The organism is Caenimonas aquaedulcis, from assembly GCF_015831345.1.
In the GTDB taxonomy this organism is placed as follows: domain Bacteria; phylum Pseudomonadota; class Gammaproteobacteria; order Burkholderiales; family Burkholderiaceae_C; genus Ramlibacter; species Ramlibacter aquaedulcis.
In genome coordinates this window covers 3,711,572-3,767,650 of record NZ_JADWYS010000001.1, presented here as the reverse complement: position 1 = coordinate 3,767,650, position 56,079 = coordinate 3,711,572, and the positions used below count along the sequence as shown (strand labels likewise).

At 67.5% G+C, this 56,079-nt stretch carries 54 protein-coding genes and 1 other RNA gene (2 of these 55 only partly in view); 18 read left to right on the top strand and 37 right to left on the bottom strand.

Annotated elements, in window-relative coordinates:
• From I5803_RS18110 to rodA, 3 genes are all read right to left on the bottom strand, one after another.
• Positions 1-20 carry the 5' portion of a protein kinase domain-containing protein gene (locus tag I5803_RS18110; RefSeq protein WP_196987717.1) on the bottom strand. 2,071 nt of this gene lie to the left of the window's left edge, so 20 of the gene's 2,091 nt are visible here — the first part of the coding sequence; the start codon lies at positions 18-20; its stop codon lies off the left edge, out of view.
• A gap of 171 nt (positions 21-191) precedes the next feature.
• Positions 192-1,061, bottom strand: coding sequence for an NAD(P)-dependent oxidoreductase (locus I5803_RS18105; RefSeq protein WP_196987716.1), 870 nt, complete (start codon positions 1,059-1,061; stop codon positions 192-194).
• Positions 1,062-1,097: 36 nt separating this feature from the next.
• Positions 1,098-2,252 carry a rod shape-determining protein RodA gene (rodA, locus tag I5803_RS18100; protein ID WP_196987715.1) on the bottom strand — a complete coding sequence of 385 codons (1,155 nt, stop codon included), beginning with the start codon at positions 2,250-2,252 and terminating at the stop codon, positions 1,098-1,100.
• 24 nt (positions 2,253-2,276) lie between these two features.
• Here rodA and I5803_RS18095 point away from each other — a divergent pair, with 24 nt between their 5' ends.
• From I5803_RS18095 to ruvC, 8 genes are read left to right on the top strand one after another with little or no spacing between them, the layout of a single operon-like run.
• Positions 2,277-2,864, top strand: coding sequence for a YqiA/YcfP family alpha/beta fold hydrolase (locus I5803_RS18095; protein WP_196987714.1), 588 nt, complete (start codon positions 2,277-2,279; stop codon positions 2,862-2,864).
• A gap of 41 nt (positions 2,865-2,905) precedes the next feature.
• Positions 2,906-4,963 (top strand): ribonuclease catalytic domain-containing protein, encoded by a 2,058-nt coding sequence (locus tag I5803_RS18090; protein WP_196987713.1) that lies wholly within the window; start codon positions 2,906-2,908, stop codon positions 4,961-4,963.
• Positions 4,964-4,965: 2 nt separating this feature from the next.
• Positions 4,966-5,814, top strand: a complete 849-nt coding sequence (locus I5803_RS18085; RefSeq protein ID WP_196988610.1) for an energy transducer TonB — start codon at positions 4,966-4,968, stop codon at positions 5,812-5,814.
• Positions 5,815-6,648, top strand: coding sequence for a shikimate dehydrogenase (gene aroE, locus I5803_RS18080; protein ID WP_196987712.1), 834 nt, complete (start codon positions 5,815-5,817; stop codon positions 6,646-6,648).
• Positions 6,645-7,400, top strand: a complete 756-nt coding sequence (locus I5803_RS18075) for a transglycosylase domain-containing protein (RefSeq protein ID WP_196987711.1) — start codon at positions 6,645-6,647, stop codon at positions 7,398-7,400. Before aroE ends, I5803_RS18075 begins: the two co-directional genes overlap by 4 nt.
• Before the next feature lie 43 nt (positions 7,401-7,443).
• On the top strand, positions 7,444-8,055 hold the full coding sequence (locus I5803_RS18070; protein WP_196987710.1) for a lysophospholipid acyltransferase family protein: 612 nt from the start codon (positions 7,444-7,446) through the stop codon (positions 8,053-8,055).
• Between the two features lie 3 nt (positions 8,056-8,058).
• Positions 8,059-9,045 (top strand): phosphatidate cytidylyltransferase, encoded by a 987-nt coding sequence (locus I5803_RS18065; protein ID WP_196987709.1) that lies wholly within the window; start codon positions 8,059-8,061, stop codon positions 9,043-9,045.
• Positions 9,046-9,055: 10 nt separating this feature from the next.
• Positions 9,056-9,604, top strand: coding sequence for a crossover junction endodeoxyribonuclease RuvC (gene ruvC, locus I5803_RS18060; protein WP_196987708.1), 549 nt, complete (start codon positions 9,056-9,058; stop codon positions 9,602-9,604).
• On the opposite strand, the gene I5803_RS18055 is transcribed toward ruvC, so the two are convergent.
• From I5803_RS18055 to I5803_RS17950, 22 genes are all read right to left on the bottom strand, one after another.
• On the bottom strand, positions 9,601-9,984 hold the full coding sequence (locus I5803_RS18055) for a VOC family protein (protein WP_196987707.1): 384 nt from the start codon (positions 9,982-9,984) through the stop codon (positions 9,601-9,603). The genes ruvC and I5803_RS18055 overlap by 4 nt on opposite strands.
• Before the next feature lies 1 nt (position 9,985).
• Positions 9,986-10,162 carry a hypothetical protein gene (locus tag I5803_RS18050; RefSeq protein WP_196987706.1) on the bottom strand — a complete coding sequence of 59 codons (177 nt, stop codon included), beginning with the start codon at positions 10,160-10,162 and terminating at the stop codon, positions 9,986-9,988.
• Between the two features lie 12 nt (positions 10,163-10,174).
• A complete protein-coding gene (lpxC, locus tag I5803_RS18045) occupies positions 10,175-11,098 on the bottom strand; it encodes a UDP-3-O-acyl-N-acetylglucosamine deacetylase (protein WP_196987705.1) in 924 nt (307 codons plus the stop codon).
• A 141-nt stretch (positions 11,099-11,239) separates the two neighbouring features.
• Complete coding sequence (gene ftsZ, locus I5803_RS18040; RefSeq protein ID WP_196987704.1) at positions 11,240-12,481, bottom strand: cell division protein FtsZ; 1,242 nt, start codon at positions 12,479-12,481, stop codon at positions 11,240-11,242.
• A gap of 150 nt (positions 12,482-12,631) precedes the next feature.
• The gene (gene ftsA / locus I5803_RS18035; RefSeq protein ID WP_196987703.1) at positions 12,632-13,861 is read right to left on the bottom strand and encodes a cell division protein FtsA; all 1,230 of its coding nucleotides are present in this window, start codon (positions 13,859-13,861) and stop codon (positions 12,632-12,634) included.
• A 17-nt stretch (positions 13,862-13,878) separates the two neighbouring features.
• Positions 13,879-14,667 (bottom strand): cell division protein FtsQ/DivIB, encoded by a 789-nt coding sequence (locus I5803_RS18030; protein WP_196987702.1) that lies wholly within the window; start codon positions 14,665-14,667, stop codon positions 13,879-13,881.
• Entirely contained in the window at positions 14,664-15,698 is a 1,035-nt protein-coding gene (locus I5803_RS18025; protein ID WP_196987701.1) for a D-alanine--D-alanine ligase, read from the bottom strand. Before I5803_RS18025 ends, I5803_RS18030 begins: the two co-directional genes overlap by 4 nt.
• Positions 15,695-17,107, bottom strand: a complete 1,413-nt coding sequence (gene murC / locus I5803_RS18020; protein WP_196987700.1) for a UDP-N-acetylmuramate--L-alanine ligase — start codon at positions 17,105-17,107, stop codon at positions 15,695-15,697. The genes I5803_RS18025 and murC overlap by 4 nt, the downstream gene beginning before the upstream one ends.
• Positions 17,104-18,168 carry an undecaprenyldiphospho-muramoylpentapeptide beta-N-acetylglucosaminyltransferase gene (gene murG / locus I5803_RS18015; protein ID WP_196987699.1) on the bottom strand — a complete coding sequence of 355 codons (1,065 nt, stop codon included), beginning with the start codon at positions 18,166-18,168 and terminating at the stop codon, positions 17,104-17,106. The genes murC and murG overlap by 4 nt, the downstream gene beginning before the upstream one ends.
• Positions 18,165-19,343 (bottom strand): putative lipid II flippase FtsW, encoded by a 1,179-nt coding sequence (gene ftsW, locus I5803_RS18010; protein WP_231402893.1) that lies wholly within the window; start codon positions 19,341-19,343, stop codon positions 18,165-18,167. The genes murG and ftsW overlap by 4 nt, the downstream gene beginning before the upstream one ends.
• A gap of 44 nt (positions 19,344-19,387) precedes the next feature.
• Positions 19,388-20,932, bottom strand: coding sequence for a UDP-N-acetylmuramoyl-L-alanine--D-glutamate ligase (gene murD, locus I5803_RS18005; protein ID WP_354001686.1), 1,545 nt, complete (start codon positions 20,930-20,932; stop codon positions 19,388-19,390).
• A gap of 2 nt (positions 20,933-20,934) precedes the next feature.
• Positions 20,935-22,113, bottom strand: a complete 1,179-nt coding sequence (mraY, locus tag I5803_RS18000) for a phospho-N-acetylmuramoyl-pentapeptide-transferase (protein ID WP_196987697.1) — start codon at positions 22,111-22,113, stop codon at positions 20,935-20,937.
• Positions 22,103-23,488, bottom strand: a complete 1,386-nt coding sequence (locus tag I5803_RS17995; protein WP_196988608.1) for a UDP-N-acetylmuramoyl-tripeptide--D-alanyl-D-alanine ligase — start codon at positions 23,486-23,488, stop codon at positions 22,103-22,105. Before I5803_RS17995 ends, mraY begins: the two co-directional genes overlap by 11 nt.
• A gap of 5 nt (positions 23,489-23,493) precedes the next feature.
• The gene (locus I5803_RS17990; RefSeq protein WP_196987696.1) at positions 23,494-24,978 is read right to left on the bottom strand and encodes a UDP-N-acetylmuramoyl-L-alanyl-D-glutamate--2,6-diaminopimelate ligase; all 1,485 of its coding nucleotides are present in this window, start codon (positions 24,976-24,978) and stop codon (positions 23,494-23,496) included.
• Positions 24,978-26,711 carry a peptidoglycan D,D-transpeptidase FtsI family protein gene (locus I5803_RS17985; RefSeq protein WP_196987695.1) on the bottom strand — a complete coding sequence of 578 codons (1,734 nt, stop codon included), beginning with the start codon at positions 26,709-26,711 and terminating at the stop codon, positions 24,978-24,980. The genes I5803_RS17990 and I5803_RS17985 overlap by 1 nt, the downstream gene beginning before the upstream one ends.
• Positions 26,708-26,992, bottom strand: a complete 285-nt coding sequence (gene ftsL / locus I5803_RS17980; RefSeq protein WP_196987694.1) for a cell division protein FtsL — start codon at positions 26,990-26,992, stop codon at positions 26,708-26,710. The genes I5803_RS17985 and ftsL overlap by 4 nt, the downstream gene beginning before the upstream one ends.
• Entirely contained in the window at positions 26,989-27,912 is a 924-nt protein-coding gene (rsmH, locus tag I5803_RS17975; protein ID WP_196987693.1) for a 16S rRNA (cytosine(1402)-N(4))-methyltransferase RsmH, read from the bottom strand. Before rsmH ends, ftsL begins: the two co-directional genes overlap by 4 nt.
• 9 nt (positions 27,913-27,921) lie before the next feature.
• Positions 27,922-28,350 carry a division/cell wall cluster transcriptional repressor MraZ gene (mraZ, locus tag I5803_RS17970; protein WP_196987692.1) on the bottom strand — a complete coding sequence of 143 codons (429 nt, stop codon included), beginning with the start codon at positions 28,348-28,350 and terminating at the stop codon, positions 27,922-27,924.
• Between the two features lie 348 nt (positions 28,351-28,698).
• Positions 28,699-30,582, bottom strand: a complete 1,884-nt coding sequence (locus tag I5803_RS17965) for an STAS domain-containing protein (protein ID WP_196987691.1) — start codon at positions 30,580-30,582, stop codon at positions 28,699-28,701.
• Between the two features lie 48 nt (positions 30,583-30,630).
• Positions 30,631-31,674 (bottom strand): RNA polymerase-binding protein DksA, encoded by a 1,044-nt coding sequence (gene dksA / locus I5803_RS22135; RefSeq protein ID WP_354001685.1) that lies wholly within the window; start codon positions 31,672-31,674, stop codon positions 30,631-30,633.
• A 298-nt stretch (positions 31,675-31,972) separates the two neighbouring features.
• Positions 31,973-33,028 (bottom strand): CobW family GTP-binding protein, encoded by a 1,056-nt coding sequence (locus I5803_RS17955; protein WP_196987689.1) that lies wholly within the window; start codon positions 33,026-33,028, stop codon positions 31,973-31,975.
• A 65-nt stretch (positions 33,029-33,093) separates the two neighbouring features.
• On the bottom strand, positions 33,094-34,275 hold the full coding sequence (locus tag I5803_RS17950; RefSeq protein ID WP_196987688.1) for a class I SAM-dependent rRNA methyltransferase: 1,182 nt from the start codon (positions 34,273-34,275) through the stop codon (positions 33,094-33,096).
• Positions 34,276-34,321: 46 nt separating this feature from the next.
• On the opposite strand from I5803_RS17950, the gene I5803_RS17945 reads away from it, so the two are divergent.
• Positions 34,322-36,046: a sensor domain-containing diguanylate cyclase gene (locus I5803_RS17945; RefSeq protein ID WP_196987687.1), complete on the top strand. Its 1,725-nt coding sequence runs from the start codon at positions 34,322-34,324 to the stop codon at positions 36,044-36,046.
• Positions 36,047-36,184: 138 nt separating this feature from the next.
• On the opposite strand, the gene I5803_RS17940 is transcribed toward I5803_RS17945, so the two are convergent.
• Positions 36,185-36,724: a carboxymuconolactone decarboxylase family protein gene (locus tag I5803_RS17940; protein WP_196987686.1), complete on the bottom strand. Its 540-nt coding sequence runs from the start codon at positions 36,722-36,724 to the stop codon at positions 36,185-36,187.
• Between the two features lie 80 nt (positions 36,725-36,804).
• On the opposite strand from I5803_RS17940, the gene dapF reads away from it, so the two are divergent.
• The 7 genes from dapF to I5803_RS17905 are packed head-to-tail and all read left to right on the top strand — an operon-like array spanning position 36,805 to position 44,069.
• Positions 36,805-37,677, top strand: coding sequence for a diaminopimelate epimerase (dapF, locus tag I5803_RS17935; protein WP_196987685.1), 873 nt, complete (start codon positions 36,805-36,807; stop codon positions 37,675-37,677).
• A 14-nt stretch (positions 37,678-37,691) separates the two neighbouring features.
• Positions 37,692-38,369, top strand: a complete 678-nt coding sequence (locus I5803_RS17930) for a DUF484 family protein (protein WP_231402450.1) — start codon at positions 37,692-37,694, stop codon at positions 38,367-38,369.
• Between the two features lie 7 nt (positions 38,370-38,376).
• Positions 38,377-39,294, top strand: a complete 918-nt coding sequence (locus tag I5803_RS17925) for a tyrosine recombinase XerC (RefSeq protein WP_196987683.1) — start codon at positions 38,377-38,379, stop codon at positions 39,292-39,294.
• A gap of 35 nt (positions 39,295-39,329) precedes the next feature.
• Positions 39,330-40,973, top strand: coding sequence for an MBL fold metallo-hydrolase (locus I5803_RS17920; protein WP_196987682.1), 1,644 nt, complete (start codon positions 39,330-39,332; stop codon positions 40,971-40,973).
• A complete protein-coding gene (locus tag I5803_RS17915) occupies positions 40,966-41,682 on the top strand; it encodes a S4 domain-containing protein (protein ID WP_196987681.1) in 717 nt (238 codons plus the stop codon). Before I5803_RS17920 ends, I5803_RS17915 begins: the two co-directional genes overlap by 8 nt.
• A gap of 49 nt (positions 41,683-41,731) precedes the next feature.
• A complete protein-coding gene (locus tag I5803_RS17910; RefSeq protein WP_196987680.1) occupies positions 41,732-42,961 on the top strand; it encodes a YjgN family protein in 1,230 nt (409 codons plus the stop codon).
• A 7-nt stretch (positions 42,962-42,968) separates the two neighbouring features.
• Positions 42,969-44,069, top strand: a complete 1,101-nt coding sequence (locus I5803_RS17905) for a M48 family metallopeptidase (RefSeq protein WP_354001684.1) — start codon at positions 42,969-42,971, stop codon at positions 44,067-44,069.
• 1 nt (position 44,070) lies between these two features.
• Here I5803_RS17905 and rnpB read toward each other — a convergent pair.
• An RNA gene (gene rnpB, locus I5803_RS17900) (RNase P RNA component class A) lies at positions 44,071-44,397 on the bottom strand.
• 55 nt (positions 44,398-44,452) lie between these two features.
• On the opposite strand from rnpB, the gene I5803_RS17895 reads away from it, so the two are divergent.
• Together I5803_RS17895 and I5803_RS17890 are read left to right on the top strand one after the other, a co-directional pair.
• A complete protein-coding gene (locus I5803_RS17895) occupies positions 44,453-46,096 on the top strand; it encodes an NAD(P)/FAD-dependent oxidoreductase (RefSeq protein ID WP_196987678.1) in 1,644 nt (547 codons plus the stop codon).
• 37 nt (positions 46,097-46,133) lie between these two features.
• Entirely contained in the window at positions 46,134-47,054 is a 921-nt protein-coding gene (locus tag I5803_RS17890) for a hypothetical protein (RefSeq protein ID WP_196987677.1), read from the top strand.
• Positions 47,055-47,110: 56 nt separating this feature from the next.
• Here the strand turns inward: I5803_RS17890 and htpX are convergent, their stop codons facing one another.
• From htpX to I5803_RS17840, 10 genes are all read right to left on the bottom strand, one after another.
• Entirely contained in the window at positions 47,111-47,986 is an 876-nt protein-coding gene (gene htpX / locus I5803_RS17885) for a protease HtpX (protein WP_196987676.1), read from the bottom strand.
• A 68-nt stretch (positions 47,987-48,054) separates the two neighbouring features.
• Positions 48,055-48,867: a DUF3025 domain-containing protein gene (locus tag I5803_RS17880; protein ID WP_196987675.1), complete on the bottom strand. Its 813-nt coding sequence runs from the start codon at positions 48,865-48,867 to the stop codon at positions 48,055-48,057.
• Positions 48,868-48,871: 4 nt separating this feature from the next.
• A complete protein-coding gene (locus I5803_RS17875) occupies positions 48,872-49,615 on the bottom strand; it encodes an NYN domain-containing protein (RefSeq protein ID WP_196987674.1) in 744 nt (247 codons plus the stop codon).
• Positions 49,612-50,643, bottom strand: a complete 1,032-nt coding sequence (gene pyrC, locus I5803_RS17870; RefSeq protein WP_196987673.1) for a dihydroorotase — start codon at positions 50,641-50,643, stop codon at positions 49,612-49,614. Before pyrC ends, I5803_RS17875 begins: the two co-directional genes overlap by 4 nt.
• A gap of 30 nt (positions 50,644-50,673) precedes the next feature.
• Positions 50,674-51,411 carry an amino acid ABC transporter ATP-binding protein gene (locus I5803_RS17865; protein WP_196987672.1) on the bottom strand — a complete coding sequence of 246 codons (738 nt, stop codon included), beginning with the start codon at positions 51,409-51,411 and terminating at the stop codon, positions 50,674-50,676.
• 12 nt (positions 51,412-51,423) lie between these two features.
• The gene (locus tag I5803_RS17860) at positions 51,424-52,086 is read right to left on the bottom strand and encodes an amino acid ABC transporter permease (protein ID WP_196987671.1); all 663 of its coding nucleotides are present in this window, start codon (positions 52,084-52,086) and stop codon (positions 51,424-51,426) included.
• A gap of 1 nt (position 52,087) precedes the next feature.
• The gene (locus I5803_RS17855) at positions 52,088-52,843 is read right to left on the bottom strand and encodes an amino acid ABC transporter permease (protein ID WP_196987670.1); all 756 of its coding nucleotides are present in this window, start codon (positions 52,841-52,843) and stop codon (positions 52,088-52,090) included.
• Between the two features lie 70 nt (positions 52,844-52,913).
• Positions 52,914-53,798 (bottom strand): amino acid ABC transporter substrate-binding protein, encoded by an 885-nt coding sequence (locus I5803_RS17850; protein ID WP_196987669.1) that lies wholly within the window; start codon positions 53,796-53,798, stop codon positions 52,914-52,916.
• Between the two features lie 126 nt (positions 53,799-53,924).
• Positions 53,925-55,331 (bottom strand): aspartate ammonia-lyase, encoded by a 1,407-nt coding sequence (locus I5803_RS17845; protein ID WP_196987668.1) that lies wholly within the window; start codon positions 55,329-55,331, stop codon positions 53,925-53,927.
• A 113-nt stretch (positions 55,332-55,444) separates the two neighbouring features.
• Positions 55,445-56,079: the 3' portion of a LysR family transcriptional regulator gene (locus I5803_RS17840; protein ID WP_196987667.1), read on the bottom strand. The gene runs 298 nt beyond the window's last position; 635 of the gene's 933 nt are visible here — the last part of the coding sequence; the start codon falls outside the window, past its right edge; its stop codon occupies positions 55,445-55,447.

The window sequence follows — 56,079 nt, the reverse complement described above, 5'->3', positions numbered from 1 at the left end:
ACGACCAGGATCTGGGTCATGGTTGATGCCAGTGTACTTAGCCGTTGCCGAGGCGGCGACCTCTTGGGAACCGGACGCAGAATCCGCAGAAGTTACGCAGAAAGAAGACAAGAACAATGCAAACGCATTTTGGTTCTTTCTGGGCTTCTTCTGCGTAACCTCTGCGAATTCTGCGTCCGGCCAAGTTCGGATCAACTGCCGGCCAGCAACCTGAACAGCACCGCGTCGTCCAGGTCGCCCAGCCCCGCTTCCACCGCCCGCGCGAAGACCGCTTGCGTCGCCGCGCCCAGCGGCCCGGTGAACCCGGCGATCGCAGCGGCCTGGACCGCCAGCCGCGTGTCCTTCTGCAGCAGCGTCACATGCGCGCGCGGCGCGTAGTCGCCCGCGATCGCGCGGCGCATGCGGTCGGTGCCGATCCAGCTCTGGCCGCTCGACTGCTCGATCACGTCCATCGTGCGGGAGAGGTCCAGGCCCATGCTCTTGCCCATCGCCAGCGCCTCCGCCGCGCCCGCGAGGTTGATGCCCGCGAGCAGGTTGTTCACCAGCTTGGTCCGCGCGCCGTCGCCCGGCTTCTGGCTCACGCGGAACACCTTGCTGCTCAGGATGTCGATCACCATCTTCTGGCGCTCGTAGACCGCGTCCTCGCAGGCGACCATCAGGCTCATGGTGCCGTCGCGCGCTCGCGCCGGGCCGCCGGACATCGGCGCATCGATCGTCGCGATGCCCTGCTCGGCCAGCCGCTTCGCGACATCCTCGACGTCGCGCGGCGAGATCGTCGGGCACAGCAGCACCGCCTGGCCGGCGCGCATCACCTGCGCGGCGCCCCTGGGGCCGAAGAGCACCTCCTCCACCTGCGCCGCGTCCACCACGCAGACGATCAGCACGCCGCAGCCAATGGCCGCCGCGGCCGGGTCGGGGCGCGCCACCGCGCCCAGCGCCGCGAGCGCGGCCATGCGGCCCTCGTCGATGTCGTGGACCTGCACCGGCCAGCGCTGGTCCAGGATGCGCTGCGCCATCGCGCCGCCCATGTTGCCCACGCCGACGATCGCGACTCTTCTCATGTCTTGCCTTCCTCTACTTCGACTGCAAAAACGGCTTCAGGACTGCACCAGCCGCCTCGACTTGGCGATGGACATCAGGATGCCCAGCCCCATCCCCAGCGTCGCCATGGCGGTGCCGCCATAGCTGATGAACGGCAGCGGCACGCCCACCACCGGGAGGATGCCGCTCACCATGCCCATGTTCACGAAGGCATAGGTGAAAAAGATCATCGTGATCGACCCGGCCAGCAGGCGCGAGAACACGGTGGAGGCCTCCAGCGCGATCGCGAGGCCGCGCAGCACGAGGAAGATGAAGCCCGCGATCAGGCAGAGGTTGCCGATCAGCCCGAACTCCTCGGAGAAGGCCGCGAAGATGAAGTCGGTGGTGCGCTCGGGGATGAATTCCAGGTGGGTCTGCGTGCCCTGCATGAAGCCCTTGCCGGTGAATCCTCCCGAGCCGATCGCGATCATTCCCTGGATGATGTGGAAACCCTTGCCCAGGGGGTCCTTGCTCGGGTCCAGCAAGGTGCAGATGCGCTGCTGCTGGTAGTCGTGCAGCACCGGCCAGCGCACGCCCTCGGCGCACAGGCGCGGCTCGAAGAAGATGATCAGCGCGATGGCGACGATGCCCAGCGCCGCGGGCGGCAGGATCAGCTTCCATGACAGGCCTGCGAAGAAGATCACCGCGAAGCCCGCGACCATCACCAGGATCGCGGTGCCCAGGTCCGGCTGCTTCACGATCAGCCCGACGGGGATCACGAGCAGCACGGCCGCCACCAGGAAGTCCAGCGGGCGCAGCTGGCCCTCCCGCTTCTGGAACCACCAGGAAAGCATGAGCGGCATCGCGATCTTGAGGATCTCGCTCGGCTGGATGACGACGCCCACGTTGATCCAGCGGCGCGCGCCCTTCTTGGTGACACCGAACACCGCCACCGCGATCAGCAGCCCGACCCCGATCGTGTACAGCGGCACCGCGAAGGTCATCAGCCGCTGCGGCGGGACCTGTGCGACGACAAAGAGCAGGACGCCCGCGATCAGCATGTTGCGGCCGTGATCGACGAAGCGCGTGCCGTGGTCGTAACCGGAGGAGTACATCGTCAGCAGGCCGGCGCAGGCCAGCAGGAAGACGGCAAAGGCCAGCGGCCCGTCGAAGCCCTGCAGCATGGGCGCGAGGCGCTGCATCACAGGGGGTTTTTCGAATACTGCAGCCATGGCGGGATTATCCTTCGCGGCACGATGCCTTCCACGACCCACCTGCTCTATCTCCACGGCTTCCGCTCGTCGCCGCAGTCGACCAAGGCGCGGCAGGTCGGCGCGCGCGTGCGCGAACAGCACCCGCATGTCCAGTGGTGGTGCCCGCAGCTGCCGCCCTCGCCCAAATTGGCGATGGAGATGCTGGAGGCCGCCATCGCCGCCTGGCCGCGCGAGCGCATGGCGGTGGTGGGATCGTCGCTGGGGGGCTTCTACACGACCTGCGTCGCGCAGGAAGCGGGCTGCAGGGCCGTCGTGCTCAACCCCGCCGTCGACCCCGCCCGCGACCTCGCCCGGCACATCGGCGAGCACGCCTCCTGGCACGACCCGAAGGAGCGGTTTTTCTTCGAGCCGCGCTTCGTGGACCAGCTGCGCGAGCTCGATCCGGGCCCGCTGCGGCATCCGGACCGGTTCTTCGCCGTGATCGCCAAGGGCGATGAGGTACTGGACTGGCGCGAGATGGCACAGCGGTACGCCGGCGCGCGGGTGAAGCTGCTGGAAGGCAGCGACCATGCGCTCAGCGATTTCCCGGCCCACATGGATGAGGTGTTCGACTTCCTGGACCTCGCCTGAGCCCGCGGGGCGGGCCGGGGCCGCATGGGACAATCCCGTGCATGTTCGTATTGTTTGAAGAAGCCGGCAAATTCCAGGCCGGCCGTGTGCTGAGCGAGGCCGAGTCGTCCGCCCAGGTGGAGCTGGAGTCCGGCAAGCGTGTCAAGGTCAAGGCGGCCAACATCCTGCTGAAGTTCGACAAGCCCTCGCCGGCTGAACTCCTGCGCGAGGCGCAGGCGCTCGCCTCCACCATCGAGCTCGAGCTCGCGTGGGAGTTCGCGCCCGAGGAGGAATTCGGCTTCGCCGACCTCGCCCGCGACTATTTCAGCGAAAAAGCCGGCCAGGCCCAGCAGGTCGCCGCGCTGCTGCGCCTGTTCGAGGCGCCGCACTACTTCCGCCGCGCGGGCAAGGGGCGCTTTCGCAAGGCGCCGGCGGAGATCGTGCAGCAGGCGCTCGCCGCGATCGAAAAGAAAAAGCAGGTGCAGGCGCAGATCGAGGCGTGGGCCGCGGAGCTGGCCTCGGGCTCCTGCCCGGCGCCGATCCGCGAGCAGCTGTTCAAGATCCTCTTCAAGCCGGACAAGAACGCGCCCGAATACAAGGCCGTCGTGGAGGCCTCGCGCAACACGCACACCGCGCCGCTGGACCTGCTGGAGAAGTCGGGCGCCATCGCCTCGCCCTACCAGTTCCACTGGAAGCGCTTCCTCTTCGACAACTTCCCCAAGGGCACGGGCTTTCCGCCCCTGCAGGCGCCGGCGATCCCGGACGAATTGCCGCTCACCACGGTGCGGGCGTTCTCCATCGACGACTCGCAGACCACCGAGATCGACGACGCCCTGTCCGTCCAGGGGCTGGGCACCGGCACCGTCACGGTCGGCATCCACATCGCCGCGCCGGGGCTCGCGCTGCAGCCCGCCACGCCCGTCGACAACGTCGCCCGGCACCGACTGTCCACGGTGTACATGCCGGGCTACAAGATCACCATGCTGCCCGACGACGTGGTGCAGGCGTACACGCTGATGGAAGGGCGCGACTGCCCCGCCGTCTCGCTTTACGCGACCTTCGACGAGGAGACGCTGTTCCTGAAGGGCACGGAAACGAAGCTCGAACGCGTGCCGATCGCGCACAACCTGCGCCACGACCAGCTCGATGCCGTCGTCACCGAGCCCTGGCTGCAGGACGCGCAGTCGCCCTCCGCCGGCGCCCCGGCGGAAGTCGAGGCCCTGCGGCCGCAGCTGTCCTTCCTGCACCGCCTCGCGCTGCAGCTCAAATCGCTGCGCGAGATCGTGCGCGGCAAGCCGGAGAACTTCAACCGGCCCGACTACAACTTCCGCCTGGAAGGCAACGACGGCGCGGAGCCGCAGGGCGACGAAGCGGTGCGCATTTCGGTGCGCCGCCGCGGTGCGCCGCTGGACCTGATCGTCGCCGAGGCGATGATCCTCGCCAACAGCACCTGGGGCAGCTGGCTGGGCGAGCTGGGCGTGCCCGCGATCTACCGCAGCCAGGCGAGCCTCGCGCCGGGCGTGAAGGTGCGCATGGGCACCAAGGCCTTGCCGCACGCCGGCATCGGCGTGAAAAGTTACGCATGGAGCACTTCGCCCCTGCGCCGCTACACCGACCTCGTGAACCAGTGGCAGATCATCGCCGCCGCGAAGCACGGGCGCACCGCCGCGCTGGCCGCGCCGTTCAAGCCCAAGGACGCGGAGCTGTTCTCCATCATCTCCGGCTTCGACGCCGCCTACTCCGCCTACAACGGCCACCAGGCCGGAATGGAGCGCTTCTGGACGCTGAAGTACCTGCAGCAGCAGGGCATCACCGAGCTCGTGGGCGCGATGTTCCGCGAGGGACTGGTGCGCGCGGACGACCTGCCGCTGGTGCTGCCCGTGATGGGCGGCAACGAGCTGCCGCGCGGCGCCAAGGTGCGCGTGAAGCTGGGCGAGATCGACCTGATCACGCTGGACGTGAAGGGCACGGTGGTCGAACACCTCGATGCGCCGCCGGCGGCCGAGGAAGGCGAGGAAGACGGCGAGGACGAACCGCAGGCCGGCCCGATCGCCATCGCGGTGGACGTGGAAGAAACCGAAGCCACGGCTGCCGCATCCGGCGATAATTCCGCTTCGTGAACCTGCGTTCGTTCAGCACCTTGCAGATTGCGCTCGGCGTCTCGATCGCCGTGCACGCCGTCCTCCTGACGGTGCGCTTCGTCAACCCCGAAGGCTTCAACCGCGTGTTCCAGGACACGCCGCTCGAAGTGATCCTGGTCAACACCCGCACCAACGAGAAGGTGGACAAGGCCCACGCGATCGCGCAGACCTCGCTCGCCGGCGGCGGCGATGCGGCCAAGGGGCGCGCGACGTCGCCCCTGCCCCCTTCGGCGCTCACCGAGCTCGGCGACGCCGCCGAGGACGCCCAGCGCAAGATCGACGCGATGCAGGAGCAGCAGGCGCTGCTGCTCGGCCAGATCAAGAAGATGCTCGCGGCCCTGCCGCCGCCCGACCCGAAGCAGCCGACCAGCAACCCCGAAGCCGCCGCGAGCGAGGACAAGCGCCGCCAGCTGATGAAGCTGCTGGCGGAGATCGAGCGGCGCATCAACGACGAGAACGCGCGGCCCAAGAAACGCTACATCAGCCCGTCCACGCGCGAAGAGGTCTATGCGATCTACTACGACGCGCTGCGCCGCAAGATCGAGGACAAGGGCACGCACAACTTCCCGGAGGCCGGGGGCCGAAAGCTCTATGGCGAGCTGACGATGACGGTGACGGTGAACTACGACGGGCGCGTGATGGATGCGGACGTGGTGGAAACCTCCGGCAACTCGCTCCTCGACCGGCGCGCCCTCAGCATCGCGCGCAACGCCGGCCCCTTCGGGCGCTTCAGCGATGCGATGCGCAAGCGCGCGGACCAGATCGTGGTCGTCTCCCGCTTCAAGTTCACCCGCGACGAAACACTCGAAACCAACCTCACCAGCCGATAGATGACAGGCGACCTGTATTGCGTGATGGGCAACCCCGTGGAACACAGCAAGTCGCCGTGGATCCATGCGCGCTTTGCCGAACTGACCGGCGAACGCGTGCGCTACGTCAAGCGGCTGATCGCACTCGATGCCTTCGCCGAATCCGTGCGGCAGTTTCGCGCCGAGGGTGGCAGGGGCTGCAACGTGACGGTGCCTTTCAAGTTCGAGGCGCCCGCCCTCGCGACGCGCCTCACGCCGCGCGCGCAGCTTGCGCAGGCGAGCAACATCCTGAGCTTCGAAGGCGATGCGATCGTCGGCGACAACACCGACGGCGTGGGCCTGGTCGACGACATCCGGCAGAACGCGGGCATCGACATCGCCGGGCGCGACCTGCTGCTGGTCGGTGCGGGCGGTGCATCGGCCGGCGTGCTGGGGCCCCTGCTCGAGGCGGCACCCCGGCGCATCGTAGTGGCCAACCGCACGCGCGCGAGGGCCGATGAACTCGTGGGCCGCCACGCGGCGCTGGCCGCCCAGCGTGGCGTGGAGCTCGGCGCCAGCGCGCTCGACACCATTTCCGGCAGCTTCCACATCGTCGTGAACGCCACGGCCAGCAGCCTCACCGGTGCAAGCGTTCCCGTGGCCGCGTCGGTCCTGAGGCCGGGCGCACTCGCCTGCGACATGATGTACGGGCCTGCCGCGCAAGGTTTCATGGCCTGGGCGCAGGAGCACGGCGCGGTGCCGCGTGACGGCCTGGGCATGCTGGTGGAACAGGCGGCCGAGGCCTTCCTCGTCTGGCGCGGCGTGCGTCCGCCATCCGCCCGGGTGCTCGCGGAACTGCGTGCTTCGCTGAAATGAAAGGCGTCCTGCGCTGGATCCTGCTCGCGCTCATCGCGGGCCTGGCGCTGGAATTCTTCTTCCTCACGCGCATCGCGCTCATGGCGACGGTGGATCCGCAGTCCACGACCTTCCAGCGGTCCGAAGCGTTTCGCATCGCCCGCGACAAGGGCCAGCTGCGCTGGAGCGAGCAGTGGGTTCCCTACGAGCGGATCTCCGACAACCTCAAGCGCGCGGTGATCGCGTCGGAGGACGGCAGCTTCACCAACCACGACGGCGTCGACTGGGAAGCACTCGAGAAAGCCTGGCAGAAGAACGCGAAGGCCGAGGAGCAGGCGGCGCAGCGCGCAGCACGCGCCGGGGCACGGCCGCAAGCCGCTGCGCGGGCGCCCGCGCGCGCACCCAGGATCGTCGGCGGCTCGACGATCACGCAACAGCTCGCGAAGAACGTGCTGCTGTCGGGCGAGCGCACGCTGCTGCGCAAGGGCCAGGAGATCGTGCTGACCTTCGAGCTGGAGCAGATGCTCTCCAAGCAGCGCATCCTGGAGATCTACCTCAATAGCGTGGAATGGGGCGAAGGCGTATTCGGCGCCGAGGCGGCTGCGCGCCACTACTTTCGCAAGAGCGCATCGCAGCTCACCGCGTACGAGGCCGCCCGCCTGGCGGTGATGCTGCCGCGCCCGAAGTACTTCGAGAAGCTGCCCAACTCCGGCTACCTCGCGAGCCGCGCATCGACGATCGCCGCGCGCATGCGCGACGCCGAATTGCCCTGAGCACGAAGGCGACGGCGCCGTTTGCGCGCTTATGATCCGCCCCATGCTAGCCAAGCTGATGAGCTTCTTCCTCCTGGGCCTCGTGCGCGTGCTGACGGGCGCGCAGGCTCGCTGGTATGGCTGCCCGCCCAAGGCCGAACAACGCATTTATTTCGCGAACCACCAGAGCCACGCCGACCTCGTGATGATCTGGGCCGCGCTGCCGCTGGAATTGCGCAGCATCACGCGGCCCATCGCGGCGAAGGATTACTGGACGAAGACGCCGTTCAAGCAGTGGATCACCACGGCGGTCTTCAACGCGATCTACGTGGACCGCGCGCGCACGAGCGACCAGGACCCGCTGGAGCCACTCATCGAGGCGCTGGAACACGGCGACTCGATCATCATCTTCCCCGAGGGTACGCGCGGCGCCGCGGAAGAACCGCAGCCCTTCAAGTCGGGCCTGTACAGCCTCGCCGAGAAATTCCCCAACGTCGTGCTCGTGCCCGCCTGGATCGACAACATCCAGCGCGTGATGCCCAAGGGCGAAGTGGTGCCCGTGCCCATCCTGTGCTCCGTCACCTTCGGCGCGCCGATCCAGCTGCAGCCGGGCGAAGAGCGCCGCGCCTTCCTCGACCGCGCGCGGCAGGCGGTCGTCGCCCTGCGGGATGTCTGAACCATGACCGAATCCCTGCGCAACCTCACCGCCTCGCAGCAAGTCGCCGCGCTGTTCGTCATCGTCTTCGGCATCCTGGTCGTCGTGAGCGTGACGGCTTTCCTCCTCACCTTCCGCAAGAACGCGGATTCGCACGACGAAGCGTGGCATGAGGAGCTCAAGCACTTCCGCCAGATGCTGGGCATCTCCTGGTTCATGGTCGTGGTGTTCTGGATCGCGTGGGCGGTGGGCGACACCGCGGCCACCGTCCTCTTCGCGCTGATCGCCTTCTTCGCGCTGCGCGAGTTCATCACGCTCTCGCCCACGCGGCGCGGCGATCACCGCAGCCTGGTGCTCGCGTTCTTCGTCGTGCTGCCGGTGCAGTTCTGGCTGGTGGGCACGGAGCATTTCGACCTGTTCACCGTGTTCATCCCGGTGTACGTCTTCCTCGCGGTGCCGGTCGTGAGCGCGCTCGCGGGCGACACGCAGCGCTTCCTGGAGCGCAACGCGAAGCTGCAGTGGGGCATCATGGTCTGCATCTACGGCATGAGCCACGTGCCGGCGCTGCTGCTGCTCGACTTCAAGAATTACCAGGGCAAGGGCGCCTTCATGGTGTTCTTCCTCGTGTTCGTGGTGCAGACCTGCATGCTGGTGCAGCACATCGTCACCCGCAAGTTGAAGCGTCCGCCGAGCGCACCGGAGGTCAGCCGCAGCTTCAACTGGTACAGCTGGGCGCTGGGCATGCTGGGCGGCAGCTTCGTCGGCGCGGTGCTGTCCTTCATCACGCCCTTCCGGCCGGAGCAGGCGCTGGTCATGGCCTTCATCGCCTGCGTCGCAGGGTCGATGGGGCACCTCGTGATGAAGGCGCTCAAGCGCGACCGCGGCGTGACGCGCTGGGGCAAGCGCGACATGTCCGTGACGGGCGCCAACGGCCTGCTGGACCGGGTCGACGCGCTGTGTTTTGCGGCGCCGATCTTCTTCCATTCGGCACGCTGGTACTTCGGGGCTTAAGCTTCCACCTATGCGCATCCTCGGCATCGACCCCGGCTTGCAGACCACCGGCTTCGGCGTGATCGACGTGGCCGGTCACGCCCTCACCTACGTGGCCAGCGGCACGATCACCACGACCCACCTGGCGCGGGGCGACTTGCCCGCGCGATTGAAGGCCCTCTTCGACGGCATCGCCGAAGTACAGGAACGCTACAAGCCCGACTGCTCGGCGGTGGAAATCGTGTTCGTCAACGTGAACCCGCAGGCGACGCTGCTGCTCGGACAAGCGCGCGGCGCGTGCGTGACGGCGCTGGTTTCATGCAACCTCGCTGTGGCGGAATACACGGCGCTGCAGATGAAGAAGGCGATCGCCGGGCACGGCAAGGCCGGCAAACCGCAAGTGCAGGAAATGGTCAAGCGCCTGCTGAACTTGCCTGGGTTGCCGGGCAAGGATGCGGCGGATGCATTGGGCCTCGCGATCACGCATGCGCATGCCGGGGCGGCGATGGCTCGCATCGCGGAAGCGACGGGGACGGCGAGGAAGACGAGCGGGATGTACCGGCAGGGGCGGACGTATTAGGAAGGATCGGGCGAGTTGATGACCGCTTCGACATGATGCCCATCCGGGTCCACGACGAACGCGGCATAGTAATTCGCCCCGTATCCGGGCCGCAACCCCGCCGGGCCATTGTCCTTGCCACCCGCCGCGAGCGCGGCTACGTGAAACCGGTCGACTGCCTCCCGGGTCGGTGCAGCCAGTGCGAGATGGAAGCCCGGACCCGGCGCTTGCGCCCCGGCGCGCTGCTTCAGGCACAGCTTGTCCTTCCCCTCGTGGACCCCATAGCCGATGGCCGTCGCGTCCTCGAACACGCGACGATAGCCTAGCGCGCCCAGCACCGCGTCGTAGAACGCGCCCGCCACCTCCAGATCCGCGACACCCAATGAGATGTGGTGAAGCATGTCAGGCGATCCGCTCGAGGATCAACACCCCGAAGAAGCAGAACGCCGCGATGATCGTCCACTTCAGCGTGATCAATCCGTAGCGCTTGAACCGCTGCTGCCCCGTACCGGCGTAAAACGCAAAGAACACCCCCGCTGCGATCAGGCACAGCAGCATCGCCCAGCGGAAGATCAACATGGGAGGACGCCGCTACCAGGCGCGCGCGGGCTGCGCGAAGCCCGCGGGTGCGAGCTTTTCGTCGTCGAAGGTGACGACTTCGTAGGCGTCGGGCTGCGCCAGCAGCTCGCGCAGCAAGCGGTTGTTGAGGGCGTGGCCGGAACGGAACGCGCTGTACGCGGCCAGCAAGGGCTTGCCGATCAGGTACAGGTCGCCCATGGCGTCGAGCATCTTGTGCTTCACGAACTCGTCGTCGTAGCGCAGGCCGTCGGAATTCAGCACGCGGTAGTCGTCCATCACGATCGCGTTGTCCAGCCCGCCGCCCATGCTGAGGCCGTTGGCGCGCATCATCTCCACGTCCTTCGTGAAGCCGAAGGTGCGGGCGCGCGCGATGTCGCGGGCATAGGAGCCGCTGCTCAGGTCGAATTCCACGCGCTGGCCCGTGGAGCTCACGACGCGATGGTCGAAGTCGATCTCGAAGCTCAGCTTGTAGCCGTGGTAGGGGTCCAGGCGCACCCACTTCAGGTTGTCGCCCTCGCCTTCGCGCACTTCCACCGCCTTGAGCACGCGGATGAAGCGGCGCGGCGCGTTCTGCAACGCGATGCCCGCGCTTTGCAGCAGGAACACGAAGGATGCGGACGATCCGTCGAGGATCGGCACTTCCTCGGCGGTGATGTCGATGTACAGGTTGTCGATGCCCAGGCCCGCGCAGGCGGACATCAGGTGCTCCACCGTGTGGACCTTGGCGCCGCCGTTGGAAATCGTCGACGCGAGGCGCGTGTCCGTCACGGCCTGCGCCGAGACGGGAATATCGACCGGCGACGGCAGGTCCACGCGACGAAAGACGATGCCGGTGTCGGGCTGCGCGGGGCGCAGCGTCAACTCCACCCGCTGCCCGCGGTGCAGGCCCACCCCGACCGCCTTGGTCAATGTCTTGAGGGTGCGTTGCTGGAGCATCGGTGGATTTTAGATGGATGGGCCGGCCCAGCCGTTTGGATTTCCCGATGGGCCCGATAGTTCGCGGGGCAAAGAAAAAGGGGTGGGCCCTTGCATCAGCCCACCCCGAACACTCCCTACCTGGAGAACACTCTTCGAATTTCAGTCCGCCTGCTTGCGCAGGAAGGCCGGGATCTCGAAATCGTCCATGCCGCCGTTGGACAGCGCATCGACCTTGGCCGCCGCCTGGGTGCGGTTGGTGCGCCACACGCTCGGCACGGCCATGCCGTGGTAGTCCGGCTGGTGCGTCGCCTGCTGCGCGGACTCGCGCGTGACGATCGCGCCCGGGCCGCCCACGGCGTTGTTCACGGTGGGGATGTGCAGCGGGACGTTGTCCGTGCCGGTGCGCAGCACCTGCAGCGGGGGCGCCGTGCGGCGCTGGCCCTGGCGCGACAGGCCCGTGGCGACCACGGTCACGCGGACTTCGTCGCCGAGGTTGTCGTCGTACGCGGTGCCGTAGATCACGTGCGCGTCCTGCGAGGCGTAGGCGCGGATAGTGTTCATCGCGAGCTTGGACTCCGACAGCTTCAGGCTGCCCTTGGCCGCGGTGATCAGCACCAGCACGCCCTTGGCGCCCGACAGGTCGATGCCTTCGAGCAGCGGGCAGGCCACCGCCTGTTCGGCGGCGATGCGCGCGCGGTCCGGGCCCGAAGCCACCGCCGTGCCCATCATCGCCTTGCCCGGCTCGCCCATCACGGTCCGCACGTCCTCGAAGTCCACGTTGACGTGGCCGGGGACGTTGATGATCTCCGCGATGCCGCCGACGGCGTTCTTCAGCACGTCGTTGGCATGCGCGAAGGCTTCGTCCTGCGTGATGTCGTCGCCCAGCACTTCGAGCAGCTTCTCGTTGAGCACCACGATCAGCGAATCGACGTTGGCTTCGAGTTCCATGAGGCCGTTGTCCGCGTTGGTCATGCGGCGGCCGCCTTCCCAGTCGAAGGGCTTGGTCACCACGCCCACCGTGAGGATGCCCATCTCCTTGGCGATGCGCGCGATCACCGGCGCGGCGCCGGTTCCCGTGCCGCCGCCCATGCCGGCCGTGATGAACAGCATGTGCGCGCCGTTGATGGCGGAGCGGATGTCGTCCACGGCGGCTTCCGCAGCCTCGCGGCCCTTCTCCGGCTTGCTGCCGGCCCCGAGGCCGCTGCCGCCCAGCTGGATGGTCTTGTGCGCCGCGGTACGCGCGAGCGCCTGGGCGTCGGTGTTCGCGCAGATGAACTCCACGCCCTGCACCGAGCGGCCGATCATGTGGTCGACCGCGTTGCCGCCGCCGCCGCCGACACCGATCACCTTGATTTGCGTTCCGAGGTGGAACTCTTCGACTTCGATCATTTCGATGCTCATATGTTTCTCCTGATTCCGTTTGCAGTTGCCGTGTGCGAATTTGTTGGGTGGTGAGTCATGAAGGTCGTGCAGGCGGATCGGTGCACCGCCATCGCTCCTTTCTCTTCCGGTGGGGGCTCCCCCGTGCGAGCCAGATCCTGTTTCGCATGGTCAGAAATTCCCCACGATGAAATCCTTGAAGCGCCCGAACGCGGTCTTCATGGACCCGTTCTTCTGCGCCACCTTGAAGCCGCGGATGCGCGCGAGGCGCGCTTCCTCGAGCAGGCCCATCACCGTCGCCGCGCGCGGCTGCGTGACCATGTCGGCCAGCGCGCCGGAGTAGCGCGGCAGCCCGCGGCGCACCTGCTTGAGGAACACGTCCTCGCCGAGCTCCACCATGCCCGGCATCAGCGCGCTGCCGCCCGTGATGACGATGCCCGAGGAGAGGACCTCCTCGTAGCCGGTGTCGCGGATCACGTTGCGCACGCACAGGTAGATTTCCTCGACGCGCTTCTCGATCACGTACGACAGCGCCTGGCGCGCCATCTGCCGCGGCTCGCGGTCGCCCAGGCCCGGCACCTCGACCTGTTCGTCCGGATTGACGAGCAGCTCCTTGGCGTAGCCGTTCTCGACCTTGATGTTCTCCGCGTCCTTGGTCGGCGTGCGCAGCGCCATCGCGATGTCGCTGGTGATGAGGTCGCCGGCGATCGGGATCACCTCGGTGTGGCGGATCGCGCCGTTGGTGAAGATCGCGACGTCGGTCGTGCCGGCGCCGATGTCCACCAGGGCCACCCCCAGTTCCTTCTCGTCGTCGGTCAGCACGGCCTGGCTGGACGCGAGCGCGTTCAGCAGCAGGTGCTCGACTTCCAGACCGCAGCGGCGCACGCACTTGATGATGTTCTCGGCCGCGCTCTGCGCGCCGGTGACGATGTGCACCTTGGCCTCCAGCCGCATGCCGCTCATGCCGATCGGCTCCTTCACGTCCTGGCCGTCGATGACGAATTCCTGCGGCTCGACCAGCAGCAGGCGCTGGTCGGTGGAGATATTGATCGCGCGCGCGGTCTCGATCACGCGGCCGACGTCGGCCTGCGTCACTTCCTTGTCCTTCACCGCCACCATGCCGCTGGAGTTGATGCCGCGGATGTGGTTGCCGGTGATGCCGGTGTACACGCGCGTGATCTTGCAGTCGGCCATCAGCTCGGCCTCCTTGAGCGCCTGCTGGATGCTCGCCACCGTCGCGTCGATGTTCACGACCACGCCGCGCTTGAGCCCGTTGGACGCGGACACGCCGAGGCCGGCGAGCTTGAGCTCGCCGCCGGGCATGACCTCGGCGACGACCACCATCACCTTGGCGGTCCCGATGTCCAGCCCCACGACCAGGTCCTTGTACTCTTTTGCCATTGCGTTCCCTCTTGCCTTTACTTCTTCGGGGCCGTATCCGCACTCGTGGTGCCGACGCCTCGCAACCTCACCGCATACCCGTCGCCATGCCGCAGGTCCGCCGACACCAGCGCGTCGGGCCGGCGGCCGTAGCGCGAGGTCACCTGCGTGAGCGTCTGCACGAAACGCTGCGTCCGCGCCAGCACTTCCTGCTGCGTCCCGCGACCCAGCTCCACCACCGCGCCGTTGTCCACCTGCAGCTCCCAGCTGCCGCGCGCCGTCAGCGTCACGTTCTCCACGCCGAGGTCGAGCGTCTCGACGACCGGCTTGAGCGCCCGGTACATCGCCAGCACCTCGGCCGCCTGCTCGACCGGGCCGGCCAGGCGCGGCAGGTCGTCCGCCTCGACGTCGCCCGCATTCGCCTCGAACACCTCGCCGAACTCGTTGACGAGGCGGCTCTCGCCCTCGGGGCCCCACAGCGCGACGGCCTTGTGCTCCTGCAACTGCACGCGCAGCCGGTTGGGGAACTCCCGGCGCACGATCGCGTGGCGCACCCACGGAACCGATTCGAAGGCTTCGCGCGCGGCCGCGAGGTTCACGGTGAAGAAGTTCCCGGCGAGCCGCGGCGCCACGTTCGCGCGCAGCGTCAGGGCGCTGTTGTGCGCGACGTCGCCCTGCACCGTGATGCCGGCGATGGAGAACACCGGATGGCGCACCGCCCACCAGAGGCCCGCCGCGAGCAGCGTGACGGCGAACGCCGAGAACAGCACCGACGCGGTGAGGTTCATCAGCTTGACGTCGAAGGGCGTGGGCATGGCGGCGTTCATGTGCGTGCCGGTCCTTTCAGCTGGTCCAGCGAGGCGGACGCCAGCAGGTGCAGGCACAGGTCTTCGTAGCTCACGCCCGCGGCGCGCGCCGACATCGGCACGAGCGAATGGCCCGTCATGCCCGGGGAGGTGTTGATCTCCAGCAGGTAGGGCTTGCGCGACTTGCCGTCGATCATCACGTCCAGCCTGCCCCAGCCGCGGCAGCCGAGCACGCGGTACGCCTTCAGCACGATTTCCTGGATCGCTTCCTCCTCGCCCTTGGGCAGGCCGCAGGGCACCAGGTACTTGGTGTCGTCGGTGAAGTACTTGTTCTGGTAGTCGTAGTTGCCCTCGGGCGCGACGATGCGGATCACCGGCAGCGCGCGGGCGTCATCGCCCGTGCCGATCACCGGGCACGTCACCTCGTCGCCGCTGATGAACTGCTCGCACAGCACGTCCGCGTCGAGCGCGGCGGCCTGCTCCACCGCGGCGGCCATCTCCGAATAGCCGTGCACCTTGGCCACGCCGATGGACGAGCCCTCGCGCGCGGGCTTCACGATGAGTGGCAGGGACAGGTCGTCCGGCACCGCGCGCACCTGCTCGCGCGTGTAGGCGCCGCGGCGCAGCAGCGTGTACTTCGGCGTCGGCAGGCCCTCGGCCAGCCAGACGCGCTTGGTCATCACCTTGTCGATGGAGATGCTGGAGGCCATCACGCCCGAGCCGGTGTAGGGGATGCCGAGCAGCTCGAGCGCGCCCTGCACCGTGCCGTCCTCGCCGAAGCGGCCGTGCAGTGCGATGAAGCAGCGCTGGAAGCCCTTGCGCTTGAGCTCCACGAGATCGCGTTCGGCCGGGTCGAACGCGTGGGCATCCACGCCCTTGGATTGCAGCGCCTTCAGCACGCCGCTGCCGGACATGAGCGACACCTCGCGCTCGGCGGATTGCCCGCCCATCAGCACGGCGACCTTGCCGAAATCGGCGCCCGAAGGAGCCGCGCTTGCCGGCCGCGCGGCGACGCGCTTCACAGGCGCGGGCTTCTTCTTTGCGGTGCTCATGCGCCGCCTCCCATCTCGACCAGCTTGGCGGGCACGGCGCCGATGGAGCCGGCGCCCATGCACATCACCACGTCCCCGTCGCGCGCCATCTCCCGGATCGCGGCCGGAAGCGCGGCGATGTCATCAACGAAGATCGGTTCGACCTTGCCCGCGACACGAATCGCGCGGGCCAGGGAACGGCCGTCCGCCGCCACGATGGGCGATTCGCCGGCCGCATACACCTCGGTCAGGAGCACGGCGTCGGCCTGGCCCAGGACCTTCACGAAATCCTCGAAGCAATCCCGCGTGCGCGTGTAGCGGTGCGGCTGGAACGCGAGCACGAGCCGGCGCCCGGGGTACGCGCCGCGCGCGGCCGCGAGCGTCGCGGCGAGTTCGACGGGGTGATGGCCGTAGTCCTCGATCACCGTGTAGGTGCCGCCGCCGTGCGCCGCGTCGACCGGCAGTTCGCCGTAGCTCTGGAAGCGCCTGCCGACACCGCGGAACTCCGCCAGCGCCTTGACGACGGCCGCATCGGGGATGTTCAGCTCCACGGCGATCGCGATCGCCGACAGCGCGTTCAGCACGTTATGCATGCCGGCGAGGTTGAGAACGACCTTCAAATCGGGCAGCGTGACGCCGTTGCGGCGCTGCGCCGTGAAGTGCATCTGCGGGCCGACGGCCTTCACATCCACCGCGCGGACCTGCGCTTCCTCGCTGAGGCCGTAACTCGTGATCGGGCACTGCACGTCGGGCATGATCTCGCGCACGGCGGGGTCGTCCACGCACAGGATCGCGGTCCCGTAGAACGGCATGCGGTGCAGGAATTCGACGAACGCGCCCTTCAGGCGGTTGAAGTCGTGCCCATAGGTTTCCATGTGGTCGGCGTCGATGTTCGTCACCACCGCCATCACCGGCATGAGGTTCAGGAACGAGGCATCGGACTCGTCGGCCTCCACCACGATGTAGTCGCCGCCGCCCAGCTTGGCATTCGCGCCCGCGCTGTTCAGGCGGCCGCCGATCACGAAGGTCGGGTCCAGCCCGCCTTCGGCCAGCACGCTCGCGACAAGGCTCGTGGTCGTCGTCTTGCCGTGCGTGCCCGCGATCGCGATGCCCTGCTTCAGGCGCATCAGTTCGGCAAGCATCATGGCCCGCGGCACGATCGGGATCTTCAATTCGCGCGCGGCGATGACTTCCGGGTTTTCCGATTGCACGGCGGTGGACGTGACGACCGCGTCGGCGCCCTTCACCTGGCTCGCCGCGTGGCCGACATAGGTCGTGATGCCGAGCGCCTGCAGGCGGCGCAGCGTCGCGCTGTCCGACAGGTCCGAGCCGGAGATCGTGTAGCCGAGGTTGCGGAGCACTTCCGCGATGCCGGACATGCCTGCGCCGCCGATGCCCACGAAGTGGATGTGTTTGATGGCGTGCTTCATGACGCGAGTTCCTCGCAGGCCTTCACGACGTCGTCGGTGGCGGTTGTCTTCTTCATCTGCTGGGCGGCGGTCGCGCGGCGGATCAATTCCGCGCGATCGACCGTGCGCAGCAGGTCCGCGAGCCATTCCGGCGTGAGTTCGCGCTGCTGCTTCAGCCAGCCGCCGCCGGCATCGACCAGGAATTTGGCGTTCGTGGTCTGGTGGTCGTCCACCGCCGCGGGGAACGGCACGAACACCGCCGCGGCGCCGACGGCCGCGATCTCCGTCACCGTGCTCGCGCCGGCGCGGCAAACGATCACGTCGGCATCGGCATACGCACGCGCGGTGTCGTCGATGAAGGGTGTGAGCTCGGCCTGCACGCCCGCGGCGGCGTAGTTGGCGCGCAGCTCGTCGATCTGTTTAGCGCCGCTCTGGTGCAGCGTCACGGGGCGGATTCCTTCCGGGATCATCGCGAGCGCCTTCGGCACGATCTCGTTGAGCGCCTTCGCGCCCAGGCTGCCGCCGACCACGAGCAGGCGCAGCGGGCCGGTGCGCGCGCCCATGCGCTCCTGCGGACCGGGCTGCTGCAGGAAGCCCGCGCGCAGCGGATTGCCGACCCACGCGCCCTTCTTCAGCACGTTCGGAAAGGCAGTGAAGACCCGTGCCGCCATGCCCGCCAGCACTTTGTTGGCCATGCCGGCGATGGAGTTCTGCTCGTGCAGCACGAGCGGCTTGCGCATCAGGACGCTCGCCATCCCGGCCGGGAAGGTGATGTAGCCGCCCAGGCCGATGACTACGTCCGGCTTCACGCGGCGAACCACGACGATGCTTTGCCAAAGCGCCTTCGCGAGGCGCAGCGGCAACAGCGCGAGTGTCTTGATGCCCTTGCCGCGCACGCCGGAAAAATCGATGGTCTCGAACGTGAAGCCGCGCGGCGGAACGAGCTGGCTCTCCATGCTGCCGGGGCCGCCCAGCCAGTGCACGCGCCAGGCGCGATCGCGCAGCGCCTCCGCGACGGCGAGGCCCGGGAAGATGTGGCCGCCGGTGCCGCCGGCCATCACGAGCGCGCAGCGTGCGGTCATGCCCGGCCTCCGCGCATCAGCGACTTGTTTTCCTGGTCGACCCGCATCACCACCGCGAGAGCGACGAGGTTCATCAGGATCGCCGAACCGCCATAGCTCATGAGCGGCAGCGTCAGGCCCTTGGTGGGCAGCGCGCCGAGGTTCACGCCCATGTTGATGAAGGCCTGGAAGCCGATCCAGATGCCGACACCTTGCGCGACGAGCCCGGCGAACACGCGATCCAGCGCGATGGCCTGACGGCCGATGTGCATGATGCGCCGGGTCATCCACAGGAACAGGCCGATCACGATGACGACGCCGATGAGCCCGAACTCCTCGCCGATCACCGCGAGCAGGAAGTCGGTGTGCGCCTCCGGCAGCCAGTGGAGCTTCTCGACACTGCCGCCGAGGCCGACGCCGAATATCTCGCCCCGACCGATGGCGATGAGCGAGTGCGACAGCTGGTAGCCCTTGCCGAGCGTGTACTTCTCGTTCCACGGGTCGAGGTAGGCGAAGATCCGCTCGCGGCGCCAGTCCGACAGCGCGATCATCAGCATGAAGGCGACCGTCATGACGGCGGCGATCAGGAAGAACATGCGCGCGTTGACGCCGCCTAGAAAGAGGATGCCCATCGCGATCACGGCGATCACCATGAAGGCGCCCATGTCCGGCTCGGCGAGCAGGAGCAGCCCGACAATCGCGACGGCGGCGGCCATCGGCAGCACGGCGCGGAAGAAGCGCTCCTTCACATCCATCTTGCGCACCATGTAGTTGGCCGCATAAAGCAGAACCGCGAACTTCGCGAGCTCCGACGGCTGGAAGCCCATGAAACCCAGCGAGATCCAGCGGCGCGCGCCGTTGACCACCGAGCCGACCTTGGGCACCAGCACCGCCATCAGCAGCAGCAGCGATGCGATGAAGAGCCACGGCGCGACCTTCTCCCAGGTCGCCATGGGCACCTGGTAGGCGAGCAGCGCCGCGACGAAGGCGATCGCCAGGAAGATGACGTGGCGCACCAGGAAATAGGTGTGCGTGTAGCGCGCGAACTTCGGGTTGTCCGGCATCGCGACGGAGGCGGAATACACCATCACCAGGCCGAAGGCGACCAGCGCGACGGTGACCCACAGCAGCGCCGTGTCGAAGTGCAGCGGGCCGACCGGCGCGCGCAGCGTCTTGTCGGACTGGACGTGGCCCATCGTCCAGGAGGGCCTGCCGAGATGGCCGAGCACAGCTTGGAGCTTCATGCGCTGCCCTCCATCTGCACGCCGGCTTCGTCGGCGATGGCGCGCACGGCCGCGCGGAACACCTCGGCGCGGTGCGGATAGTTGCGGAACATGTCGAAGCTCGCGCAGGCCGGCGACATCAGCACGGCGTCGCCGGGCTTCGCTTGCGCCGTGGCGACGGCGACGGCCTCTTCCATCGTTGCGGCGTCCAGCAGCACGACGCCCTGGGGCTCCAGCACTGCGCGGATCTGCGGCGCGTCGCGGCCGATCAACACCGCGGCGCGCGCATAGCGCGCGACCGGCGCGGCGAGCGGCGAGAAATCCTGGCCCTTGCCGTCGCCACCGAGGATGACGACGACCTTGCGCTCGGCGCCCAGCCCCTGCAGGGCCGCCACGGTGGCGCCCACGTTCGTGCCCTTGCTGTCGTCGAAGTATTCGATGTCGTGCACGATGCCGACCGGCTCGACGCGATGCGGCTCGCCGCGGTATTCGCGCAGGCCGTAGAGCATCGGGCCGAGCGCGCAACCCGCGGCGCTCGCGAGTGCCAGTGCCGACAGCGCATTGACCGCGTTGTGGCGCCCGCGGATGCGCAGCGCGTCGGCGGGCATCAGGCGCTGGAAGTGGAGTTCCTCCTCCGCGTCCTTCCTGCGTTTTTGCGTTTCGTCGGCTTCCAGCGCGCGCACCAGCCAGGCCATGCCGTTCACGACTTCGATGCCGAAATCGCCGGGGCGCTGCGGCATGTCGCCGCCGAAGGTCATGAATGCACGCTGCTCCATCTTGCCGCCCTTCAGGCGCACGGGCTCGGGCAGCATCTTCATGACCAGCGGGTCCTCGCGGTTGAGCACCATGAACGCGCCCTTGCCGAAGATGCGCGACTTGGCCTGCGCATACGCGTCCATCGTGCCGTGCCAGTCGAGGTGGTCCTGCGTCACGTTCAGGACGGTGGCGGCGGTGGGCTCGAAGTCGCCGGCCGCATCGAGCTGGAAGCTGGAGAGCTCGACGACCCAGACTTCGGGCAAGGTCCCCGCATCGAGCTGCTGCGCGAGCGTGTCGAGCAGCGAGGGGCCGATGTTGCCCGCGACGGCGACGCGTTTGCCCGCGCGCTCGACCAGCTGGCCTGTGAGCGCGGTGACCGTCGTCTTGCCATTGGTGCCGGTGACGGCCAGCACCGCCGGCGCATAGCCTTGCGAGGCCTTGAGTTGCGCGAGCGCGGAAGCGAAAAGGCTCAGTTCCCCGCCGACTTCGATGCCGCGCTCCGCCGCCGGTGCGGTGACCGCCGCGACCTGCTGTGGGGAAAGTCCCGGGCTGCGGTACACGGCCTGCACCCCTTCCAGCAGCCCCGCATCGAACGCGCCGCCGACGAATGTCGCATCGGGCAGCTCCGCGCGCAGCGCATCCAGCTGCGGCGGTGCGTCGCGTGTGTCCGCCACCGTCACGCGGTCGCCCTGGCGCGCGCACCAGCGCGCGATCGCGAGCCCGGACAGGCCGAGCCCGAGCACGAGCACGTCGCGCGGCGCGGGCGGCGCCACGGGTTCCGGGGTGGGAGTGAGGATCTCGTCCACGCTCACCTCAGCTTCAGGGTGGACAGGCCCACCAGGCACAGCAGCATCGTGATGATCCAGAAACGCACGACCACTTGCGTTTCCTTCCAGCCGCTCTTTTCGAAGTGGTGGTGCAGCGGCGCCATCTTGAGGATGCGCCGGCCTTCGCCGTACTTCTTCTTCGTGTACTTGAAGTACATCACCTGCGCCATCACCGACAGCGCCTCGACGACGAAGATGCCGCCCATGATCGCAAGCACGATCTCCTGGCGCACGATGACCGCGATGGTGCCCAGCGCGCCGCCGAGCGCGAGCGCGCCGACGTCACCCATGAACACCTGCGCCGGGTAGGCGTTGAACCAGAGGAAGGCCAGGCCCGCGCCCGCCATCGCGGAGCAGAAAATCAGCAGCTCGCCCGAGCCGGGGATGTGCGGGAAGAACAGGTACTTCGAATACACCGCGCTGCCCGTCACGTACGCGAACACGCCGAGCGCCGAGCCGACCATCACCACCGGCATGATCGCCAGGCCGTCCAGCCCGTCGGTGAGGTTCACCGCATTGCTGGCGCCCACGATGACGAGGTAGGTCATGATCACGAAGCCGAACACGCCCAGCGGGTAGCTGATCTCCTTGAAGAAGGGCACGAGCAGGCCGGCCTTGGGCGGCAGGTTCACGTCGAAACCGGACCATACCCACTGGTAGAAGAGTTGCAGCACGCGCCAGTTGGAGCTCTCGGAGATGCTGAACACGAGGTAGAACGCGGCCAGCAAGCCGATCAGCGACTGCCAGAAGTACTTCTCGCGCGACCGCATGCCTTCCGGGTCCTTGTGCACGACCTTGCGCCAGTCGTCCACCCAGCCGATGGCGCCGAAGCCGAGCGTCACCGCCAGCACGATCCACACGAAGCGGTTGGTGATGTCGAACCACAGCAGCGTGGAGATGGCAATCGAAATCAGGATCAGCACGCCGCCCATCGTCGGCGTTCCGCTCTTGGTGAGGTGCGTCTCCATGCCGTAGCCGCGCACGGGCTGGCCGATCTTCAGGTGCGTGAGGCGGTTGATCACCCACGGGCCCGCGCCCAGGCCGATCAGCAGCGCGGTCATGGCGGCCATCACCGCGCGGAACGTGAGGTACTGGAACACTCGCAGGAATCCGAATTCCGGCGAGAGCGTCTGGAGCCACTGCGAGAGGCTAAGCAGCATGTCGCGGCTCCCCTGTTTGTTGTTGTTCTGGCGATGCGGATGCGCTGATCGCCTCGACCACGCGTTCCATCTTCATGAAGCGCGAGCCCTTCACCAGCACGCTGCCGGCGCGGGGCAATTCCGCGAGGACGGCGGCGTTGAGCGATTCCACGTCCGCGAAATGCCGCCCGCCCATCGCGGTGGACTGCTCGCCCAGGGTGAAGAGCAGCTCGATCCCCCGGTGGCGCGCATGCTCGCCGACTTCGGTGTGGAACATCGGCCCCTGGTCGCCGACCTCGCCCATGTCGCCGAGCACGAGCAGGCGCGGCGCGGGCAGCTCGGCCAGCACGTCGATCGCGGCGCGCACCGAATCCGGGTTGGCGTTGTAGGTGTCGTCCACGAGGGTGATCGCGCGGCCCGCGACCTGAACCGATGCGGCGCGCGAGCGGCCCTTGACCGGCTCGAACGCTTCGAGCCCGCGCGCGATCGCGTCAAGCGGCGCGCCCGCCGCGAGTGCGCACGCCGTGGCGGCCAGCGAATTGCGCACGTTATGGCGGCCGGCGATATGGAGTCGGTACGCCACCGGGCCGACGGGCGTTCGCACGCTCACGGCCCAGTGTCCCTGTTGCCATTCAGTCCCGGCCAAAACGATATCGGCGCCCGTGTCGCCGAATGTCATGCAGGGCCGCCCATCGGCGAGGCCCTTCCAGAGTTCCGTGAATTCCTCGTCCGCGGGGAAGACGGCCACGCCGTTCGCTGCCAGCGACTCGATGACGCTGCCGTTTTCCCGTGCGACTGCCTCGACGGTCGCCATGAATTCCTGGTGTTCGCGCTGCGCGTTGTTCACCATCGCCACCGTCGGCCTCGCGAGGCCGGCGAGGTAGGCGATCTCGCCCGGGTGGTTCATGCCGAGCTCCAGCACGGCCACGCGGTGGCCGGCCCGCAGCCGCAGCAGCTGCAGCGGCAAGCCGATGTCGTTGTTGAAGTTGCCCTGCGTCGCGAGCATATGCTCGGGTTGCCAGGCGCGCAGGATGGACGCGATCATCTGCGTCACGGTGGTCTTGCCGTTGCTGCCGGTGACGGCGATGAGCGGCAGCGCGAACTGTTCGCGCCATCCGGCGGCCAGCGCACCGAGCGCCTGCGTCGTGTCTTCCACTTCGATGCCGGACATGGCCGTGGGCAGCTTGCCGCGGTTCGCGATTGCCGCCACCGCGCCCTTCGCCTTCGCATCGGCAAGGAAGTCGTTCGCGTCGAAGCGCTCGCCCCGGATCGCGACGAACAGGTCGCCGGCTTGCAGGGTCCGCGTGTCCGTGTGCACCCGCTGCACTTCCACGGCGCCGTCGCCCACGAGGCGCGCGCCGGGAATCCACGGCAGGGCTTCCGCGAGGGTGAACATGCCGTTCATGCCGCCCCCCTCGCGTCGAGCGCGGCCTGCGCGTGCACCTTGTCGGAGAAGGGCAGCTTCTCGCCCGCGATCTCCTGGTAGTCCTCGTGCCCCTTGCCGGCCAGCAGCACGACGTCCTGCGCGGCCGCGGCGGCGATGGTTTCGCTGATGGCCAGCGCGCGGTCGGCCTGCACCTGCACGCATTGGTGGTGCGACAGGCCCAGCAGGATCTGGCTGATGATGTTCTCGGGCTTCTCGCTGCGCGGGTTGTCGCTGGTGACGACCACGCGGTCGGCATTCTTCTCGACCACCGCGGCCATCAGGGGCCGCTTGGTGGGATCCCGGTCCCCGCCGCAGCCGAACACGCACCAGAGCTTGCCGTCGCGCTGCGCCGCCAGCGGGCGCAGGGCCTGCAGCGCCTTGTCCAGCGCGTCGGGCGTGTGCGCGTAGTCGACCGCGATGACGGGCTTGCCCGCCTCCTGCAGGCGTTCCATGCGCCCGGGCACGGGCAGCAGGCCTTCACAGGCCCGCACCGCCTGCGCCAGTGGCACGGCGAGGGCGCGCATCGCGCCGATCACGCCGAGCAGGTTGGAGACGTTGTACTGGCCGATCAGCCGCGTCCTGACGCGGTGCGATTCGCCACCTTCGATCACATCGAAGTACAGGCCTTCGTCGCCGTAGCCGATGCCGCGTGCCATGAGCCGCGCATCTTCGACGCAGGACACGGTCCACACGTCCAGCGCGCCGCCCGCGAGCGAAGCGGCCAGCGCTCGGCCTTTCTCGTCGTCGATGTTGACCACGGCGGACCGCAGGCCGGGCCAGCGGAAGAGCTCCGCCTTGGCCTCCCAGTAGGACGCCATGTCGCCGTGGTAGTCCAGGTGGTCCTGCGTGAAGTTGGTGAACATGGCCACGCGGATGCGCGTGCCGTCCAGGCGCCGCTCCACGATGCCGACCGACGATGCCTCGATGGCGCAAGCCTTGACGCCCTCGTCGACGAAACGGCGCAGCTGCCGCTGCAGCAGCACCGGGTCCGGCGTCGTGAGGCCGGTGAATTCCACTTTCGGCGGACGGCCCGTGCCCAGCGTGCCGATGACGCCGCAAGGCATCGCATGCGGGCCTTCGAGGTTCGACAGGGCCTGCGCGAGCCACCAGGCCGTGGACGTCTTGCCGTTCGTCCCCGTCACCGCGAGCACCGCGAGCGCATCGCTGGGCTGCCCGAAAAAGGCGTCGGCCACGGGGCCCGTCGCCGCCTTCAGGCGTTCGAACGACGCGATCTCGCCGCGCTCGAAGCCGAAAGACTCCACGCCGCTGCGCTCGACCAGGCACGCGGCGGCGCCCTGCGCGAGCGCGGCATGCACGTGCATGCGCCCGTCGGTCGCGGCGCCCGGCCAGGCGATGAACCCGTCGCCCGCGGCGATCTTGCGGCTGTCGCAGTGCAGCGTGCCGGTCACGCGTTCGCGCAGCCAGCCGGCGGCTTCCTGCGGCGTGTGGAGTTCGTGCATCAGAACGACTCCTCCACGGCGTTCACCACCACCTGCGGCTTGACGGTCATGTCGGGCTGCACGCCCATCAGCCGCAGCGTCTGCTGCACGGTGGTGCTGAAGATCGGCGCGGCGACGTCGCCGCCGAAGTACTTGCCCGCGGACGGCTCGTCCACCATCACCGCGACGATGATGCGCGGCTTGTCGATGGGTGCGATGCCGACGAACCAGGAGCGGTACTTGTTGGTGACATAGCCCTTGCCCACCTGCTTGTACGCGGTGCCGGACTTGCCCCCGACCGAGTAGCCGAGGGTCTGCGCCTTGGGACCCGTCCCGCCCGGGCCCGCGGCCATCTGCAGCATGGTGCGCACTTCGGCCGCCGTCTTCGGCGAGAACACCTGCACGCCCGTCACCGGCTCGTCCGTCTTGATGAGCGTGGCGGGGATGATCTGCCCGTCGTGCGCCCACACGGTGTACGAGCGCGCCATCTGGAAGAGGGATGCGGAAAGGCCGTAGCCGTACGACATCGTCGCCTGCTCCACCGGCTTCCAGGTTTTGTAGGGCCGCACACGGCCGCTCACGGCGCCGGGGAAGGTGATCTGCGGCTTCTGGCCGAAGCCGGCCTGCGTGAAGAGCTCCCACATCTGCCGGGGCTGCATCTGCAACGCGATCTTGAGCGTCCCCACGTTGCTCGATTTCTGGATCACTTCCTGCACGGTCAGCATGCCGTGCGCATGCGAATCCGAAATCTTCATCCCGCTCATCATCACGTAGCCCGGCGCGGTCTGGATGGGGGTCTGCGGCGTCACGAGACCCGTCTCCAGCGCAAGGCCGATGGTGAAGGGCTTCATCGTCGAGCCGGGCTCGAAGGTGTCGGTGAGCGCGCGGTTGCGCAGCTGCTCGCCCGACAGGTTCTGCCGCTTGTTGGGCGAGTAGCTCGGGTAGTTGGCGAGCGCGAGCACCTCGCCCGTCGCCGCATCCATCACGACGACACTGCCGGCCTTCGCGCGGTTTTCGATCACGGCGTCGCGCAGCTTCTGGTAGGCGAAGAACTGCACCTTGCTGTCGATCGACAGCTGCATGTCCTTGCCCGGCACGGGCAGCACCTGCTCGCCCACGTCCTCGACCACGCGGCCCAGGCGGTCCTTGATCACGTGGCGCATGCCGGCGCGGCCCGCGAGCTGCTTCTGGAACGCGAGCTCCATGCCTTCCTGGCCGATGTCTTCCACGTTGGTGAAGCCGACCACGTGCGCGGCCGCTTCGCCCTCCGGGTACTGGCGCTTGTATTCCTTGCGCTGGTAGATGCCCTTGATGTCCAGCGCCGCGACCTGTTTCGCGACGTCCTCGTCGACCTGGCGCTTGAGCCACACGAAGGTCTTGTCTTCGTTCTCCAGCTTCTTGTCGAGGTCCGCTACCGGCATCTCGAGGAGCTTCGCGAGCTGCACCAGCTTCGCGCGGTCGCGGTCCACGTCTTCAGGGATCGCCCAGATGCTCGGCGCGGGAACGCTCGAGGCGAGCAGCAAGCCGTTGCGGTCCAGGATGCGGCCGCGCGTGGCGGGCAGCTCGAGCGTGCGCGCGAAGCGCACCTCGCCCTGCTTCTGGAAGAAGTCGTTGGCGAACACCTGCACCCACGCGGCGCGCCCCGCCAGCGCCAGGAAGCCGACGGCGATCGCGGCCACGATGAACTTGCTGCGCCACACGGGCGTCTTGCTCGCGAGCAACGGACTGGAGGTGTAGGCGACGCTGCGGCTCACTGCTGCGCCCCCTGCTTGACGTACTGCGTGATCGCGGGCGAGGCGCTGCGCATCTGCAGCTGTTCCTTCGCGAGCTTTTCCACGCGCAGCGGCGTGGCCTGCGCGCGCTTTTCGACTTGCAGGCGGCCGTTCTCGACCTCGATGCGCCTGGCTTCCCCGTTGGCCTTGTCCAGCTCCGCGAAGAGGTGGCGCGACTCGTATTGCGTCTTCACGAGGAAGAGCGCGCTCGCGATCACCGCGAGCAGCAGCACCATGTTCAGGCGCGTGGAGTTCGCGCTCATGCCGCCGTCCTTTGCGCGACGCGCATGATCGCGCTGCGCGAACGCGGGTTCGCCGCGATCTCGTCCGATGTCGGCTTGATGCGCTCCAGGGCCTGCAGCTTCATCGCCTTGGGCTGCGCGAAAGGCGCGCGGCGGTCGAACACCTCGCGCGAATGCTTCGCGATGAATTGCTTGACGATGCGGTCTTCCAGCGAATGGAAGGCGATCACCACCAGGCGTCCGGAGGGCTGCAGGATGTCCAAGCTCGCCTCTAGCGCCTGTTGCAGCTCTTCAAGCTCGGCGTTGATGAAAATCCGAAGAGCCTGAAATGTGCGCGTTGCAGGGTCCTGGCCCGGCTCGCGGGTTTTGACCGTGCCAGCCACGAGCTGGGCCAGTTCGGCGGTGGTTGAAAGAGGCCCCCGTTCCTGTCGGCGAGCAACAACCGCCTTTGCAATCTGAACAGCAAACCGTTCTTCGCCATAGTCACGTATCACCTCCGCGATCTGCCCGGCTTCCGCCGTGGCGAGCCAATCGGCCACGCTCTCGCCCCGCGTGGTGTCCATGCGCATGTCCAGCGGGCCGTCGCCGCGGAAGGAGAAGCCGCGCGCCGGGTTGTCGATCTGCGGCGAGCTCACGCCGAGGTCCATCAGGAGACCCGCGACGCTGCCGCCCTGCAGTTCGCTGATCGCCGAGAAGCCCTCGTGGCGGATGGAGAAGCGCGCGTCCTCGATGGTGTTGGCCACCGCGACGGCCTCCGGGTCCTTGTCGAACGCGATGAGCCGGCTCGAGGCATCCATGCGCGAAAGAATCAGGCGCGAGTGCCCGCCGCGGCCGAAGGTGGCGTCGACGTAGGTTTGGTCCGGCTTGGTGAATGAGTCTGCCGAGAGGGCTTCGACTGCTTCGTTCAACAAGACGGTGGTGTGATTCCATGTGGTGTCCACCGCCTGCTTTCAGAAGGAAAATTCCTTGAAGACGTCGGGCATTTCGCCGCGCAGCGCCTCCGCTTCCTTGGCTTCGTAGGTCGCCCTGTCCCAGAGCTCGAAGTGGTTGCCCATCCCGAGCAGCATCGTTTCCTTCTCGATCCCTGCCGCCGCGCGCAGCTCGGGGGAGATGAGGACGCGCCCCGTACCGTCGAGCTCCACGTCCATCGCGTTGCCCAGGAAGATTCTCTTCCACCACTGCGCATCCATGGGTAACGCCCCGATACGGGCGCTGAATTTGTCCCACTCCGGGCGCGGGAAAATCATGAGGCAACCGTGGGGGTGGCGCGTGATGGTGAGCTGGTTGTTCGCAGTCGCGCCCAGGACGTCGCGGTGCCGCGTGGGCACCGACAGCCGGCCTTTGGCATCGAGACTGAGCGACGAAGCGCCTTGGAACACCTGTGTGAGCCCTTGCTACGGTTGAAGCGCAATGGTGGGTGTGCGAAGGCACGAATCACCACTTAATTGCACTTTTTTGCACTGTAGCAGGAAAACTCAGCAGCGCAAGCGCCGAGTTGTGCCAAATTCGCAATGAAATCAACGACTTAGAGCGCCTTTCGCGACAGCGCGCGAACAAAACTCGTTCTAAATGAAGCACTTAGCGAAGGCTCTTCATTTGAAACCTCAACCGTCGCGAAGATGTGTCCGTGCGTCACCTGCCTGGGGAGGGCGCCACACGCGAGGCGCACGCGGGCAACGCGAAGTTCGCGCCGCCGAAAGGGAACACGCTGGATGTGAAGGAGGCGTTCAGTCGGCGCGCGCCATCACGCGCGCATGCTCGGCGATGCCGATGACATTGAAGAACGCGGCGACCAGGCGGTGCACTTCGACGAACTGCACCTGGCGTCCTTCGGCCTGCCGCGCCGTCACCCAGTTCAGCAGCGTGCCGGCGGCGGAGAAGTCGATACGGATCAGACGCGCGCATGAAATGATCATCACGTCCGCGCCGGCGAGCTTGGCGTCCAGCAGGTCCAGCGCCTCGGTAGCGTCGCCGAGGATCTGCCCGGCCAGCTCCACGGTGGCGACGTTGGACGCCTGCGCACTCAGGCCGGCCACATGCGTGTCGCTGTAACCGAGCGTGCCCAGGCCGGAGGACATCGAATCGTGGAAGGCTTCGCCCACGATGGTGTGGCCCGCCACGTAACTGCCGTCTTCCTGCAGGGGCTTGTATTCGCAGCGCGCGCTGTCCCAAGAGGGCGGCGAGACTTCGTAGGTGACGCAATAGTCGAGCGCCACCAGTTCGAACTCATCGGGCCGGTGCATCACGCGCAGGACTTCCATGCGCAGTTTCCACCAGGCCGGGTTGGTGCCCTTGTCCCCGGACGGCGTCGCGTTCTTCAGCACCTTCTCGAGGTTGTCCCCGGCGATGAATCGCAATTGCACGGGTTGCGCCGACCACTGCGTGAACAGGCGGGTGAGGCCCTCCACCGCCGCATCGTCGATGGTGTGGAGCTTGATCCAGGAGAGGCGCCACGGCGGCTGCGCCTTGGCGAGCGCGGCCGACATCGCGGCCAGCGTCTGCGTGCCGAAGGTGGCCGGGCAGGTCCAGTTGGCAGCGGGCTGGTTGCCTTGGGGCGCCGCGGGCGGCGCCGCCTGCATGCGGCCCACGGCCTCGGGGAACGAAACCCATTGCGGTGCCGAACGGCCGAAGCGGCCGGCGAAATCGATGGCCGCGGTCTCGAAGCGCTCCTGCTGCCCGCTCGCGCGGTACAGGTCGAACAGCGTGAGCCAGGTGTCCTCGTGGTCGATGCGCGAACCCTGCGGCCCCAGCACTTCCAGCAGCCCGGCCTCGGCGCCCTCGTCGTCGCCATTGGCGAAGCGGATCGAGGCTTCCTCGAGCTCCGGATCGTGCGCGAACTCGTCGACGTCGATCGCGATCATCTTCGACGCGGAGAACCCGGTGTTCGTGCTGCTCGGCTCGGAATTGGGCGCGTCGCTCGTGACCGCGCTGATCGCGGGTGCGGCCGGCGGCCGCGCAAGCGGCATCGCGGTGCGGGCCGCCGGCGGCATGGCGGGCGGCGGCGGCGGCTGCATGCGCGGCGCCGCGGCGGGCGGCTGCATCACGGGTTCGGAATTGCGGAAGTGGAGCATGGGCGAGAGGTCCGCCTGCTCGGTCTCTTCTTCCTGCGCCACGGGTTGTAGCGGCATCGGCTCCGTCTTGGTATAGGACGAAGGCCGCTGCGGCGGTGGCGCCCCGCTGTCCACCGAATCGGGCGGCACGTGCGACGACACCGGGAAATTGCCGCCAGGGGCACGGCCCGCGTTCTCGCCATGCTTGGTCTTCCACCACTGCATGGACATCTGCGCCTCGATCTCGTCGATCTTCTTGAGCGTGGTCGCGCGGTCGTCCGGCTTGGACGGCATCGAGCTCTGGAAGAAGGACGGCCGCGCCGCCGGGTCCTGCCCCGCCATGACCTCGCTGCGGCGCATCTTGCGCAGCATGTCGAATTCGCGCTTGCGCACGAAGTCGTTGCGCCGCTTGCGCTCGATCATCTCCTTGAGCATCTGCTTGGAGTACGAGCTTTCGCGGTCGGTTTCCTGCTGGTCCAGATCGGCCCAGTTCGTCGTCGGGTTCTTGACGAACTTCACGACCTTGGACAGCAAGCCGGGATTTTCTTCCTTGGACGGCATGGGGTCGCGTTGGAGTCGGGACGGGAGGCGGTGCCGGTGAAGGGAGGATCAGTCCCCGAACATCTTCTGCTTGAGTTCGCGCCGCTGCTGGGCTTCCAGCGACAGCGTCGCCGTGGGTCGCGCCAGCAGGCGGCCGACGCCGATGGGTTCGCCGGTTTCGTCGCAGTAGCCGTAGTCGCCGGCGTCGATGCGCGCGATCGACTGCTCGATCTTCTTGAGCAGCTTGCGCTCGCGGTCGCGCGTGCGCAGCTCGAGCGCGTGCTCTTCCTCGATCGTGGCGCGGTCGGCCGGGTCGGGGACGATCACGGTGTCCTCGCGCAGGTGCTCGGTGGTCTCACCGGCGCTGTTGAGGATCTCCTGCTTGAGCTGCGCGAGCTTCAGGCGGAAGAAGCCCATCTGCTTCTCGTTCATGTACTCGCTGTCGGGCATGGCGAGCACTTCCGCGTCGGTCAGCTGGTCGACCGTCTTGGTCTTCCAGTTGTTGGCGAGCTTCGGGTCTTTCTTGATCGCCACGAGCGGTGGCGGGGTGAGAACGGGTTGGGACATCGTTTGTGTGTAGCTGGCTTTGGCGGCGGTCGATGCCACGGATTGCGCCATGGAGGGCACCGTGATCTGCGCGAGCCGCGCCGAGGGTTTCGTAGCCCGTGCCGGTTCGGCGCCGAGGGTGGCGGCGTCCGGACGGGGAGGCATGGCCCGGGCGGCCGCCTGTCCGTTGGCGGGCGGCTTGGCCTTGGCCTCGGGTTGGGTCGGTGTCGCCTTGGGCTTGGCCGCGGCCTTCACGGCCGGGGAGGCCTGGGGCTGCGGGGCGGGTTTCTTGGAAGCAGGCGCGCTTTTGGCAGGCGCGCTCTTGGCGGGGGCCTTGGCGGCGGCTTTCGCCGCCGGCTTGGCCGCCGCCTTCTTGGCCGGGGCCTTGGAAGTCACCGTCGATTTCACGGCGCCTTTCGCTGTGGGTTTGGTCGCTGCTTTCGCCGCGGGCCTGGCGGCCTTCGCGGGTGTGGCCTTCTTGGCTGCAGGCTTCGCTGCCGCCTTCACGGCTTTCGCCGCCGGCTTGGCCTTGGCCGCGGTCTTGCCGGCCTTCGGTTGGGGTTTCACTTCCTGTCTCCTCGCAGCCGACGCGGCGGCATGGGAATGCCCAGCGGCCGACTGTCCTTCTTGTGGTGATGAAACGCCTTCATGAAGGCGAGTTATACCCTGATTGTCCCTTCGGGGGACCGTGCGGCTGGGGTTTTCACCCGCGTGGCCGGACTCCCCCTTGTCCAGGGAGCAACCAGGTAGTTGCAGAATCGAGACAATCATTTGCGCCGCCCCGCCTCATGTCATTTTCGCGAAGGCGCTAGCCTAACCGAGAACGAGAGGCCTTCCGCGCTCTTTTGCGGCCCTTTTTACGCACTCAGACCAGGCACTGCTCCAGCCCCTGCAGGAGGATGTCCTTGGGCAGGTCGATCCCGATGAACACCATCTTGCTGCCCCGGGCCTCCCCCTCGGCCCAGGCGGGGCCCAGGTCGCTGCCCATGAGCTGGTGCACGCCCTGGAAGATCACCTTGCGCTCGGTGCCCTTCATGAAAAGCACGCCCTTGTAGCGGAGCATGCGCGGGCCGTAGATGTTCACGATCGCGCCCAGGAAATCCTCCAGCTTGGCGGCGTCGAAGGCGCGGTCGGACTTGAAGACGAAGCTCTTCACGTCGTCGTCGTGGTGGTGGTGATGTCCGTGCCCCTCGTGCGCGTGGGACGGATGGTCGCAGTGCTCCCCATGCTCGTGGTCGTGGTGGTCGTGGTCGTGCGCGTCTTCCTCCTTGAGGAAGTCCGGATCGATGTCGAGCTTGGCGTTGAGGTTGAAGCCGCGCAGGTCGAACACGTCCTTGATCTGCACGTCGCCGAAGTGCACGGCCTTGTAGGGCGCGCGCGGGTTCATGTGCTTGAGGCGGTGGATGAGCGCGTCCGCCTCGTCTTTGGCGACGAGGTCGGTCTTGCTGATGAAGATCTGGTCCGCGAAGCCGACCTGCCGCCGCGCCTCCTGGCGGTCGTTCAATTGCTGGGCTGCGTGCTTCGCGTCGACGAGGGTGATGATGGAATCGAGCAGGTAGGTCTCGGCGATCTCGTCGTCCATGAAGAAGGTCTGCGCGACCGGGCCGGGGTCGGCGAGGCCGGTGGTCTCGATCACCACGCGCTCGAAGTCGAGCTGGCCGCTGCGCTTCTTCGCGGCAAGGTCCTGCAGGGTGGTGCGCAGGTCTTCGCGGATGGTGCAGCAGATGCAGCCGTTGCTCATCTGGATGATCTGCTCCTTGGTCTCGGTGACGAGGATGTCGGAGTCGATGTTCTCCTCGCCGAATTCGTTCTCGATGACGGCGATCTTCTGGCCGTGCGCTTCCTGCAGCACGCGCTTGAGGAGGGTGGTCTTGCCGGAGCCGAGGAAGCCGGTGAGGATGGTGGCGGGGATGAGACTCATGATGGTGGCAGTTTAGTCCCTGGGAAATGGTTGCGTTGGCAGGAGGTCAAAGCCGGCAGCCCCCTTCATTTGCGCATCACGACCAGTCCCTTGAGATATTCCCCTTCCGGGAATTCCAGCGTCATCGGATGGTCGGGCGCACCGCCCAGGCGCTCGCCGATGTAGCCGTCCACCCCCGCATCCGCGCCGGCCGAGGCGACGATCTTGTGGAAGAGGTCGGCGCCGATGCCGCCCGAGCACGAATAGGTGAAGAGCACACCGCCCGGCTCCAGCAGCTTGAACGCCAGGCGGTTGATGTCCTTGTACGCGCGCGCCGCACGCTCGGCATGCGCGGCCGTCGGCGCGAGCTTCGGCGGGTCGAGCACGATCGCGTCGAAGCCCCGGCCCTCCTCGATGAAGCGCCGCAGCGACGCATTGACGTCCGCGTCGATGAAGTCCGCGCGGGCGGCATCGAAGCCGTTGAGCGCGACGTGCGCCCTCGCCCGCTCCAGCGCCGGTGCGGAGGAGTCGATGGACGTGACGTGCGCGGCGCCCCCCGCGAGCGCGGCGACGGTGAAGCCGCCGGTGTAGCAATAGCAATTGAGCACGCGCTGGAACGCCAGGCGCTTCGAGAAGGCAGCGAACTTGCCGCGGCTGTCGCGCTGGTCGAGGTAGAAGCCGGTCTTGTGCCCCGTGGCGATATCCAGGGTGAGCTTCCAGCCATGCTCGCTGATCGTGAGTTCCGTCGGCCCTTCGCCGCGCAGCCAGCCGGTGCGCGGCTCCAGCCCTTCGAGTGCGCGTGAATTGGTATCGGATCGCTCGTACAGGCGGGAGAGACCCGTCTCCTTGAGCAGGGCATCGACCAGGGGCTGCCTGAACCGCTCGACGCCGGACGACAGGAATTGCGCGACCAGGGTGTCGCCGTAGCGATCGACGATCAGGCCCGGAAGGCCGTCCGATTCGCCGTGGACGAGCCGCGCGCTGTCGCTCGGGATATCGAAGCGCTGCCGCGCCCGGACCGCGCGGCCGACCAGCGCGCCCAGGAAAGCCGCGTCGATCCGCTGCGACTCGTCGAAGCTCCAGACCCGCGCGCGGATCTTCGATGCGGGGCTGAAGGAAGCCCACGCCAGGAAGGCGCCGTCGTGCGAATCGACCCGCACCGTTTCCCCTGCATCGCCGCCGCCCTTCGCGATCGCCGTGTCGAAAATCCAGGGATGCCGGCGCTGCAGCGAGCGCTCCTTGCCGGGCTTCAAACGGATGGTTTTCATGGCCGTATTGTCGGGCGAAGCACAATCGGGGCTGAGGAGTACAAGAATGGGTTTCATCGCAGGCGCCCGCCGACGGGTTGTTTTACTGTCGTGGTTGCTGCTGGTGCTGGCTGCGTGCGCGGCCGCTCCGGCCTGGGGCCGCACCGTCCTGGACCTGGACACCGCGCGCCAGCCGGTGGACCTGCAGGACTGGGGGGACTACTGGATCGACCCCACCGGATCCGTCGCCGTCGAAGGCGTCGCCGCCAGCACGTCCATCCCGTGGAAGCCGACGCAGGCATCGCAGATCCACCCCCTCACCACGGGCCATGCGCTGTGGGTGCGCTTCACGATCCCGCCCGCGCCCGACGCGGAGCGCTGGTACCTGGAGATTCCCTATCCGTCGGTGAACCGCGTGTCGCTGTACACGCAGGACGGCGCGGGCAAATGGGTCGCGCAGACCGCCGGTGACCTGATCCCGGTGGCGGACTGGCCGGTGCCGCACCGGCACCCGCTGCTGCCGGTGCTGGTGTCGGCGGAAGAGCCGCGCGCCTACCTGCTGCGCGTGGAGAACCCGCATGCCTTCGGGGCGCCGCTGCAGTTCGTGAGCGAGAGCTACCTCGGGCTGCACGAGCAGAGCACGTCCCTCATCCTGGGCATCTATTTCGGGCTCGCAGGGCTGGCCGTCGCCGTGGGCTTCCTGAGCGCCGTGTCGCTGCGCGACAGCGCCTACGGCTTCTACGCGCTGGGGGTGCTGCTCATGGGCATGTCGCAGGCGTCGATGACGGGCATCGCCGGCCTGCACCTGTGGCCCCACTGGCCCGCGTGGACCGACGTCGCGCCGATGATCTTTCCCGTGCTGACCGTGGGCTCGCTGGTCTGGTTCTTCTCGGCCACCGCCTCGATTCCCGAGCGCTCGATGAAGCTGCACCGGCTGCTCACCGGCCTCGCGCTGTTCTCGCTGGCGATCGCCGTGGGCATCGTGCTCATCGAGCCGTCGCTGCGTTTCAAGCTGATGATCCCCTACATCGTGATCGCCAACCTGATCACGCTGCCCGCCATCGCCTGGGCCGTCACACGCGGCGACCGTTACGCGCTGTGGCTGCTGTGCGGCATGGCCCCGGTGATCATCGGGGCGGCCTTTCCCATGGCCAAGCTGTGGGGCCTGCTGCCCGCCAACTTCCTCACCATGTACGGCATGCAGGTCGGCATCGCCGTCGAGCTGCCGGTGATGCTGGTGATCCTCATGGTGCGCAGCCAGCAGCGGCGCGACTACAACCGCCGCATTCAGGGCCTGGACCGCATCGACCCTGCCACCGGCCTCATCAACGGGCATGTGTTCGTGGAGCGGCTGGACAGCATGATGTCGCGCTCGGCGCGCCTGAAATTCCGCAGCGCGGTGCTGCTGGTCGACATCGTCAACCTCGAGCAGGTGCGGCGCGACTTCGGCAACCGCGCGGCGGAGGAGCTCCCCTTGCGCGTGGCGGGCCGGCTCTTGTCCGTCGCCCGCGAGATCGACGGCGTGGCGCGGCTGTCCGCATTGCGCTTCGGCATGCTGGTCGAAGGCCCGCTGACCGACGAGGAGGCCGCATCGATCGGCCCGCGCGTCGTCGCCCATTGCCTGATGCCGCAGAAGGGCAAGCCGGTGGACTGGGTGGCGCAGGTTCGCATCGCGCAGACGATGGTCCCGACGGATCGCGCGGATGCGCAGCAGGTGGTGGAGCGGCTGTCGGCGCTGCTCGTGAACGTCGCGCCGGAGACCAAACGCGCGGTGTTCACGCTGGCGAGTTGATCAATTCAATGCGGACTTGACCGGACGCAGAAATCGCAGAGGTTACGCAGAAAGAAGACAAGAAAAATTCAAATGCATTTGGGTTTTTTTCTGGATTTCATTCTGCGTAACCTCTGCGATTTCTGCGTCCGGCCAAGTTCAATCCTCTGGCGTCACCGCCAACGCCACCAGCACCCGCGCCACCATGTTGTAAGCCGCGATCGCCGCCGTGAGCTCCACGAGCTCCGTGGTATCGAACCGCGCCTTGACCTGCTCGAACAGCGCATCCTCGACCTTCACGTTCAGGGTCATCTGCGCAGCGTAGCGCGCCACCAGAGCCTCGACGTCGCCCAGCTCGCCCACCACCGAACCGGTCGGCGTCGCCGCGAAAAGGACCAGCGCGTCGAGCTCCGCCTGCGTGCCGCCGGCTTTCAGGAACTGCGGCGCATGGTGGTGGAACTCGTAATGGGCCCCGGTCAGCAGGGCGACGGTGCAGATCGCCAGTTCGCGCAGCTTCATGCTGCCCGAGAACTCCGTGCGCACGTTCTTCAGGTAGACGTTCCAGCCCCGGGCGAGCGGCTCGCTCCAGAGCAGCGCGCGATCCAGGTTCAGCAGCGCGCCGCCGCGCCGCGCCAGCACGGCCTGCACCAGGTCGTCCGGCTGGGGCTTTCGCTCGGGGGTCCAATCGGGGATGCGCATGGCGTGCCTCTCGTAAAACGCGACGTGGCAGCCAGCATAAACGCATCGCGGCGCGCGCGAGTGCGCGGATAATCGCCCGCATGCGAATCCGCTTCACCAAGATGCAGGGCGCGGGCAACGACTTCGTAGTGCTCGACGAGACCCGCGCGCTGCTCGGACTCACGCCCGCGCAGTACCGCTTCCTCGCCGACCGGCATTTCGGCGTCGGCGCCGACCAGGTGCTGTCCGTGCGCCCCTCCCCCGCCCCCGGCATCGACTTCGAATACGTGATCCACAACGCCGACGGCGGCGAGGTGGAGCAATGCGGCAACGGCGCGCGCTGCTTCGTGCGCTTCGTGCGCGACAAGCACCTGACCGAGCGCGACAGCGTCAAGGTGCAGACGCGCTCCGGGCTGATCGAACCCAGGCTCACCGCCGACGGCCGCGTCACGGTGGACATGGGCCCGCCCGTGTTCGATCCGTCGAAGGTCCCCTTCGACGCCGCCGGACTGTCGCCCCAGCCCGACGGTTCCTGGGAAAAGTGGCACCTGGCGCTCGGCACGAGCGCGGACGCGGCGATGATCTCCGTCGCCATCCTGTCCATGGGCAACCCGCACGCGGTGCAGGAAGTCGGCGACGTGGACACAGCCCCGGTGGGAACGCAGGGGCCGCTGGTGGAACACCACCCGCGTTTTCCCAACCGCGTCAACGCAGGCTTCATGCAGGTGGTGAGCCGCTCGCGCATCCGCCTGCGGGTGTGGGAGCGCGGCGCCGGCGAAACACTCGCGTGCGGCACCGGCGCGTGCGCGGCGGTCGTGGCGGGCATCCGGCTGGGCCGGCTCGACGCGCGCGTCGATGTCGAAACGCGCGGCGGCCCGCTCACGATCGAATGGGCGGGCGGCAGCGCCCCGGTGCTGATGACGGGGCCCGCCGTCACCGTGTTCGAAGGCGAAATCGAGGTACCCGAATCATGATGAAAACAGACGGAATGAACCCCATCACCGAGGACGACATCGCCAACTACCTGGCGAACACGCCCGACTTCTTCACGCGCCACGCGCAGCTGCTCTCCGAAGTGCAGCTCACCAGCCCGCACGGCAGCCGCGCGGTGAGCCTGCAGGAGCGGCAGGCCGAGATGCTGCGCGAGAAGATCAAGGCGCTGGAGCACCGGCTGATGGACATGGTGCGCCACGGCAACGAGAACGTCGTCATCGCCGACCGCCTGCACCGCTGGGCCCGCAACCTGTTCCAGGTGCAGTCGGGCCGCGCGCTGCCGGCCACGATCTCCGCGGAGATCAAGCACCAGTTCATGGTGCCGCAGGTGGCGATCAAGGTGTGGGACGTGGACAGCCGCTACGGCTCCGAAGTCTTCGCCGAAGGCGTGAGCGAGGACGCCAGGAGCTTCGCCTCCTCGCTCACGCAACCCTACTGCGGCGTGAACTCCGGCTTCGAGGCCGTGAATTGGCTGGACGACCCCGCGATGGCAATGTCGATTGCGCTCATCCCCCTGCGCGAGGTCGCGTCCAACAGCACCGGCCCCGCCTTCGGCATGCTGGTGCTCGCCTCGCCCGACCCGCAGCGCTTCCAGAGCGGCATGGGCACGGACTTCCTCGAACGCATCGCGGAACTCGCGGGCGCGGCGCTGTCGCGGCTTCGCGCCAAATAGCGCGGCCATGGAACTCGTCGAGCGCTACCTGGAGCACGTGCGGGTCGAAAAGCGGCTCGCCGCCCGCACCGTCGAGCTCTACGCCCTCGACCTGCACAAACTCACCGGCAACGCGAAGCAGGCGGGCGTGGAGCTCACGCGGGTGCAGAACGCGCACATCCGCCGCTGGGTCGCGCAGATGCACGGCGCGGGACGCAGCGGGCGCGGCATCGCGCTCATCCTGTCGGGCTGGCGGGGGTTCTATACCTGGCTGGGCAAGCAGGGCCTGGTCGAAAGCAACCCCGTGCAGGACGTGCGTGCGCCCAAAGCGCCCAAACCCTTGCCCAAGGCCCTGGGCGTCGATGACGCGGTGCAACTCGCCGAACACCAGGATGCCGACGCCGACCCCTGGCTGGAAGCGCGGGACCGCGCCATCGTCGAGCTGCTCTACGGATGCGGCATGCGCGTCGGCGAGCTCGTGGGGCTGGACATCTCCGCCGGCAAGGAGGCGCGCGGCTGGATCGACCTGCAAGCGGGCGAGGCGCACGTGCTCGGCAAGGGAAGCAAACGCCGCACCGTGCCGGTCGGCGGCAAGGCGCTCGAGGCCCTGGCGCACTGGCTGGCGCTGCGCGATCCGGCGGGCAAGGTCGCACAGCCCGCCCTCTTCATCGGGCGCAACGCAACGCGCCTCACCGCGCAGTCCGTCTGGCAGCGCCTGAAGCGCCGCAGCCTGATGGCGGGCCTGGCGACGCCGGTGCACCCGCACATGCTGCGCCACTCCTTCGCGAGCCACGTCCTGCAGTCGAGCGGGGACCTGCGCGCCGTGCAGGAATTGCTGGGCCACGCGAACATCACCACGACGCAGGTCTACACGCGCCTGGACTTCCAGCACCTGGCCAAGGCCTACGACGCCGCGCATCCGCGCGCGCACCGCAAGACCCGCTGAACCTCCGGGCGCGGCCGGGTGCCGATAATGGCGTCATGGTGCGTCCAACCCAATATCTCCATGCGCAGCGCGAGCCGGTGACGCCGCGCCCCGCCGCGACGGTCCTGCTGCTGCGCGACAGCGCGCGGGGCATCGAGGTGCTCATGACGCGCCGCTCGCCTACCGCGAGCTTCGCGCCCGGGGCGTACGTCTTCCCCGGCGGCGCGATCGATGCCGCCGATGCACAGGCTCACGCATTCGCCGCGCGGCGGCCCACACAGGATGACGTGCGGCTCACGCAGGCCATCGCCGCCATCCGCGAGAGTTTCGAGGAGCTCGGCGTGCTCATTGCGCGGCACGCCGACGGCCGCGCGCCGGATGACAAGGATCTCGCCGCCCTGGATCGCCGCCAGCCCTTCTTCGAACAGATGCGCGGCCGCGGGCTCGTGCTAGCCGCCGACCAGGTCTACGTGCTCGCGCACTGGATCACCGACCGCGACCTCCCGCGCCGCTTCGACGTGCCCTTCCTCGTCGCCCGCATGCCGGTGGGCCAGACGCCGGTGGCGGACGAGGCGGAGCAGTTCGAGCCGGTCTGGGTGCGCCCGGCCGACGCGCTGTCGCGTCACGAGGCCGGCAGCTTTTTCATGATCTTCCCGACGATCCGCACGCTGCAGCGCCTCGCGAAATTCGACACCGTCGACGCCGTGCTCGCCGCCTGCGCGAGCGAGCAGCCGCTCTGGACCAGCTGCCCGCGCGCGGGCTTCCTGAACGGCGCGGACGCGCGCTACATGGAGCACGAGATGCCCTTCGGGGAGCTCGAACTCGTGAGCCCCGACGGCCAGGCCGTGCACCATCTCGACTGGCGCACCGACCAGGCCGTGCCGCTGCTGCGCAACATCACGCGCGTCACCGCGCCGAATCCCGGCGTGATGACCGGCCCCGGCACGAACAGCTACCTCGTCGGCGACCCGGACACCGGCTACATCTGCATCGACCCGGGACCGGCCGATGCCGAGCACCTCGAGCGCATCTGGCGCGCCGCCAATGGCGACATCCGCCTGATCGCCTGCACGCACTCGCATCCCGACCATTCGCCCGGCGCGAAGCCGCTGCAGGCGCGCTGCAAGGCCAAGCCGCCCATCCTCGGCCTGCCGTCGGCGGCCACCGCGCGCGCCGCAAGCGAATTCACGCCGGACCGAGCATTGGCCGACGGCGAAGAGCTGTCCGTCGAAGGCGGCGGCCATCGCCATACGCTGAAGGTGATCCCCACGCCCGGCCACGCGGCCAACCACCTGTGCCTCGTGCTGCTGGAAGACGGGCTGCTGTTCTCCGGGGACCATGTGCTCAACGGCAGCACGACGGTGGTCGACCCGCCCGATGGCGACATGAACGACTACCTCGAGTCGCTCGACAAGCTCCTCGCAGCCTGCAAGACCTACGGCATCGACTTCATCCTGCCCGCGCACGGGCACGTGCTCGGCTTCGCGCCGAAGGCGATCGCGCACCTGAAGGCACACCGGCTCCAGCGCGAAGCGAAGATCGTCGAAGCGATGCGCAAGCGCCCGCAGGGTGCGCTGGAGGACTGGGTGGAGCTCGCCTACGACGACGTCCCGCCACGCATGTGGCCCGTCGCCAAGCGCTCGCTGCTTGCGCACGTGCAGCGCATCGAGGCGCTGGGGCTCGCGAGGCAGGATGGCTGAGCCGGAGCGCCTGTCCAAGCGCGTCGCCGCGATGGTGCCGTGCTCGCGCAGCGAGGCCGAGGCCTTCATCGAAGGCGGCTTCGTGCGCGTGGACGGCCGCGTGGTCGACGTGCCGCAGCATCGCGTGGGCGATGAGCGCGTGGAGATCGACCCGAAGGCGAATGCGGTGCCGGCCGAACCCGTCACGATCGTGGTCAACAAGCCGGCCGGCGTGACGTCCGAGGAAGCACTGGCCTCGCTGAACGCCGGCAATCATTTCACCGAGGCCGGGCACGGCGGCGCGCCGCGCATCCTCAAGCGCCACTTCCTGCACCAGACGCAGCTGCTGCCCCTGCCGACGCCCGCGAGCGGCCTGATCGTCTTCAGCCAGATGCGCGGCGTGATCCGCCACCTCACCGAGGACGCGCTCACCACCGAGCAGGAACTCATCGTGCAGGTCGACGGCAAGATCGCCGACTACGGCCTCGTGCGCCTCGCGCATGGCTTGAAGTTCGAGGGCCGCGCCCTGCCGCCGATTAAGGTGAGCTGGCAGAACGAGACACGGCTGCGCTTCGCGCTCAAGGGCATCGCGCCGGATTTCGTGCCGTGGATGTGCGAGCAGGTGGGCCTGCGCGTCACCGCCGCGAAGCGCATCCGCATCGGGCGCTTTCCGATGGCGGGCCTGCCGGAGGGCCGCTGGCGCTTCCTGGCGGCGGGCGAGCGTTTCTAGGGATTCGCGTTGCTACACTGGTCAGCGCCCAGGGAGGAGACAGACCAGAATGAAAAGCAAGCCATCAGCCGCGGTTGACCGCATCGACACGCGCGCGACCGGAACCGGCATCCAGCCTTATCCCCTGGAATTTTCCGGCTCGGGCCCGGAATTCTTTCGCGTCTGGATCGTGAACCTGCTGCTGACGATTGTCACGCTCGGCTTCTATACGCCCTTCGCGCGCAAGCGCACGGCGCAGTATTTCTACGGCCATACCCTGGTGGCCAACAGCCCGCTGGAATTCACGGCGCAGCAACGCAAGATGGTCTTCGGCTTCCTGTTGCTGGTCGTCCTCTACGTGGCGTTCAAGTTGTTGGCCGAAACCGGCCAGGACACGTGGGCCGCGCTGTTCCTGTTCACGGGTGCCGCGCTCGCACCCTATTTCTGGGCCAGTGCCATGCGCTTCAGGCTCGGCGCCACGCGCTGGCGCGGCGTGCGCCTGCAGTTTGCCGCCGGCTGGGGCGAGGTCTACAAGGCGAGCTGGCCGGTGTTCGCTGCCGCCGTCGTCTGGATCGGCGTGGTGGCCAGCCTGCAAATGCTCGCCCCCGGTGCGCGGGCGTCCGGTGCGGGCATCGGGCGCCACCTTCTCATCGTCGCGCTGCTGGTGCTCGGTGTCGCCCTGATCCTGACCTTGCTGTGCGTCATCCGGCTCGAATACAACTACAAGGCGCTGCTGGTCTCGCGGGCCTACGCGGGCGCGCAACCCGGGCGCTGGAAGCCCGTCTACGGCGACTTCGTGCGCATCTGGCTCGCGACGCTGGGGGTGTTGGCGGGAGGCGCGCTGGCCTTCGCGCTGGTCGCCTCCGCGGCGATCGCAAGCGGTGTCGCATTCGCTCCCGCGAAGCGGGACGGGCTCGCGGTGGTGCTGGCAATCGTCGCCGGGTTGCTCGCGATCCTCTTCGCGATAGTCGTCGTCACCTCGCCGGCGCGGGCGTATCGGGAAGCGCGCATGTTCCAGCTGGTCTGGAACAACGTGGGTGTCAGCACCATCGCCCGCTTCAAATGCAATCTGCGGGCCCGCCGCTACGTGCTGCTGCGCATGAAGAACATGGTGCTAACGATGCTCACGCTCGGCTTCTACCGGCCCTTCGCCCGCGTGAGCGAATACCGCATGAAAACCGAGTCCGTCACGCTGCATGTCAAGGGCGGGCTGGACCAGCTGGTGGGCATGCTGGCGCAACAGCAGGATGGGCTGGGCGACGCGCTCGCCGACGCCGTGGGGCTTGACCTGATTGGCTGAAGCGCACGTGCCCCAACCCATTCCAGGACGCTGGTTCGACGGCAGGAGCACGCGGCCGCGACCTTGCCACGTCACGCTGCGGCCAGGCGGCAAGCTTCCTGCGCTGGTGCTGCGCGACGATGCGGACGGCGCCATCCTGGAGATCGCGGGCAGCGATGTGGGGTGGCCCGAACGCTGGAGCACGACCCGCGCGCCCCGCACGGTGGTGGCCGATCTTCGCGATCACGGCAGCCTCGAAGTCGACGACGTGGCGGCATGGCAGGCGGCGCTCGCCGCGGCGGGCGGAAAGCCGCCGCTCGCGCAGCGCATGCAGACGCGCTGGCCCGTCTTTGCCGTTGTCATGGCGGTCGCCGCCGTCGCGCTGGTCGCGTTCTATCGCTGGGGCACGCCTTGGGCCGCGACCCAGGTCACGCGCCAGGTTCCCCTCGCGTGGGAAACCGAATTGTCCCAGCGCGCCCTGCGCGACCTCGACGCGAACTTCCTGAAGCCCAGCAAACTGCCCGCCGCGCGGCAGGCGCAGTTGCGCGAGCGCTTCGATGCGCTGTCGCGCCAGGTCGGGCCCGCGATGCAACCGTATCGCGACTACGCGCCTGGCCTGTCGCTTTCCTTTCGTGGCGGCATGCCGCCCAACGCGTTCGCGCTGCCCGGCGGGACCATCGTGATGACCGACAGCCTGGTGGAAATCGCGCAGCGCCGCGGCCTGGACGACGATGCGCTGGCGGGCGTCCTGGCCCACGAAATCGGACACGTGGTGCATCGCCACACCACGCGAATCATCGTCGAACAGGCCGTGCTGAACGTGGGACTGGGCCTGGCGCTCGGCGATGTCTCCACCCTGGTGTCGATGGGCGGCTCGCTGCTCACCGGCCTGGCCTATCGCCGCGGGCACGAGACCGAGGCGGATTGCTTCGCCGCGGACCTGATGCGCCGGGCCCGCGTGCCGACGGCGCCCATGGCCGACCTGCTGCTGGGCATGGAGCAGGACCGCGGCGCCACTGCCGGGGGCGAGCGGGGCGGCGGCTTTTCCGACCTCCTGAGCAGCCACCCGGCGACCGCGCAGCGCGCCCGCGACCTGAAGGCGGGGCACGCCGAAGCCTGCCGAAAATAAAGTGTGAAGTCCGCCGGTACGCCGGATTCTGTGACGCCCGGTTTCCCGGGCGCGACCGTCATTCCTCTGGGCCGGGGGTCGCCCCCACGGCTCGGTGCTACCTACCCGCCAGCTCCGCGGAGCCACATCGACGCTGGCCTATTTGGTATTGCTGCGCGTAGAGATTGCCCGTTTCACCCGCCATGGTTGCCCACGGCGACTCGTCTCTGTTGCTCTGATCCTCACCTCACGGTGGACAGGTGTTACCTGCTACGCTGCCCTTTGCAGTCCGGACGTTCCTCCAGTGCCAGGTTTCCCATGCGGCACCAGCGACGGCCTGGCGGGCTTCACGAGCGGTATTATCCGCGCTTCGCTTTGCCTGATAACCACGGGCTTCGAACACCATGATCCGACTCTCCGAAATCAAGCTCACGCTGGCTCAGGCGGAGCAACCCGAAGCGCCGCTGCTCGCTGCCGCAGCCGGCGTGCTCGGCGTGCCGCAAGGCGACATCTCCCGCGTGCAGGTCTTCAAGCGCAGCTTCGATGCCCGCAAGGCGGACCTGCTCGCCGTCTACATCATCGACGTGGCGCTCGCCGATGCCTCCCGGGAGCCCGCGATACTCGCGAAGCTCGCGGGACGCCCACATATCGCCGCAACGCCGGACATGGCGTGGCATCCGCCGGTGCAGGCCACCGCGCCGCCCGCGCTGCGTCCCGTGGTCGTCGGCTTCGGCCCCTGCGGCATCTTCGCGGCGCTGGTGCTCGCGCAGATGGGCCTGCGCCCCATCGTGCTGGAGCGCGGCAAGCCCGTGCGCGAACGGACGAAGGACACCTGGGGCCTGTGGCGCAAGCGCCTGCTGCATCCGGAGAGCAACGTGCAGTTCGGCGAAGGCGGCGCGGGCACGTTCTCCGACGGCAAGCTCTACAGCCAGATCAAGGACCCGCGCCATCTGGGGCGCAAGGTCATGAACGAATTCGTGAAGGCCGGCGCGCCCGGGGAGATCCTCTACGTCGCGCACCCGCACATCGGCACCTTCAAGCTCGTGAAGGTGGTGGAGAACATGCGCGAGCAGATCATCGCGCTGGGCGGGGAAGTGCGCTTCCAGCAGCGCGTGACCGACCTGCTGCTCGAGGGCGAGGGAGATCACAAGCAGCTGCGCGGCCTCGCCGTGCTGGACGTGGCGACCGGGGAGACGGGTGAGCTGCGCACCGATCACGCCGTCCTTGCGCTGGGCCACAGTTCGCGCGACACCTTCGAGATGCTGCATCGCCGCGGCGTCTTCCTGGAGGCCAAGCCCTTTTCCATCGGCTTTCGCATCGAGCATCCGCAGGGCGTGATCGACCGCGCGCGCTGGGGGCGTCACGCGGGGCATCCCATGCTCGGCGCCGCCGATTACAAGCTGGTGCACCACGCGAGCAACGGCCGTTCGGTCTACAGCTTCTGCATGTGCCCGGGCGGCACGGTGGTGGCCGCGACGTCGGAGCCGGAGCGCGTGGTGACCAACGGCATGAGCCAGTACTCGCGCAACGAGCGCAATGCGAATGCGGGCATCGTGGTGGGAATCGACCCGGCGGACTATCCCGGCGGTCCGCTCGCGGGCGTGGCCTTGCAGCGCACGCTGGAATCGAACGCGTACGTGCTCGGGGGCGGCACGTACGAAGCGCCGGGGCAGCTGGTCGGGGATTTCATCGCGGGCAAGGCGAGCACGGCGCTGGGAAGTGTCGAGCCGTCGTACAAGCCCGGCGTGAAGCTCGGGGACCTGCACCAGGCCCTTCCGGAATACGCGATCACGGCCATTCGCGAAGCGCTCCCCGCTTTCGGCCGCAAGATCAAGGGCTTCGACATGCCCGATGCGGTGCTCACCGGCGTCGAGACACGCACGTCCTCCCCGCTGAAGATCACGCGCGGCGAGGACTACCAGAGCCTGAACGTGCGCGGCTTGTATCCCGCCGGGGAGGGAGCGAGTTACGCGGGCGGCATCCTCTCGGCGGGGGTGGACGGAATCCGCGTGGGCGAGGCGGTGGCGCGGGGAATCGTTTCGGGGTGACCGATATACTTCGCCCCTTTCAAAGGGGAGTGGAAGTATGTCTTTCGGTCGTCTGACCCACGCGCTCTGCGCCTTCGTACTCGTGCAGCTCGCAGGCTGCGCTTCGTTCGAGTTCGCCAAACCCATGCCGGCCCAGACCCAGGTCGTGGGCGTCCGCGTCTCGGGAGAGGAATTGTCGGGTTGGAGCGACCTTCCCATCGGCGTCTATCGCGTGCCCGAGAGCCAGGTCATCATCTCCGGCCATCAAAAGGGCCAGGCCGCGGGCATGCTCTTCGGCCTCGTTGGCGTGGCCATCGCGCATGCAGCCAACGCGAGCGCCGGCGCCGACGCCGTGCGCGACGCGGAGAAGCAGCTGCACATCCACCTGAACGAGCCGCTGAAGGCATCGATCAACGGCTTGCTGTCGTCGGGTGCGTTCGGCGCGAAATTCGCGGCCGACTCCGCCGCAGGGCCCCGCCTCCAGCTCACGCCCGCGCTCGTGCTGTCCTTCGTCAACGACAGCGACGTGCGTCCCTACGTGATCATTCGTACCTCGCTCGTCGGCACCGACGGCAAGTCGCAGTGGAACACGCGCTACATCGCATCGACCGGAGAGTCCCACGCGTTGCTGGGCACCGGTGGATGGCTGGAAAACGACGCCTCGCTCCTCAAGGCCACCGTGCAACGCAACCTGGACCTCGCGACCCGCGCACTGGCATCCGACGTGAGCCGCCCGGCGCCGCGCGATGACAATCGGATGCATGTGGTGCAGACGCACTATCCGTTCGTGAAGCCCAAGTTCCAGTCCCCGGGATACCTGCTGGCCGAAGACGACGCGACGCTGACCTTCGTACCCCGGATCGGGGACATCATCGTGTTCGCCGGCGTCAATGTGCTCGACAAGAAGGCCGTCACCGTCCGCCCGAAGGAAAAGGACGAACCCATGATGACCAAGCCGGTGGAAGAGCCGAAGAAGTAGACGTTACCGGGGTCGCAAAAAAGCCGCCCGTGGGCGGCTTTTTTTCGCAGGGCGCTTCAGGCCGCGGCGGCCTGCAGCGCCGCGATGCGCTCCTCGATGGGCGGGTGCGTGGAGAAAAGCTTGCCCACGCCCGAGGTGATGCCGAAAGCCTGGATCGCCTTGGGCAACTCGCCGGGCACCATGCCGCCCAGGCGCGCCAGCGCATTGATCATCGGCTGCTTGCGCCCAAGCAGCGTCGCCGAGCCTGCATCGGCGCGGAATTCGCGCTGGCGCGAGAACCACGCGACGATGATCGCGGCAGCGAAGCCGAACAGGATATCCAGGACGATGGTCGTCACGTAGTAGCCGATGCCGGGGCCGGAGCGGCGGTCGTCGCCGCGGTTGAGCCAGCCATCCACGAGGTAGCCGATCACGCGCGACAGGAACACGACGAACGTATTCATCACGCCCTGGATCAGCGTCATCGTGACCATGTCGCCGTTGGCGATGTGCGCGACTTCGTGGCCGATCACGGCTTCCACTTCTTCACGCGTCATGCCCTGCAGCAATCCGGTGGACACCGCGACCAGCGCGCTGTTCTTGAAGGCGCCGGTGGCGAAAGCGTTGGGCTCGCCTTCGAAGATGCCGACTTCGGGCATGCCGATGCCGGCCTTGTCGGCGAACTTGCGCACGGTCTCGACGATCCACGCCTCGTCGGCGTTGCGCGGCTGCTCGATCACCTGCACGCCTGCCGACCATTTGGCGACAGGCTTGGAGATGAGCAACGAGATGATGGCGCCGCCGAAGCCCATGACGGCCGCGAAGGCGAGCAGCATGCCGAGGTTCAGCCCGTTGGCCGTGAGGTAGCGGTTGACGCCCAGCAGGCTCGAGACGACGCCGAGCACGACGACGACCGCCAGGTTGGTGAGCACGAACAGAACGATGCGTTTCATGTTTCTCCGATCAGCAAGAGTGCAGGAAGGTTCACTCCGCAGCGCAAATGAGGCCTGGGGACCCCATTTCAAGCGGGCGGATGGACAGGCGGCGATGTTGTTGTGGGGCCGGAGGGCCTGGATTCTTGCTGCCGCGCGGGACGGAAGACCCGTGCGTCATCATAGAAGGAAAAGTCCGCGTTCTGCGGGGCCCAGCCGGGGACGCCCATCACGGGAAGGGGCATGAACGGCTTGACGGCCAGGCGCTCCGGCGTGAGCTGGCTGGCCAGCCACGGGTCGGCCCGGTTCGCGCCACCAGCGGGAGCGGGAGCGGCCCACACATGCGCCGTGAGGTTCTTGCGGGGCCTCACGAGCTTTTCCAGCAGGGCGTGGCCGACGATGGTCAGGCGGGCTTCCTTCCAAACCGGCCGCAGTTCCATGAACAGCCGGCGCCAGTCGCGTGCTTCCAGCGCCTCCCACAGGACGGCCGGCGCATGGAGGATGGCGCCGTTCTCGTCGAACAAGGTCGCGGCATCGCGGACGGGGCCGCGGGCGGCGCCGGTGCCGTGCGCCGCGATGTGCCCCGCGTGCACCGCGTTCAACCGCGCCTTTGCGAGCGGCCAGGCCCGCCACGCGAGGCCGTTGAAGAAGTCGTGCAACCCCTCGCGCACCGGGCTGGACCGCGCTTCGAACACATGGCGTTCGTAGGGTACGCCCGGGGGAAGCGCGGAGGCCGGAGTAAATCGCACCGGCGCCAGACCGCCGTCGTTCAACGCGTCGTGCAGTGCCGCCCCGCCCTGCACCCGGGCCACGACCCGGGCGCCATCGGTTCGCCAGGGCTCGAACCACGGCGCGCCGGAATCCAGCACGGACAGTGCGTCATGCCAGCGCGCGGCCGCCATGCGGTCAACCGCCCAGGAATTCCACCTTGCTCGGGCGGGCGGCAGGCGTCAGGACGAACCACTCGGGATGCTTGCGAAACAGCTTCAGGGAGCTCGCATTGCGGCCGAGCAACTGCTCTTCGCGCAGCGCGGTGGCGGCCTGGTTCAGCTCCATGCGCTCGCCGCGCCGCAGTTCCGGCAGGGCGTCGAGGATGTCCTGCACTTCGTCCGGAAGGACGGGCCGCCCGGACGACGCGGGAACGGGTGCCGGCGCCGGGGCCGGAGCCGATGCGCGCGCCGCCGTGCGCGAGGGCGCGGGTCGCCGGGGCGAGGCGGCCGCGGGCGACTTGTGCGGCAGGTCGATGAAGGCGTCGTAGACGGACTTCGTCTCCTCGCCCGTCTTGCCTTCCTGGCCGATGCCGCAGACGCGGCAGCCCTTCTCGCGCAGGCGGATCACGAGCGGCGCGAAGTCCGAATCCGACGACACCAGCACGACCAGGTCCGGGCGTTCGGCCAGCACGAGGTCGAGCGCATCGACGGCCAGGGCGATGTCGGTGCTGTTCTTGCCCGCCGAGAGATTGACCATCGGCCGGATCGAGAAACGCTTGAAGAACGCCTGGTGCTTGAGCGCCATCTCCGCGTTGCAGTAGGCGCGCCGCACGTGCACGGCGCCGTGCTCGGCCATCGTGCGCTGCAGTGCGTGCTCCATCACGTCGACCGAGACGTTGTCGGCGTCGATCAGCAGCATCACGCGGTGGGATTGGTTCATGCCAGCCTCCATTGGAGCGGCTCGCCGGAGCGCAGCGGCTTGAGTTGCGCCTCGCCGAAGGGATAGCTTTCGGGCGGCGTCCACGTTTCGCGCCTGAGCGTGATCGTGCCGGTGTTGCGGGGCAGGCCGTAGAAATCCGCGCCGTGGAAGCTTGCGAAGCCCTCGAGCTTGTCGAGCGCGCCCGCCTTGTCGAACGCCTCGGCATACAGTTCCATCGCGGCATGCGCGGTGTAGCAGCCCGCGCAGCCCGTCGCATGTTCCTTCAGGTGCGCCGGATGCGGTGCGCTGTCGGTGCCGAGGAAGAATTTCGGGCTTCCGCTCGTCGCCGCTTCCACGAGCGCCAGCCGGTGCGTTTCGCGCTTGAGCACCGGCAGGCAATAGTAGTGCGGCCGGATCCCGCCCAGGAAGATCGCGTTGCGGTTGTAGAGCAGGTGGTGCGCAGTGACCGTCGCGCCGGTGAACCGGTCCGCGTCGCGAACGTACTGCGCGGCGTCTTTCGTCGTGATGTGTTCGACGACGATCTTGAGCTCCGGAAGGTCACGCCGCAGCGGGATCAGGTGCTTGTCGATGAAGACCGCTTCGCGGTCGAACAGGTCGACGTCCTGGGAGGTGACCTCGCCATGCACCAGCAGCGGCATGCCGGCGCGCTGCATCGCCTCGAGTGTCTTGTAGGTCTTGCGGATGTCCGTGACGCCCGCGTCGCTGTTGGTCGTGGCGCCGGCAGGGTAAAGCTTGACGGCTGCGACGCCCGCTTCCTTGGCGCGCCGGATCTCGTCGGGCGGCAGCATGTCCGTGAGGTAGAGCGTCATGAGCGGCTCGAACTTCACGCCGGCGGGTACGGCGGCGAGGATGCGCTCGCGGTACGCCATGGCCTGCGCCGCCGTGGTCACGGGCGGCTTCAGGTTGGGCATGACGATCGCGCGGCCGAACTGTGCCGCGGAATGGGGAACGACCGTCTTGAGCGGCTCCCCGTCGCGCACGTGCAGGTGCCAGTCGTCGGGGCGGGTGATCGTGATTTGGGGGGACATCTCGCGATTGTCCCACTGCACGGCCGCCCGTCAGTGCTGCAGGATCTTGTTCAGGAAATCCTTGGTGCGGGCCTGCCGGTTCTCGGGGTGCGCGAAGAACTCTTCCTTGCTGCAGTCTTCCAGGATGCGGCCGCCCACGTCGATGAAGATCACGCGGTTGGCGACTTTGCGCGCAAAGCCCATTTCGTGCGTGACGACCATCATCGTCATACCTTCCTTGGCGAGGTTCACCATGACGTCCAGCACTTCGCCGACCATCTCGGGGTCCAGCGCGGAAGTCGGCTCGTCAAACAGCATCACGATGGGGTCCATCGACAGCGCGCGGGCGATCGCCACGCGCTGCTGCTGGCCGCCGGAAAGCTGCCCTGGGAATTTGTCCTTGTGCGCCATGAGGCCCACGCGATCGAGCATCTTCAGGCCGCGCACCTTGGCCTCGTCGGCGGTGCGCCCCAGCACCTTCACCTGCGCGATCGTGAGGTTCTCCGTGACCGAGAGGTGGGGGAACAACTCGAAGTGCTGGAACACCATGCCCACGCGGCTGCGCAGCTTGGGCAGGTCGGTCTTCGGGTCGGTCACGCGGGTGCCGTCGACGATGATCTCGCCCTTTTGCACCGGCTCCAGCGCGTTCACGGTCTTGATCAGCGTGGACTTGCCCGAACCGGACGGGCCGCACACCACCACGACGTCGCCCTTGTTGATCTTCACGGAGCAATCGGTGAGCACCTGCACCGGCCCGTACCACTTGGAGACGTTCTTGATATCGATCATGGCAATACCTTGTTATCGGATGATGGCGATCTTCATCTGCAGCCGCTTGACGATCCACGAGAGGCTGAAGCAGATGACGAAGTAAAGCACGGCGGCGAGGATGTAGGACTCCCGCGTGTGGCTCAGGTTGGCGCCCGCGACGCTGAAACCGTGCAACAGGTCGTTGGCCGTGATGATGTACACGAGCGAGGTGTCCTGGAACAGGATGATGGTCTGCGTGAGCAGGATCGGCAGCATGTTGCGAAACGCCTGCGGCAGGATCACGAGCTTCATGTTCTGGCCGTAGGTCATACCCATCGCCTGGCCCGCGTACACCTGGCCGCGCGGGATGGACTGGATGCCGGCACGCATGATCTCGCTGAAGTAAGCGGCTTCGAACGCGATGAAGGTGATCACCGCCGAGAGTTCCGCGCCGATCGGCTTGCCGACGATCATCGGAACCAGCAGGAAGAACCACAGCAGCACCATCAGCAGCGGGATCGACCGCATGCCGTTGACGTAGATGGTGGCGGGAATCGTCAGCAGCTTGATGCCCGACAGGCGCATCAGCGCCAGCAGGGTACCGAAGAAAATACCGCCGAGCGTGGCGACGGCCGTCAGCGCGAGGCTGAAGTAAAGCCCGTGCAGCACGTAGCTGCGGAAGACTTCCCAGGTGAAGACGGAAAAGTCCAGCATGCTAGTGCCCTCCCGCGCCGGTGCTGGCGACGAAACCGGGGACCCGCACCCGCTTTTCGATGAAGGTCATGATGCGGTTGATCGCGAACGCGGAGATCACGTAGAGAAGCGTGACAGCCATGTAGATTTCGATGCCGCGCGAGGTTTCCTCGCCGGCTTGCTGTGCGAAGAAGGTCAGCTCGGTGACGGACACGGCGAATGCGACCGAGGAATTCTTGAAGATGTTCATGCTTTCGCTGGTGAGCGGCGGCAGGATGATGCGAAACGCCATCGGCAGCAGGACATAGCGGTAATACTGCGGCGTCGTGAAGCCCATGGCCATGCCGGCGTAGCGCTGGCCGCGCGGCAGCGCCTGGATGCCCGCACGCACCTGCTCCGCGATACGCGCGGAGGTAAAAAGCCCCAGCCCCATCACCACCAGCACCATCTTGGGCGTGTCGGCGAAGACGGGAATCAGCACCGGCATCACGTGGTACCAGAGGAAGATCTGCACCAGCAGCGGGATGTTTCGAAAAAGCTCCACCCAGGCATTGGCGAAGCGCGACAGCCACGGGCTGTTCGGCAAGGTACGGACCGTGCCGATGATCGAACCCACCACCAGCGCCACGATGAGCGACAGCAGCGCAACGATCACCGTCTGTCCCCAGGCGGCGAGCAGCCACCCCAGGTAGGTCTGCTGGTCGCCCGAGCTGAAGCACCCGGACACGGGCGCCTTGTCGATGGTGTCCAGGCAGAACACCTTCCAATCCAGGGCCATCGCTCCTCCTCGTTTTAATTGAAAGCGCCCCGGCGCAGGCCGGGGCGGTGCACGTCAGAGCTGTCCGTGCTTACTTGTTGAACTCTTCGGCCGGCTTGTCGTTCGGCGCCTTGAGCAGGCCGGTGAGGATTTTGCCCATGGGCAGGTTCACGCTGGTGTTCTTCGGGGGGATCGGCTGCATGAACCACTTGGTGTACAGCAGGTTCAGCTCGCCAGCCTTGATCGCGCCCTTGATGTAGTCGTCGACGGCCTTCTTGAAGTTCGGGTCGTCCTTGCGGATCATGATCGCGATCGGCTCGACGTTCAGCGTCTCGCCCACGATGGCGTAATCCTTCGGGCTCTTCGACGAAGCGATAAGGCCGGCGAGGATGTTGTCATCCATCACGAAGGCGTCGGCACGGCCGGACTCGAGCAGCAGGAAGCTGTCGGCGTGGTCCTTGCCGTAGACCTCGGTGAAGGTCAGGCCTTCTGCGCGCTTGTTCTTGCGCAGGAGCGCGACGGAGGTCGTACCCGTGGTGGTCGCGACGGTCTTGCCCTTCAGGTCGGCGATCGACTTGATCTTGGACGTGGCTTTCACCGCCGTGCGCACTTCGGTCACGTAGGTCGTGAGCGCGAAGGAGACATCCTTCTGGCGCGTGGCGTTGTTCGTGGTGGAGCCGCACTCGATGTCCACGGTGCCGTTCTGCACCAGCGGGATGCGGTTGGCGGAGGTGACCGGCAGGTACTCCACGGCGGCCGTCGGCACGACGGCCTTCAGGATGCGCTGGCAGAGTTCCACGTGGTAGCCCGTGAAGCGGCCGTCACCCAGGGTGTAGGACAGGGGGGCGGAGGATTCGCGCACGCCCATCACCACCTTGCCGGCGGCCTTGGCCTTGGCGATGGTGTCGTTCGCCTGCGCGAATGCGGCGCCCGTGGCGACGGCGGCGATGGCGAGTGCCAGCAGTTGTTTCTTCATACGAAAGTCTCCTTGGGATGTCTGAACAATGAATTTAAACCAGGACCGTGAGGCTGATTCTAGGATTAGACGCGCCAGCGCCAGCCTGCGCTGTCAGGTGTTTCCAGTAGCACGGGATGTGCCAAGTCACGCCGGACCTTGCGGTTGGGTGAGCTTTTCGGGGACCAGCAGCGCCTCGATTTCCTCGCGGGTGAGGATGCCCAGGGACTGCGCCACTTCGTCGATGGGCGCGCCCGTGGCGATCGCCGTCTTGGCGATCAGCGCCGCCTTCTCGTAACCGATGATGGGGTTGAGCGCGGTGACCAGCGTGACCGATTCGCGCACCCGGCGCGCCAGGAGCTCGCGATTGGGCTCGATGCCGGCCACGCAGTTCGTGTTGAGCGTCAGGCAGGCGTTCGACAGGTGCGTGATGCTCTTGAACAGGCTCCATCCCATGATCGGCTCGAAGGCGTTGAGCTGTAACTGGCCGGCCTCGGACGCCATCGTCACCGTCATGTCGTTGCCGATCACCTCGAAGGCCACCTGGTTCATGACTTCCGGGATCACGGGGTTGACCTTGCCGGGCATGATGGACGAGCCGGCCTGGCGCGGCGGCAGCCGGATGTCCCCGAAACCCGCCTGCGGGCCGCTGGACAGCAGGCGCAGGTCGTTGCAGGTCTTGGAAAGCTTGGTCGCCACCCGTTTCAGGACGCCCGACAGCTGGACGAAAGCGCCCGTGTCCTGCGTCGCTTCCACGAGGTTCTTCGCCTTGACGACCGGAATGCCGCTTTCCTGCGCGAGGTATCTGCAGGCGAGGTCCGCGTACGCACGCGGGGCGTTGATGCCGGTGCCGATCGCGGTGGCGCCGAGGTTGATTTCCTGGATGAGCGCGCGCGCTTCCCGCAGCCTCGCTTCGTCTTCCTCGATCATGACCGCGTAGGTGGAGAACTCCTGCCCGAGCGTCATCGGCACTGCGTCCTGCAACTGCGTGCGGCCGATCTTCAGGACCGACGCGAATTCCGTGGACTTCGCCTCGAAGCCGCGGCGCAGCGTCGCCATCGATTCCAGCAGGCCGTCGATGCCGATCCACAGCGCGAGCCGCACGGCGGTGGGGTAGACGTCGTTGGTGCTCTGGGACGCGTTCACGTGGTCGTTGGGATGCAGCACGTCGTACCGGCCCTTCCCGTGGCCCATCGCCTCCAGCGCGACGTTGGCGATCACCTCGTTCGCGTTCATGTTGGTCGAGGTGCCCGCACCGCCCTGGATCACATCGACCACGAACTGGTCATGGAACTGCCCGGCGATCAGCTTGTCGCAGGCGGCCGTGATCGCATCGGCCCGCTCGCGCGTCAGCATGCCCAACTCGGCGTTCGCCCGGGCGGCGGCCTTCTTCACGAAGCCGAAGGCGCGCACCAGTTCGGGCATGGCCGAAACCGGCGTCCCGGAAATCGGGAAGTTCTCCACCGCGCGCGCGGTGTGCACGCCCCAATACGCAGCAGCGGGGATCTGCTTTTCACCGAGAAAATCGTGCTCGGTCCGATGATGGGCTGGCATGCGCTTGGATGGGTGGTGGCGAATTGGCGCGAACTGTAGAGGCCTCACCGGTTCAGCGCCAATGCTGAATGCGGGCGGCGTTATGCACGAAATTTATAACCCATTTCCGGCGCTCATTTGAGGCCGTGATGGGTGGAGAGATACGTCCACAAGGCCTCGGCCGTTCCCTTGGGCGCGGCTTTCCCTACGGGTTTCTCCCGATACGCCCGCACGTCCATCGTCATTTCCAGGCCCTCGATGCCGGGCGGGGCGGCGTTGACCAGCTTGCGTGCCTTCATCTCCTTCTTCACAGCGCTGTTCGGCAGGAAGGCGACGCCATGGCCTTCCAGCGCCATCACCTTCAGGCCCTCGGCCATGTCGGTCTCGTACACGCGATCGAGGTGGATGGCGGTGGCGGATTGCTTCAGAATCAGGTCGGTGACCCGTCCCAGGTACGCGCCGGGCGCGTAGCCGAGGTAAGGCAGCGGCTGCCCCGCGCGGCCGGGCAGCTTGAACAGCGGCTCGCCGTCCGCATCGGGCTTGCAATAGGGCGCCAGCACTTCCTGGCCCAGCGTGACCATCTCGTAGCGGTCCGCATCGAGCTGGAAGGGCTGGGAGGCATGGTGGTAGCCGATGAAGATGTCGCAACCGCCCTCCACGAGGCGCATCACCGCGTCGTGCACGTTCAGCGCGATCAGCCGGCTCTTGATCGGCCCGAACTTCTCGCGCAGCGATGACACCCAGGCAGGGAAGAAAGTGAAGGCCAGCG

Excerpts from the sequence above, each read along its gene's own strand:
- I5803_RS17915 (WP_196987681.1), top strand. The coding sequence starts at position 40,966 with ATGGCTGAGCCGGAGCGCCTGTCCAAGCGCGTCGCCGCGATGGTGCCG.
- I5803_RS17995 (WP_196988608.1), bottom strand. The coding sequence starts at position 23,488 with ATGTTCACCCTCGCGGAAGCCCTGCCGTGGATTCCCGGCGCGCGCCTC.
- I5803_RS17850 (WP_196987669.1), bottom strand. The coding sequence starts at position 53,798 with ATGAAGAAACAACTGCTGGCACTCGCCATCGCCGCCGTCGCCACGGGC.
- ftsA (WP_196987703.1), bottom strand. The coding sequence starts at position 13,861 with ATGGCAAAAGAGTACAAGGACCTGGTCGTGGGGCTGGACATCGGGACC.
- I5803_RS17895 (WP_196987678.1), top strand. The coding sequence starts at position 44,453 with ATGATCCGACTCTCCGAAATCAAGCTCACGCTGGCTCAGGCGGAGCAA.
- I5803_RS18070 (WP_196987710.1), top strand. The coding sequence starts at position 7,444 with ATGCTAGCCAAGCTGATGAGCTTCTTCCTCCTGGGCCTCGTGCGCGTG.
- murG (WP_196987699.1), bottom strand. The coding sequence starts at position 18,168 with ATGACCGCACGCTGCGCGCTCGTGATGGCCGGCGGCACCGGCGGCCAC.
- I5803_RS18105 (WP_196987716.1), bottom strand. The coding sequence starts at position 1,061 with ATGAGAAGAGTCGCGATCGTCGGCGTGGGCAACATGGGCGGCGCGATG.
- I5803_RS17880 (WP_196987675.1), bottom strand. The coding sequence starts at position 48,867 with ATGGCGGCCGCGCGCTGGCATGACGCACTGTCCGTGCTGGATTCCGGC.
- I5803_RS17890 (WP_196987677.1), top strand. The coding sequence starts at position 46,134 with ATGTCTTTCGGTCGTCTGACCCACGCGCTCTGCGCCTTCGTACTCGTG.
- I5803_RS18025 (WP_196987701.1), bottom strand. The coding sequence starts at position 15,698 with ATGAGCACCGCAAAGAAGAAGCCCGCGCCTGTGAAGCGCGTCGCCGCG.
- I5803_RS17875 (WP_196987674.1), bottom strand. The coding sequence starts at position 49,615 with ATGAACCAATCCCACCGCGTGATGCTGCTGATCGACGCCGACAACGTC.
- ftsZ (WP_196987704.1), bottom strand. The coding sequence starts at position 12,481 with ATGAGCATCGAAATGATCGAAGTCGAAGAGTTCCACCTCGGAACGCAA.
- I5803_RS18075 (WP_196987711.1), top strand. The coding sequence starts at position 6,645 with ATGAAAGGCGTCCTGCGCTGGATCCTGCTCGCGCTCATCGCGGGCCTG.
- I5803_RS17920 (WP_196987682.1), top strand. The coding sequence starts at position 39,330 with ATGGTGCGTCCAACCCAATATCTCCATGCGCAGCGCGAGCCGGTGACG.
- I5803_RS17855 (WP_196987670.1), bottom strand. The coding sequence starts at position 52,843 with ATGGCCCTGGATTGGAAGGTGTTCTGCCTGGACACCATCGACAAGGCG.
- I5803_RS17950 (WP_196987688.1), bottom strand. The coding sequence starts at position 34,275 with ATGAAAACCATCCGTTTGAAGCCCGGCAAGGAGCGCTCGCTGCAGCGC.
- I5803_RS17955 (WP_196987689.1), bottom strand. The coding sequence starts at position 33,028 with ATGAGTCTCATCCCCGCCACCATCCTCACCGGCTTCCTCGGCTCCGGC.
- I5803_RS18090 (WP_196987713.1), top strand. The coding sequence starts at position 2,906 with ATGTTCGTATTGTTTGAAGAAGCCGGCAAATTCCAGGCCGGCCGTGTG.
- I5803_RS17910 (WP_196987680.1), top strand. The coding sequence starts at position 41,732 with ATGAAAAGCAAGCCATCAGCCGCGGTTGACCGCATCGACACGCGCGCG.
- I5803_RS18030 (WP_196987702.1), bottom strand. The coding sequence starts at position 14,667 with ATGAACGCCGCCATGCCCACGCCCTTCGACGTCAAGCTGATGAACCTC.
- ftsW (WP_231402893.1), bottom strand. The coding sequence starts at position 19,343 with ATGGGCCACGTCCAGTCCGACAAGACGCTGCGCGCGCCGGTCGGCCCG.
- I5803_RS17925 (WP_196987683.1), top strand. The coding sequence starts at position 38,377 with ATGGAACTCGTCGAGCGCTACCTGGAGCACGTGCGGGTCGAAAAGCGG.
- I5803_RS17940 (WP_196987686.1), bottom strand. The coding sequence starts at position 36,724 with ATGCGCATCCCCGATTGGACCCCCGAGCGAAAGCCCCAGCCGGACGAC.
- mraY (WP_196987697.1), bottom strand. The coding sequence starts at position 22,113 with ATGCTGCTTAGCCTCTCGCAGTGGCTCCAGACGCTCTCGCCGGAATTC.
- I5803_RS18095 (WP_196987714.1), top strand. The coding sequence starts at position 2,277 with ATGCCTTCCACGACCCACCTGCTCTATCTCCACGGCTTCCGCTCGTCG.
- I5803_RS17990 (WP_196987696.1), bottom strand. The coding sequence starts at position 24,978 with ATGCACGAACTCCACACGCCGCAGGAAGCCGCCGGCTGGCTGCGCGAA.
- I5803_RS17965 (WP_196987691.1), bottom strand. The coding sequence starts at position 30,582 with ATGCCGTCCAAGGAAGAAAATCCCGGCTTGCTGTCCAAGGTCGTGAAG.
- I5803_RS17945 (WP_196987687.1), top strand. The coding sequence starts at position 34,322 with ATGGGTTTCATCGCAGGCGCCCGCCGACGGGTTGTTTTACTGTCGTGG.
- ftsL (WP_196987694.1), bottom strand. The coding sequence starts at position 26,992 with ATGAGCGCGAACTCCACGCGCCTGAACATGGTGCTGCTGCTCGCGGTG.
- I5803_RS18065 (WP_196987709.1), top strand. The coding sequence starts at position 8,059 with ATGACCGAATCCCTGCGCAACCTCACCGCCTCGCAGCAAGTCGCCGCG.
- I5803_RS18055 (WP_196987707.1), bottom strand. The coding sequence starts at position 9,984 with ATGCTTCACCACATCTCATTGGGTGTCGCGGATCTGGAGGTGGCGGGC.
- rodA (WP_196987715.1), bottom strand. The coding sequence starts at position 2,252 with ATGGCTGCAGTATTCGAAAAACCCCCTGTGATGCAGCGCCTCGCGCCC.
- pyrC (WP_196987673.1), bottom strand. The coding sequence starts at position 50,643 with ATGTCCCCCCAAATCACGATCACCCGCCCCGACGACTGGCACCTGCAC.
- ruvC (WP_196987708.1), top strand. The coding sequence starts at position 9,056 with ATGCGCATCCTCGGCATCGACCCCGGCTTGCAGACCACCGGCTTCGGC.
- I5803_RS18050 (WP_196987706.1), bottom strand. The coding sequence starts at position 10,162 with ATGTTGATCTTCCGCTGGGCGATGCTGCTGTGCCTGATCGCAGCGGGG.
- dapF (WP_196987685.1), top strand. The coding sequence starts at position 36,805 with ATGCGAATCCGCTTCACCAAGATGCAGGGCGCGGGCAACGACTTCGTA.
- I5803_RS17865 (WP_196987672.1), bottom strand. The coding sequence starts at position 51,411 with ATGATCGATATCAAGAACGTCTCCAAGTGGTACGGGCCGGTGCAGGTG.
- murC (WP_196987700.1), bottom strand. The coding sequence starts at position 17,107 with ATGAAGCACGCCATCAAACACATCCACTTCGTGGGCATCGGCGGCGCA.
- I5803_RS17930 (WP_231402450.1), top strand. The coding sequence starts at position 37,692 with ATGAACCCCATCACCGAGGACGACATCGCCAACTACCTGGCGAACACG.
- I5803_RS17860 (WP_196987671.1), bottom strand. The coding sequence starts at position 52,086 with ATGCTGGACTTTTCCGTCTTCACCTGGGAAGTCTTCCGCAGCTACGTG.
- lpxC (WP_196987705.1), bottom strand. The coding sequence starts at position 11,098 with ATGCTCCAGCAACGCACCCTCAAGACATTGACCAAGGCGGTCGGGGTG.
- htpX (WP_196987676.1), bottom strand. The coding sequence starts at position 47,986 with ATGAAACGCATCGTTCTGTTCGTGCTCACCAACCTGGCGGTCGTCGTC.
- aroE (WP_196987712.1), top strand. The coding sequence starts at position 5,815 with ATGACAGGCGACCTGTATTGCGTGATGGGCAACCCCGTGGAACACAGC.
- I5803_RS17845 (WP_196987668.1), bottom strand. The coding sequence starts at position 55,331 with ATGCCAGCCCATCATCGGACCGAGCACGATTTTCTCGGTGAAAAGCAG.